Origin of the sequence: Bradyrhizobium septentrionale (assembly GCF_011516645.4) — a bacterium.
Lineage (GTDB): Bacteria > Pseudomonadota > Alphaproteobacteria > Rhizobiales > Xanthobacteraceae > Bradyrhizobium > Bradyrhizobium septentrionale.
This window is the reverse complement of record NZ_CP088285.1, coordinates 5,797,205-5,854,875: the sequence shown is the minus strand read 5'-3', so window position 1 is coordinate 5,854,875 and position 57,671 is coordinate 5,797,205. Positions and strand designations below refer to the sequence as shown.

49 protein-coding genes and 1 pseudogene (2 of these 50 running past the window's edge) are annotated in these 57,671 nt (G+C 64.7%); 29 read left to right on the top strand and 21 right to left on the bottom strand.

Annotation, left to right across the window (positions count from 1 at the left end; all coding sequences use genetic code 11):
• On the bottom strand, positions 1–856 hold the 5' end (the start) of the coding sequence (locus HAP48_RS29765; RefSeq protein ID WP_166203359.1) for an ABC transporter ATP-binding protein. It extends 908 nt beyond the left edge of the window; the window shows 856 of its 1,764 coding nt (coding positions 1–856); the start codon lies at positions 854–856; its stop codon lies beyond the left edge, outside the window.
• Between the two features lie 318 nt (positions 857–1,174).
• Here HAP48_RS29765 and HAP48_RS29760 point away from each other — a divergent pair, with 318 nt between their 5' ends.
• The 6 genes from HAP48_RS29760 to HAP48_RS29735 all read left to right on the top strand — a co-directional run bounded on the left by HAP48_RS29760 (position 1,175) and on the right by HAP48_RS29735 (position 7,121).
• The gene (locus tag HAP48_RS29760) at positions 1,175–2,242 is read left to right on the top strand and encodes a glycosyltransferase family 4 protein (protein WP_166203357.1); all 1,068 of its coding nucleotides are present in this window, start codon (positions 1,175–1,177) and stop codon (positions 2,240–2,242) included.
• A gap of 301 nt (positions 2,243–2,543) precedes the next feature.
• Positions 2,544–3,797 carry an ABC transporter substrate-binding protein gene (locus tag HAP48_RS29755; protein WP_166203355.1) on the top strand — a complete coding sequence of 418 codons (1,254 nt, stop codon included), beginning with the start codon at positions 2,544–2,546 and terminating at the stop codon, positions 3,795–3,797.
• A 16-nt stretch (positions 3,798–3,813) separates the two neighbouring features.
• Positions 3,814–4,683 carry a branched-chain amino acid ABC transporter permease gene (locus tag HAP48_RS29750; protein WP_166203353.1) on the top strand — a complete coding sequence of 290 codons (870 nt, stop codon included), beginning with the start codon at positions 3,814–3,816 and terminating at the stop codon, positions 4,681–4,683.
• Positions 4,683–5,663, top strand: a complete 981-nt coding sequence (locus HAP48_RS29745) for a branched-chain amino acid ABC transporter permease (RefSeq protein WP_166203351.1) — start codon at positions 4,683–4,685, stop codon at positions 5,661–5,663. Before HAP48_RS29750 ends, HAP48_RS29745 begins: the two co-directional genes overlap by 1 nt.
• Before the next feature lie 11 nt (positions 5,664–5,674).
• Positions 5,675–6,424, top strand: a complete 750-nt coding sequence (locus tag HAP48_RS29740; RefSeq protein WP_166203349.1) for an ABC transporter ATP-binding protein — start codon at positions 5,675–5,677, stop codon at positions 6,422–6,424.
• Positions 6,417–7,121, top strand: coding sequence for an ABC transporter ATP-binding protein (locus tag HAP48_RS29735; protein ID WP_166203347.1), 705 nt, complete (start codon positions 6,417–6,419; stop codon positions 7,119–7,121). Before HAP48_RS29740 ends, HAP48_RS29735 begins: the two co-directional genes overlap by 8 nt.
• 254 nt (positions 7,122–7,375) lie before the next feature.
• Here HAP48_RS29735 and HAP48_RS29730 read toward each other — a convergent pair whose 3' ends face one another.
• The 6 genes from HAP48_RS29730 to HAP48_RS29705 form a co-directional block, all read right to left on the bottom strand.
• Positions 7,376–9,319: an alkyl/aryl-sulfatase gene (locus HAP48_RS29730; protein ID WP_166203345.1), complete on the bottom strand. Its 1,944-nt coding sequence runs from the start codon at positions 9,317–9,319 to the stop codon at positions 7,376–7,378.
• A gap of 50 nt (positions 9,320–9,369) precedes the next feature.
• Positions 9,370–11,190 carry a flavin-containing monooxygenase gene (locus tag HAP48_RS29725; protein ID WP_166203343.1) on the bottom strand — a complete coding sequence of 607 codons (1,821 nt, stop codon included), beginning with the start codon at positions 11,188–11,190 and terminating at the stop codon, positions 9,370–9,372.
• Positions 11,191–11,283: 93 nt separating this feature from the next.
• Entirely contained in the window at positions 11,284–12,387 is a 1,104-nt protein-coding gene (locus HAP48_RS29720) for an ABC transporter ATP-binding protein (RefSeq protein ID WP_166203341.1), read from the bottom strand.
• 15 nt (positions 12,388–12,402) lie between these two features.
• The gene (locus HAP48_RS29715) at positions 12,403–13,428 is read right to left on the bottom strand and encodes an ABC transporter substrate-binding protein (RefSeq protein WP_224496674.1); all 1,026 of its coding nucleotides are present in this window, start codon (positions 13,426–13,428) and stop codon (positions 12,403–12,405) included.
• Between the two features lie 25 nt (positions 13,429–13,453).
• Complete coding sequence (locus HAP48_RS29710) at positions 13,454–15,229, bottom strand: ABC transporter permease (RefSeq protein WP_224496673.1); 1,776 nt, start codon at positions 15,227–15,229, stop codon at positions 13,454–13,456.
• 573 nt (positions 15,230–15,802) lie between these two features.
• Entirely contained in the window at positions 15,803–16,165 is a 363-nt protein-coding gene (locus HAP48_RS29705; protein WP_166203339.1) for a darcynin family protein, read from the bottom strand.
• Positions 16,166–16,242: 77 nt separating this feature from the next.
• Between HAP48_RS29705 and HAP48_RS29700 the strand changes: the two genes are divergently transcribed.
• From HAP48_RS29700 to soxA, 9 genes are all read left to right on the top strand, one after another.
• Positions 16,243–16,866: a TetR/AcrR family transcriptional regulator gene (locus HAP48_RS29700; RefSeq protein WP_166203337.1), complete on the top strand. Its 624-nt coding sequence runs from the start codon at positions 16,243–16,245 to the stop codon at positions 16,864–16,866.
• A 100-nt stretch (positions 16,867–16,966) separates the two neighbouring features.
• On the top strand, positions 16,967–18,367 hold the full coding sequence (locus tag HAP48_RS29695; protein ID WP_166203335.1) for an MFS transporter: 1,401 nt from the start codon (positions 16,967–16,969) through the stop codon (positions 18,365–18,367).
• A gap of 151 nt (positions 18,368–18,518) precedes the next feature.
• Positions 18,519–18,968 carry a (2Fe-2S)-binding protein gene (locus HAP48_RS29690; protein ID WP_166203332.1) on the top strand — a complete coding sequence of 150 codons (450 nt, stop codon included), beginning with the start codon at positions 18,519–18,521 and terminating at the stop codon, positions 18,966–18,968.
• Between the two features lie 10 nt (positions 18,969–18,978).
• Complete coding sequence (locus HAP48_RS29685) at positions 18,979–21,204, top strand: xanthine dehydrogenase family protein molybdopterin-binding subunit (protein WP_166203330.1); 2,226 nt, start codon at positions 18,979–18,981, stop codon at positions 21,202–21,204.
• Between the two features lie 56 nt (positions 21,205–21,260).
• Positions 21,261–22,535 (top strand): NAD(P)/FAD-dependent oxidoreductase, encoded by a 1,275-nt coding sequence (locus HAP48_RS29680; RefSeq protein WP_176399241.1) that lies wholly within the window; start codon positions 21,261–21,263, stop codon positions 22,533–22,535.
• Positions 22,528–22,977 (top strand): sulfur oxidation c-type cytochrome SoxX, encoded by a 450-nt coding sequence (gene soxX, locus HAP48_RS29675; RefSeq protein ID WP_224496672.1) that lies wholly within the window; start codon positions 22,528–22,530, stop codon positions 22,975–22,977. Before HAP48_RS29680 ends, soxX begins: the two co-directional genes overlap by 8 nt.
• A 9-nt stretch (positions 22,978–22,986) precedes the next feature.
• A complete protein-coding gene (locus HAP48_RS29670) occupies positions 22,987–23,451 on the top strand; it encodes a SoxY-related AACIE arm protein (RefSeq protein ID WP_166203326.1) in 465 nt (154 codons plus the stop codon).
• The gene (gene soxZ, locus HAP48_RS29665) at positions 23,451–23,771 is read left to right on the top strand and encodes a thiosulfate oxidation carrier complex protein SoxZ (protein WP_166203324.1); all 321 of its coding nucleotides are present in this window, start codon (positions 23,451–23,453) and stop codon (positions 23,769–23,771) included. Before HAP48_RS29670 ends, soxZ begins: the two co-directional genes overlap by 1 nt.
• Positions 23,768–24,541 (top strand): sulfur oxidation c-type cytochrome SoxA, encoded by a 774-nt coding sequence (gene soxA, locus HAP48_RS29660; RefSeq protein ID WP_166203322.1) that lies wholly within the window; start codon positions 23,768–23,770, stop codon positions 24,539–24,541. Before soxZ ends, soxA begins: the two co-directional genes overlap by 4 nt.
• Before the next feature lie 168 nt (positions 24,542–24,709).
• Here soxA and HAP48_RS29655 read toward each other — a convergent pair whose 3' ends face one another.
• Positions 24,710–25,483, bottom strand: a complete 774-nt coding sequence (locus HAP48_RS29655) for a ferredoxin--NADP reductase (protein WP_166203320.1) — start codon at positions 25,481–25,483, stop codon at positions 24,710–24,712.
• A gap of 173 nt (positions 25,484–25,656) precedes the next feature.
• Between HAP48_RS29655 and HAP48_RS29650 the strand changes: the two genes are divergently transcribed.
• The 3 genes from HAP48_RS29650 to HAP48_RS29640 all read left to right on the top strand — a co-directional run bounded on the left by HAP48_RS29650 (position 25,657) and on the right by HAP48_RS29640 (position 29,302).
• A complete protein-coding gene (locus HAP48_RS29650; protein ID WP_166203318.1) occupies positions 25,657–26,853 on the top strand; it encodes an amidohydrolase family protein in 1,197 nt (398 codons plus the stop codon).
• A gap of 377 nt (positions 26,854–27,230) precedes the next feature.
• Complete coding sequence (locus HAP48_RS29645; protein ID WP_166203316.1) at positions 27,231–28,631, top strand: selenium-binding protein SBP56-related protein; 1,401 nt, start codon at positions 27,231–27,233, stop codon at positions 28,629–28,631.
• A gap of 2 nt (positions 28,632–28,633) precedes the next feature.
• On the top strand, positions 28,634–29,302 hold the full coding sequence (locus tag HAP48_RS29640) for a hypothetical protein (protein WP_166203314.1): 669 nt from the start codon (positions 28,634–28,636) through the stop codon (positions 29,300–29,302).
• A 182-nt stretch (positions 29,303–29,484) separates the two neighbouring features.
• On the opposite strand, the gene HAP48_RS29635 is transcribed toward HAP48_RS29640, so the two are convergent.
• The 8 genes from HAP48_RS29635 to HAP48_RS29600 form a co-directional block, all read right to left on the bottom strand.
• Positions 29,485–29,940: a MarR family winged helix-turn-helix transcriptional regulator gene (locus tag HAP48_RS29635; RefSeq protein ID WP_029078198.1), complete on the bottom strand. Its 456-nt coding sequence runs from the start codon at positions 29,938–29,940 to the stop codon at positions 29,485–29,487.
• A gap of 15 nt (positions 29,941–29,955) precedes the next feature.
• Positions 29,956–30,660 carry an ABC transporter ATP-binding protein gene (locus HAP48_RS29630; protein WP_166203312.1) on the bottom strand — a complete coding sequence of 235 codons (705 nt, stop codon included), beginning with the start codon at positions 30,658–30,660 and terminating at the stop codon, positions 29,956–29,958.
• Positions 30,657–31,448: an ABC transporter ATP-binding protein gene (locus HAP48_RS29625; protein ID WP_166203310.1), complete on the bottom strand. Its 792-nt coding sequence runs from the start codon at positions 31,446–31,448 to the stop codon at positions 30,657–30,659. The genes HAP48_RS29630 and HAP48_RS29625 overlap by 4 nt, the downstream gene beginning before the upstream one ends.
• The gene (locus HAP48_RS29620) at positions 31,445–33,334 is read right to left on the bottom strand and encodes an ABC transporter permease (protein WP_166203308.1); all 1,890 of its coding nucleotides are present in this window, start codon (positions 33,332–33,334) and stop codon (positions 31,445–31,447) included. Before HAP48_RS29620 ends, HAP48_RS29625 begins: the two co-directional genes overlap by 4 nt.
• 207 nt (positions 33,335–33,541) lie before the next feature.
• Complete coding sequence (locus HAP48_RS29615; RefSeq protein WP_166203306.1) at positions 33,542–34,756, bottom strand: ABC transporter substrate-binding protein; 1,215 nt, start codon at positions 34,754–34,756, stop codon at positions 33,542–33,544.
• A gap of 29 nt (positions 34,757–34,785) precedes the next feature.
• Positions 34,786–35,370, bottom strand: coding sequence for an amino acid synthesis family protein (locus HAP48_RS29610; protein WP_029078203.1), 585 nt, complete (start codon positions 35,368–35,370; stop codon positions 34,786–34,788).
• Between the two features lie 20 nt (positions 35,371–35,390).
• Positions 35,391–36,299 carry a UPF0280 family protein gene (locus HAP48_RS29605; RefSeq protein ID WP_166203304.1) on the bottom strand — a complete coding sequence of 303 codons (909 nt, stop codon included), beginning with the start codon at positions 36,297–36,299 and terminating at the stop codon, positions 35,391–35,393.
• Positions 36,296–37,744, bottom strand: a complete 1,449-nt coding sequence (locus HAP48_RS29600) for a 6-hydroxynicotinate reductase (RefSeq protein WP_166203302.1) — start codon at positions 37,742–37,744, stop codon at positions 36,296–36,298. Before HAP48_RS29600 ends, HAP48_RS29605 begins: the two co-directional genes overlap by 4 nt.
• Before the next feature lie 278 nt (positions 37,745–38,022).
• On the opposite strand from HAP48_RS29600, the gene HAP48_RS29595 reads away from it, so the two are divergent.
• The 8 genes and pseudogenes from HAP48_RS29595 (at position 38,023) to HAP48_RS29560 (ending at position 48,467) form a co-directional block, all read left to right on the top strand.
• On the top strand, positions 38,023–38,490 hold the full coding sequence (locus HAP48_RS29595) for a (2Fe-2S)-binding protein (protein ID WP_166203300.1): 468 nt from the start codon (positions 38,023–38,025) through the stop codon (positions 38,488–38,490).
• Positions 38,491–38,510: 20 nt separating this feature from the next.
• Complete coding sequence (locus tag HAP48_RS29590) at positions 38,511–42,023, top strand: molybdopterin cofactor-binding domain-containing protein (protein ID WP_224496671.1); 3,513 nt, start codon at positions 38,511–38,513, stop codon at positions 42,021–42,023.
• Between the two features lie 61 nt (positions 42,024–42,084).
• Complete coding sequence (pncB, locus tag HAP48_RS29585; protein ID WP_166203296.1) at positions 42,085–43,389, top strand: nicotinate phosphoribosyltransferase; 1,305 nt, start codon at positions 42,085–42,087, stop codon at positions 43,387–43,389.
• A gap of 45 nt (positions 43,390–43,434) precedes the next feature.
• Positions 43,435–44,730, top strand: coding sequence for an O-acetylhomoserine aminocarboxypropyltransferase (locus HAP48_RS29580; RefSeq protein ID WP_166203294.1), 1,296 nt, complete (start codon positions 43,435–43,437; stop codon positions 44,728–44,730).
• A 3-nt stretch (positions 44,731–44,733) separates the two neighbouring features.
• Positions 44,734–45,511 (top strand): annotated as a pseudogene (locus HAP48_RS29575) (alpha/beta fold hydrolase).
• Between the two features lie 757 nt (positions 45,512–46,268).
• A complete protein-coding gene (locus tag HAP48_RS29570; protein ID WP_224496670.1) occupies positions 46,269–47,609 on the top strand; it encodes a metallophosphoesterase family protein in 1,341 nt (446 codons plus the stop codon).
• 61 nt (positions 47,610–47,670) lie between these two features.
• Positions 47,671–48,105, top strand: a complete 435-nt coding sequence (locus tag HAP48_RS29565; RefSeq protein WP_166203292.1) for a hypothetical protein — start codon at positions 47,671–47,673, stop codon at positions 48,103–48,105.
• Positions 48,102–48,467, top strand: a complete 366-nt coding sequence (locus HAP48_RS29560) for a DUF1446 domain-containing protein (RefSeq protein WP_166203290.1) — start codon at positions 48,102–48,104, stop codon at positions 48,465–48,467. Before HAP48_RS29565 ends, HAP48_RS29560 begins: the two co-directional genes overlap by 4 nt.
• A 199-nt stretch (positions 48,468–48,666) precedes the next feature.
• On the opposite strand, the gene HAP48_RS29555 is transcribed toward HAP48_RS29560, so the two are convergent.
• The 4 genes from HAP48_RS29555 to HAP48_RS29540 form a co-directional block, all read right to left on the bottom strand.
• On the bottom strand, positions 48,667–49,701 hold the full coding sequence (locus HAP48_RS29555; RefSeq protein WP_166203288.1) for a S1C family serine protease: 1,035 nt from the start codon (positions 49,699–49,701) through the stop codon (positions 48,667–48,669).
• 79 nt (positions 49,702–49,780) lie between these two features.
• Positions 49,781–50,230: a hypothetical protein gene (locus HAP48_RS29550; RefSeq protein WP_166203286.1), complete on the bottom strand. Its 450-nt coding sequence runs from the start codon at positions 50,228–50,230 to the stop codon at positions 49,781–49,783.
• Positions 50,231–50,248: 18 nt separating this feature from the next.
• Positions 50,249–51,850 carry a GMC family oxidoreductase gene (locus HAP48_RS29545; RefSeq protein ID WP_166203284.1) on the bottom strand — a complete coding sequence of 534 codons (1,602 nt, stop codon included), beginning with the start codon at positions 51,848–51,850 and terminating at the stop codon, positions 50,249–50,251.
• Between the two features lie 185 nt (positions 51,851–52,035).
• A complete protein-coding gene (locus tag HAP48_RS29540; RefSeq protein WP_166203282.1) occupies positions 52,036–53,253 on the bottom strand; it encodes a cytochrome P450 in 1,218 nt (405 codons plus the stop codon).
• Between the two features lie 234 nt (positions 53,254–53,487).
• Here HAP48_RS29540 and HAP48_RS29535 point away from each other — a divergent pair, with 234 nt between their 5' ends.
• The 3 genes from HAP48_RS29535 (at position 53,488) to HAP48_RS29525 (ending at position 56,849) form a co-directional block, all read left to right on the top strand.
• Positions 53,488–55,122 carry a flavin-containing monooxygenase gene (locus HAP48_RS29535; RefSeq protein ID WP_166203280.1) on the top strand — a complete coding sequence of 545 codons (1,635 nt, stop codon included), beginning with the start codon at positions 53,488–53,490 and terminating at the stop codon, positions 55,120–55,122.
• Positions 55,123–55,684: 562 nt separating this feature from the next.
• Positions 55,685–55,912, top strand: a complete 228-nt coding sequence (locus HAP48_RS29530) for a hypothetical protein (protein WP_224496669.1) — start codon at positions 55,685–55,687, stop codon at positions 55,910–55,912.
• Positions 55,913–56,111: 199 nt separating this feature from the next.
• The gene (locus HAP48_RS29525; RefSeq protein ID WP_166203276.1) at positions 56,112–56,849 is read left to right on the top strand and encodes an outer membrane protein; all 738 of its coding nucleotides are present in this window, start codon (positions 56,112–56,114) and stop codon (positions 56,847–56,849) included.
• 74 nt (positions 56,850–56,923) lie between these two features.
• On the opposite strand, the gene HAP48_RS29520 is transcribed toward HAP48_RS29525, so the two are convergent.
• On the bottom strand, positions 56,924–57,671 hold the 3' end of the coding sequence (locus HAP48_RS29520; protein ID WP_166203274.1) for a carboxyl transferase domain-containing protein. It continues 2,567 nt past the right edge of the window; only the last 748 of its 3,315 coding nucleotides appear in the window; its start codon lies off the right edge, out of view; its stop codon occupies positions 56,924–56,926.

The window sequence follows — 57,671 nt, the reverse complement described above, 5'->3', positions numbered from 1 at the left end:
GCACGACGTCGCCGGTGGTCGCCGCGCCTTGCTGCCAGAGCGAGAGGGCCCAGGCCAGCATCGCGATCGTCAGGATCACGGTCACGCCGGCGTGAAAAAGGCGAAGCTTCTCGAGATAGCGCAGGGAACGGCCGCGCGCGACGAGTTCCCGATTGACGGTCGCGTCGAAGCGGTCGTGCTCGTAGCCGAGGCCGCAGAACGCACGCACCAGCGGCAAATTGTTGATGACATCAACCATTTCGCCGTCGACGGCGGCGGCCCGGTTGGCGAAGTCGTCATGCAGCGGCCTGCCGGCGGCCGCCAGGCGGAACATGATCGCCACCATGGTTCCCGCGATCAGGATCAGCACCGCCGACATTGTCACGCTGACGGTTCCAACCAGGGTGATCGCCGCGAAGGTCGCGATGCAAGGCGGCAACACGTTCCATACGAACATGTTCTCGACCGTGAACACCGCGTTCGACGTCGCCGTGATCCGGCTGGTCAGCATGCCCGGCAGCCGGTCCGTGAAATAGCTCGGCGCGTGGCCGGTGAGATGGCGGAACATGTCGCGGCGAAGGTCGCCGGTGACGCTGACAAAGGTGTAACTCGCGGTCCAGCTCGCGATCCGCCACATGAAGTTGTCGGCGGCGATCAGCGACATGAGCAGAGCGAATGCCAGCCATACGCCATTCGCGGCCGACGGCCCCGCCGACAAGGCGTCGACCAGATTCTTCACGCCGTATTGCGTGCCTACCGAGCAGGCAACCGCCGCAACGACCGCCGACAGAATGACGACGTGCGACGGGAGCCTTCGGCGCAGATAGCGCAGCACGAAGGGAAAGGGGCGATGCGCATAGCCTGACAGATGGTCCATGACGTCCTGCAAAACCTGTTGAGGGTGAACGAGAAATTTTTAGTCGAAACTCTCGTGCACGATGACGTGAAGAGCAGCGGCGGGATTCCTTGATGCAGCCATCACTGCGCGACAATTTTGCAACGCTGGCGTCGGCAAAAACGTGTTGGAGCGTGATGGCATCAGCAAGACCACAGTGTGATGGAAGAAAGAAGCGGGAATTCACCCACCCCTAAGGAACCTCGCACGTGCGAGAACGTTCCCGTCTTCGGCATGTCAGTGCCATCACAGGGCTGAGGGGTCTGGTTCATCCCACACTACAAAACAGGAGACGGAGAAATGCGCATCGCGCAGGTTGCCCCGCTGACGGAGGCTGTTCCCCCGAAACTCTACGGCGGCACCGAACGGGTCGTGCACTGGCTGACCGAAGAACTTGTAACACTTGGACATGACGTGACGTTGTTCGCCAGTGGCGATTCACAGACCTCCGCGAAGCTCGATGCGACCTGGCCGAAGGCACTGCGCCTCGACGGCTCCGTCCGCGATCCCAATGCGCTGCACATGGTGATGCTGGAACGCGTGCGGCAGAAAGCCGACGACGACGAGTTCGATTTTCTGCACTGCCATCTCGACTATTATCCGTGGTCGCTGTTCGCGCGGCAGCCGACGCCGTTTGTGACCACGCTGCACGGCCGGCTCGACCTGCCGGAGCATCAACCCGTCTTCAACACCTTTTCCAAGATCCCGGTGATCTCGATCTCCAACGCGCAGCGGCGGCCGGTGCCGCAGGCGCATTGGGTGCGCACCATCCATCACGGCCTGCCGGAGAATTTGCTGACGCCGCAACCCGTCAAGCCATCCTATCTCGCCGTGCTCGGGCGCATCGCGCCGGAGAAAGGCGTCGATCGCGCGATCAAGATCGCAACCCGCTGCGGCATTCCGCTGAAGATCGCGGCCAAGGTCGATCGTGCCGACCAGGAATATTATGACGAGTTGATCAAGCCTTTGATCACGAGCAATCCGCTGGTCGAGTTCATCGGCGAGATCAGCGACCGCGAGAAACCGGATTTTCTCAGCGGCGCGATCGGGCTCTTGGTTCCGATCGATTGGCCCGAGCCGTTCGGCCTCGTGATGATCGAAGCCATGGCCTGCGGCACGCCGGTCATCGCCTATAACCGCGGCTCGGTGCCCGAGATCATCGAGGACGGCCTGACCGGCTTCATCGTCGAGGACGAGATCAGCGCGATCTCCTCCGTCGGCCGCCTCGCGACGCTCAATCGCGACGCGATCCGCAAGCAGTTCGAGACCCGCTTCACCGCGCGTCGGATGGCGCTCGACTATCTCGCCGCCTATCGCGGCCTGATGGAAGCCAAGCCGCGCTTCAAGCTGGTGTCGAGCGCGGAGTAGCCGTTGCAGCGGCCGATCGAATGATCCGGCGGGCCGGCCGGCACCACCGTGCCGGTCCGTCGGGTCATTCGATTGTCAATAATACCGCCGTAACCGGCGACAACTCCCGCGCAGCGAAGCCATCCGCATGCGCGCGCCGCGCGATTGCTGCGACGCACCAGTCGTGACAGCTTTCCCCATGCGCTCGGCCGATATCGCCTTTGCGATTGCCGAATTACGTGCTCTTATGCTTCCTGCTTGAGCAAAAAATAATAAGCGAGCGGACGGGACAACCGTGCCGCGGTCGCGCAGGGGGAACACCATGACAGGGGACCGCAAGCCGTCGGCCATTAATAATGCCGCGCCGACCAAAGCCTCGCAGGACAAGCTGAACCGCCGCAAATTCCTGGTCAAAACCGGCGGCGTGCTCGCTGCCGGCGCATTCGGCGCCGTTCCGCTGCGCGGCTGGGCCGCCGACCCGATCAATATCGGGGCACTCTATCCGACCACCGGCAGCATGGCGCAGATCGGCACCGGCTGCGTCGCCGCCGCCAAGCTCGCGGTCGACATGGTCAACGAGGCCGGCGGCATCAAGTCGCTCGGGGGCGCCAAGCTCAACCTGATCGTCTCCGACGTGCAGAGCGACACCACGGTGACGCGCACCGAGACCGATCGCCTGATATCAGGCAACAAGCTGTCGGCGATCCATGGCTGCTACGCCAGCGCGCTGACCTTGATCGCGAGCGAGGTCTGCGAGCGCGCCAAGGTTCCGATCATATCAGGATCGAGCTCCGACCAGCTCAACAAGGGCCGCACCTACACCTTCACGCCATTCGCGCGCGCCTCGCAATTCGCCAAGGCGCAGTTGCAGATGGCCAAGCTGGTCAGCGAGCAGGCCAAGGTCGCCGTCATCTTCGAGAACACCGCATTCGGCACCTCGACCTCGAACGGGCTGAAGGAACTGGCGCCCGGCGAAGGCGTCGAGATCGTGATGTTCGAGCCCTACTCGGCCGGCTTCACCGATGCGAGCCCGCTGATCAACAAGGTCAAGGCCTCCGGCGCCAATACGCTGTTCTCGCTGTCCTATCTCAACGACCTCATCCTGATCGTCCGCACCGTGAAGCAGGTCGGGCTCAACATCGCGATCAATGGCGGCTCGGGCGGCTTCGTGATGCCGGACTTCTACAAGAATGTCGGCAAGGCAGCCGAAGGCCTGCAGGGCGTCGCGCACTGGAACCACGACGTCAACGACGACGCGCAAAAGGTCAACGCCGAATTCAAGAAGCGCACCGGCGAGTTCGCCTTCGAATATGCCGGCGGCCTGGTCGCGCAGACCTTCATGCTGGCCGACGCGCTGGAGCGCGCCGCCTCCGCCGATCCCAAGAAGGTGCGCGAGGCGCTCTCGACGCTCGACGTCTCCTCGGGCTTTGCTGCGATGGCGCCAGGCGGCAAGGTGAAGTTCGGCCCCGACGGCAAGAACGTCTATGGCCGACCGGTCGGCGTGCAGTGGCAGAACGCCGACCTCGCCAGCATCTTCCCCAAGGAAGACGCCCGCGCCCCGCTGATCAAGACCTGAGCCGCGGTCGTATCGCATGTGGGAGACACTGGCCCAGGCCGTGATCAACGGCCTGCTCATCGGCGGCATCTACGCGCTTGTCAGCATCGGCGTTACGTTGATCTTCGGCGTGATCAAGATCGTCAATTTTGCCCAGGGCGAGTTCGTGATGATCGGGATGTACATCTCGTTCTTCCTCGCCACCCAGTTCGGCATCGATCCGCTGGTATCGCTTGTTGTCTCGATGCCGGTGCTGTTCCTAGCCGGCGTCCTGATCCAGCACTTCCTGATCCGCAGGGTGCTCGGACCGAACGACATGCCGCAGATCTTCCTGACGTTTGCGCTGTCGCTGCTGCTGCTCAATCTCTCGCTGATGTTGTTCACCGCGAACTACCGTACGGTCCATACGTCCTATTCGGATGAAGCGTTCCACATCGGCGGGCTCTATATCCCGGTGGCGAAACTGATCGCCTTTGCGGTCGCGATGGCGCTGAGCGGCCTGCTCTGGGTGTTCCTGCACACCACCGATCTCGGCAAGGCGATGCGCGCCGCCTCGCAGAACCGCGACGTCGCGATGCTGATGGGGATCAATCCCAACCGGGTGTTCGCGGTCGCGTTCGGCACTGCGCTGGCGCTCGCGGGCGCCGCCGGCTCGCTGCTGATGCCGTTCTATTCGGCCTATCCATTCGTCGGCCAGGTGTTCGTGCTGATGGCATTCGTCGCCGTCGTGATGGGCACGCTCGGCAATGTGATGGGCGCGCTGGTCGCGAGCCTGATGATGGGTGTCGCGGAATCGCTCGGCATCCAGTTCGTCGGCGCCGATTCCGGCCTGATCGTGGTGTTCGCGCTGCTGCTGCTCACGCTCGCCTTCAGGCCGAGCGGCCTTGGCGCCAGGAGGGGCCGCTGATGTCAGGCAACATGAAATGGCTGTGGCTGGCGATCGGCGCCGTCGTCATGCTCGCTTTGCCCCAGTTCGTCACCTCGTCGTTCGCAATCGACATCTTCATCCGCATCCTGCTGTTCTCCTTCATCGGCGTCGCCTGGAACCTGATGGGTGGCTATGCCAAGCAGCTGTCGCTCGGGCACGCCGCCTATTTCGGGCTCGGCGCCTACACCTCGACCATCATGCAGGTGAACTACGGCATCTCGCCCTGGATCGGGATGATCGCGGGCGGCGTGGTGGCGATGCTGGCGAGCCTGCCGATCGGCTGGCTCTGCTTCCGCCTGCGCGGCCCCTACTTCACCATCGCGACCATCGCCACCGCCCAGGTCTTGATGCTGATCTTCCTGAAATTCCGCGACTTCGCCTGGGGCGCCGAAGGCACCACGATTCCGAACCTCGGCAGCGCGCCGCTGATGATGCAGTTCGAGGAGAAGTCATCCTATTACTACGTCGTGCTCGGACTGCTCGTGGTCGGGCTGTGGATCACCCACAGAATCGAGAAATCCTGGATCGGCTACTATCTCGTCGCGATCGGCGAGGACGAAGACGCGGCCGAGGCGATCGGCGTCAACGCGCCGAAGGTAAAGCGCGACATCTACATGATCAGCGCATTCCTGACTGCGCTCGCCGGCACCTTCTACACGCAGTACATCTACTTCATCGATCCCGCGACCGCGTTCTCCTTCAGCGTCTCGATCGAGGCGGCGCTGGTGTCGATCGTCGGCGGCATCGGCACGCTGTGGGGTCCGGTGATCGGCACCGTGCTGCTGGAAACCACCTCGGCGCTGCTGCAAAGCTGGCTCGGCAGCTCGGTGGGCGGCATCCAGCTCACGGTCTACAGCCTGATCCTGATGGCCGTGATCCTGTGGCGGCCGACCGGGCTGATCGGGTTTGCGACCGACGTCTATCACCGCACCATCCGGCGCAAGCCGGCGCGCGCCTGAGGTCGCCAACGATGGCAGAAGCACTGGTCATCAAGGGTCTCAGCAAGCGCTTCGGCGGCTTGCGCGCCGTGCAGGACGTCAGCTTCACGGTGCAGGAGAACGAGACGGTCGCGCTGATCGGGCCGAACGGCGCTGGCAAGACCACGAGCTTTCATTTGATCACGGGGTTTCACCGGCCGGACTCCGGCTCGGTGCTCGCCTTCGGCCAGGAGGTCGTGGGGCTCAAGCCGCATGACGTTTGCGCGCTCGGCCTCGCCCGCACATTCCAGGTGGCAAAGCCGTTCGGCGCGATGACGGTGCTCGCCAATGTGATGACCGGCGCCTTCCTGCGCGACCGGCATGTTGCCGCCGCGCAAAAGAAGGCGCTGGAGGCAATCGAGTTCGTCGGCCTCGGCGCCAGGGAGCAGACGGCTGCCAAGGACCTCACCACCATCGACCAGCGCCGGCTGGAAATGGCGCGCGCGCTGGCGACGCAGCCGAAGATCCTGCTGCTCGACGAGGTGATGGCCGGACTCAATCCATCGGAGATCGACCAGGCTGTGGCGCTGGTGAAGAAGCTTTCCGCCAGCGGCCTGACCATCGTGATCGTCGAGCATGTGATGCGCGCGATCATGGCGGTGGCGCGCCACATCGTGGTGCTCGATCACGGCCAGAAGATCGCCGAGGGCGCGCCGAAGGAGATCGTGGAGAATCCCGAAGTGATCCGCGCCTATCTCGGCTCCTACGTGCATCCGCCGGCACAGGGGGACGCCCATGCTTGAGCTGTCCCACGTCAGCGCCAGCTACGGCTCGGTCCCCGCCATCACCGATGTCAGCATCTCGATCGGCGAAGGCGAAGCCGTCGGCCTGCTCGGCGCCAACGGCGCCGGCAAGAGCACGACGCTGCGCGCCGTCTCCGGCCTCGTCAAACTGTTCGCCGGCAAGGTCACGTTCGACGGCGTCGACCTCGCAACCCTGCCGCCGTACCGGATTCCCGAGCTCGGCATCGCGCATGTCCCGGAGGGACGCCAGGTGTTTCCGGAAATGACGGTGCAGGAAAACCTCGAGATCGGCGCCTATACCCCGAAAGCCAAGGCCGACCGCGCACGCACGATGGAGCTGGTCTACAGTATCTTCCCGCGGCTCGCCGACCGCAAGAAACAGCTTGCCGGCACCATGAGCGGTGGCGAGCAGCAGATGCTCGCGGTCGGCCGCGGCCTGATGCTCAAGCCCCGCCTGCTCATGCTGGACGAACCCTCGCTGGGCCTGGCCCCTGTCATGACCGACGTCACCTTCGAGAAGATCGGCGAGATCCACAAGATGGGCACCGCGATCCTGCTGGTCGAGCAGAATGTCAGCCGCGCCCTGTCACTGGTGCAGCGCGCCTATGTGCTGGAAAGCGGCAACGTAATCATGCAGGGCACGAGCGCCGAGCTCGCCAACAACAAGCAGGTGCAGGCGGCGTATCTGGGGATTTGAGACAGCGATCGGTCTCTCTGCCGTCATTGCGAGGAGCGAAGCGACGAAGCAATCCATGTCTCAGCAGCGACACCCTGAATTGCTTCGCTACGCTCGCAATGACGCCTCGTCCCCATCTGGCCATCCCGTCATCCTGAGGTGCGAGCGGAGCGAGCCTCGAAGGATGTACGGCCACCAACCGGGCCGTCGACCCTTCGAGACGGCCGCTCCGCGGCCTCCTCAGGGTGACGGTTATCGTTCTGGGTACGCGTCCGTCACACCACCACCGTCCGCTTCGGCTCGACTATCTCGAACATCCGCGGGAATTCGTCCATCAGCGCCATCAACTCATCGAGCCGCGACGGATCGCCCGCCACCTTGATCTTGCCGGCGCCGACCGCGTCGGGGAACGTGGTCAGCTTGGCAATCACCTCGTCCAGCACGCTGCGCGCCAGCGTGAAGCTCGCGTGCGCATCGGCGGCCTGCGCGCCTTTGACGTAGGTCAGCGCCGAATTCTCGAGATTGAGCACAAACGTCTCGCCGGTGTCGGTGAAGCTCCAGTTCAGCACGATGCGCTTACCTTCGGCCTTGGGACCGTTGAGACGGATGCCGAGCACGTCCCAGAGCTGCTCGGTGCGCAGCGCAGCCAGCGTCTCGCGCGGCATCGGCGAGCGCGGCGGGGTCTTCGGCATGCCCTGCCGCAGCTCCTGGGCGCCGAACAGATAGGCGTTGCGCCAGGTCGAGCTCTCCGCGGCGTAGCCGAGCTGCTCGAACGTGTCGGCCAGCAATGCGCGGGCCGCCTGATTATCCGGTTCGGCGAACACGAGATGGCTGACGGCCTGCGCCACGAAGCGGAATTCACCCTTGGCGAAATCGGCCGCGGCCCGTTTCAGGATTGCGTCGGCGCCGCCCATATACTCGACATACTTCTTGCCGGCCTCGACCGGTGGCAAGGGATCGAGATTGACCGGATTGGCGTCGTACCAGCCGAGATATTTTTGATAGATCGCCTTCACATTGTGCCTGATGTGGCCGTAATAGCCGCGGCCGTGCCAGGCGCCTTCGAGGCTCGAGGGCAGCCGGATCGTCTCGGCAATCTCGGCCGCGTTGAGCCCGTGATTCATCAGCCGGATGGTCTGGTCGTGCGCGTATTTGTAGAGATCGCGCTGCTGGCGGATCATGCTGTCGATCCGCTCCCGCCCCCACACCGGCCAATGATGCTGGCCGCACATCGCCTCCGCCTTGCCGCCCCACATCTGCAGCGCCTCGCCGAGATATTTCGACCAGGCCAGGGCATCGCGCACGTCGGCGCCGCGGAACGGCAACAGATTGTGGAAATTGTGCGTGCAGTTCTCGGCGAGGTTCAGGAGCTGGTAGCGCGGAATGAAGAAATGCATCTCCGCCGGCGCCTCGCTGTTCGGCGCCATCTGGAATTCGAATTCGACGCCGTCGATGATGCGCGTATCGCCGGTCGCGATGATCAGATCGGTTGGGCGCAGCAACGCCACGCCGCCCGCCGCCATGGTCTTGCCGAGGCCGCAATCGACCTGGCCGCGGACGCCCTTGGCGAGGAACGGCCCGAACTGGTACTGCGCGCGGCGCAGCATTGCCGGACCCGCGATGATGTTTTCGGAGACCGCGTGCTCCATGAAGAAGTTCGGCGCGATAATCGGCACGCCCGCCGCCAGCATGGCGTCGTCGAGCACGCCGCGCGCGCCGCCCCAATGGTCGGTGTGGGTGTGGGTGAAGATCACGGCGCCGACCGACCGCTTGCCGCGATGCTGGAAGTACAGTTCCATGGCGGCGCGTGCGCCCTCGATCGAGGTCAGCGTATCGACCACGATGACGCCCTTGTCGCCTTCGATCAGCGTCATGTTGGCGATGTCGAGCCCGCGCACCTGGTAGACGCCGGGTACCACCTCGAACAGGCCGTGATGCATGTTGAGCCGCGACTGCCGCCACAGGCTCGGATCGACGGTCGCAGGCGCTTTCTCGTCGGAGAGGAAGCCGTAAGGCTCGAGGCTCCAGACCACCCGGCCCTGGGCCGAGGTGACGTGCGCGTTCTCGATGGTGCCGAGGAAGCCGCGCGCGGCATCGTCGAAATCCCTGGTGTCGGCGAATGGCAGCGCCTTCAGCATCGCCTCGTGCTGCGCGATGACCGACGCGGAGGCCGCTTTCGGCAGTTGCTGCGACGTTTCAGCTGCGGTTGTCTGGGTCATACTCAAGCACTCCCTATACCTCGAGGAAATCAGTCCCGATCGCGCTGTACTCAGCGGAATTGCACGCCTTCGAACTGGCCGCTGTTGCGCCAGCCGTCGATATATTTGAAGTAGGCCAACGCGCCCGAGGGATGGCCGACATTGAGCTTGGCAGCGGGACCCGGCTCGCGGCCCTCATTGTTGTAGTAGCCGGGCGTGCAATCGGGTCCGCCGATCATCCGGCCGACGCTGGTCAACAGCAGCTCGACCCAGCGATCCTCGGCCTCCTTGCTGACCTCGATTTCCGTGAAGCCGTTATCACTGGCATGGCCGACCATCAAGGCGATGGTGCGCGCCGCTTCGGTCAGATTGTGCGGCACGTTGGAAATCAGATTGGCGCCCTGCGTCGGCTGCACGAAGAACACGTTCGGAAAGCCGTGCACGTGGATACCGTGCTTGGTACGCATGCCCTCGGCCCAATGCTCCGACAGCTTGATGCCGTCGCGGCCGGTCAGATCGAAGCCCGCGCGCCTGCGATATTCGGTCCCGACCTCGAATCCCGACGCGTAGATGATGCAATCGAGCGCATATTCCTTGCCCGCGACGACGATCCCGTTCTCGGTGATCTCCTCGACGCCCTTGCCCTCGGTATCGACCAGATGCGTGCCTGGCGTGTTGAAGGCCTGCAGATAGGCATCGTGGAAACATGGCCGCTTGCAGAGCTGGCCGTACCAGGCCTTGAGGTTCTTGGCCGTCTCCGAATCGCGGACGATGGTGTCGACCCGGTTGCGGATTTCCTCCATCTTCTCGAAGTCGGAATCCTCGAAGGTGGCCCGCATGTTTTCCAGGGTCCGCTGCTCGCGCGGCAGCAGCATGACCTTGGCGCGGATCCGCTTCGACAGGTCGGTCCAGCCGTCCTGCACCAGATCTTCCTCGGCCGATCCGCCAGCCTGGTTGGCGGTGAAATTCTCCAGCCAGCGCTGTTGCCAGCCCGGCGTCGCGATATCGGCAAACCAGTCGGGATCGATCGGGCCGTTGCCGCGCACGTCGACCGACGACGGCGTGCGTTGGAACACGTAGAGCTCCTTGCAGGCGCGCGCGAGGTGCGGAATGCACTGCACCGACGTTGCGCCGGTGCCGATGATGCCGACGCGCTTGTCGGCGAGCTTCGTCATCGGTGCGCCCTTGGGATCGCCGCCGGTGTAATCGTAATCCCAGCGGCTGGTGTGGAACGAGTGGCCCTTGAAGCGCTCGATGCCGGGAATGCCGGGCAGCTTCGGCACATGCAGCGGGCCGGTGCCGATGCCGACATATTGCGCGGTGAAGGCATCGCCTCTGGTGGTGCGGATGACCCAGCGCGATTGCGCCGAATCCCAATCGAGGCTCGTCACCTCGGTGTGAAACAGCGCATTGTCGTAGAGATTGAACTGCCGGCCGATGCGCTGGCAATGCGCCAGGATTTCAGGCGCGTGCGCGTATTTCTCCGACGGCATGTGGCCGGTCTCTTCGAGCAGCGGCATGTAGACCATGGACGCCGTGTCGCACTGCGCGCCGGGATAGCGGTTCCAGTACCAGGTGCCGCCGAAATCGCCGCCCTTCTCGACAATGCGGACATCCTTGATGCCGGCTTCGGTCAGCCGCGCCGCGGTGGCGAGCCCGGCAAAACCGCCGCCGATGAAGGCGAAGGTGACGTGGTCGGTCTTCGGCGCGCGTTCTGCGACCGGCGTGTAGGGATCGTCGAGATAATGCGCGAGCTGGCCCTTGATCTGGAGGTACTGGTCATTGCCGTCAGGACGCAGCCGCTTGTTGCGCTCCTCCTGATATTTCAGGCGCAACCGCTCCTTGTCGATCGCGGAGGGCTTTGCGTCGCGGGCTTGCTCGGTCATCGTCATCGGAAGGCGCCTCGTTCAGCGGTTTCTTATGCTTGTTCCGTGGCAGATTAGCCGATGTCAATACGATTGCGGAAGGAGGCGGACGCTGCACAGCTAATCGTGGGGAGCCTGCCCGTTGTCGCGATAGGCCCACAGGCATTCACGCGGCAGCGCGACCTGTGCCTCGACGCCGACCTGATGGCGCGCGGCGGTGCCGAGCTCGATTGCTTCCAGCCGTTTGCCGAACAGCTCGATGCCGTAGGCGGTCTGGGTGCCCTGATAGCGACGGTCGAGCACTTTTGCCGAGAATGTGTTGGCGCCATCGGGGCGGCCGATCGCGATATTCTCCGGCCGCAGCGCGACGCGGACCTTCTCGTCGGGCTTCAGCGTCTGGCACAGGGCGACCTCGCCTTGCCTGCCGTCGCCGAAATCGACCACGCCAAACCGGTCATTGCACGCGACCAGCGTGCCGGCGAGTTCGTTGGTCGCGCCGGTGAAATTGGCGACGAACAGATCGGCCGGGTGGTTGTAGATCATGTCGGGCGTGTCCATCTGCAGCAGCTTGCCGTCGCGCATCACGCCGATCCGGTCGCCAAGCACGACCGCCTCAGCCTGATCATGGGTGACGTAGAGCGCCGTCATCCCGGTCTGCTTGAGAATGACGCGGAGGTCGTCGCGCAGCCGCAGGCGCAATTTGGCATCGAGGTTCGACAGCGGCTCGTCGAGCAGCAACAGTTGCGGCCGATACACCATGCTGCGCGCCAGCGCGACGCGCTGCATCTGGCCTCCCGACAGCGCCACCACCGGCCTGTCCGCATAGTCGGACAGTCCGACCAGCGCCAGCGCCTCCTCGACCATGCGGTTGGCATCGGTGCGCCCGATCGTTCGATGCTTCAGCGGATAGATCACGTTCTGCCGCACCGTCATATGCGGCCACACCGCATAGGACTGGAACACCATGCCGAGGTTGCGCGCGCGCGGCGGCACCAGGATGCCGTGCGCCGGCGACGACACCACCCGCCCGGAAATGCTGATCTCGCCACCGGTCGGATGCTCGAGCCCGGCGACGCAGCGCAGCGTCGTGGTCTTGCCGCAGCCGGAGGGGCCGAGCAGCACCACGATCTCGCCGGCCGGCACGGCAAAACTGACGCCGTCGATCGCCGGGCGGCCGATCGCAAACTGCTTCCTGAGATCGCTGACCTCGAGCGTCGCCGTCATCGCTTCACCACCAGCCTATTGCCGATATCCAAACGTCTTGTCCCATTCCGCGACCCACGCCGTGTGCAGCTTCACATAGTCGTCGAACTTCGGATACCAGAGCTTGACCACCTTGGGATCGAACCCCTCCGGAAACGCCGGCGGCTCCTTCAACGAAGTGAGATTGCCGAGCTCCTTGATCATGAAGGTCTGCCCTTCGTTCGACAGGCACCAGTTCAGGAACAGCTTTGCCGCATTGGGATGGGCGGCCGTTTTCGGAATGCCGGACGCGTAGGGATTGACCGGAGCGCCCTCGGGCGGGAAGAAGATCTCGATCGGCGCGCCGTCCTTCTTCTTTTGATAGACCACGTTGTAGAGCAGCGGTGCGATCGCGATCTCGCCGCGCACCAGGGCATCAGCCGTCGGCGCGCCGGAGGGATAGAGCACGGGATGGGTCGCGGCCTGCCTGGCCCAGTAATCCTCGCCCAGCACCTGGCGCTCGAACATGATCCGGGTCCACGTCGTGCCGCCGGACTGCGCGAACACCTGCCCGATCAGCTTGTCATATTGCGGCTTGGTCAGATCCATCCAGGATTTCGGCGGATCCTTCACCAGCTCAGTGTTGTAGCCGATCGACCAGGCGATGGTGGCGCGGGGCCAGAGTTTTGGCGAGATCAGCGCGTGCGTATCGTAATCGGCCGCATTCGGCGGCGCATAATCCTGGAACAGGTCTTCCAGCGGCTGCATCAGCGCGCGGTCGGAGTGGTCGACCACGTCGGCGATCAGCTTGCCGGCGGCGGCCTCCGTCTTCACGCGGGTGATGAGCTGGCCGCCGGGCGCGCGGACCATCTCGACCTTGATCTCGGGAAAGCGCTTGTTGAACGCCTTGATCACCTGCTGCTCGATCTCGGCGAAGTTGGCAGTGTAGAACACGAGCTTGCCTTCGGCCTTCGCGGCAGCGATCAATTCCGGCGAGCCGAACTGCTGCGCCGATGCGGCCGGCGCCAGCGCGAATGCCGCGACGCCCGCCAAAGCCACTGTGGTGAAGGTTCGTCTATCCATCGCCATTCCTTCCCTCTTCTTGTTGTTATCCGGTCCGCGCCACATTGCCCTGCGCGGCGCCGCGCGACAGCCAGTTGGCGCCGCCGATCAGGACGCCGAGCAGCACCGTCTGCACCAGGCTGAAGGCCGCGGTCTTGCCGATATTGCCGCCCTCGTAATAGTCGAGCAGCAGCACCGACATCACCATGGTGTTGCTGGTGTAAAGGAACAGCGACGAGCCGAGCTCGCGGATCGCCAGCACGAACAGCAGCGTCATCGACGCCAGCACGCCTGGCCGCGCCAGCGGCAGCACGATCGTCCTGATGGTGCCGAGCATGCCCCGGCCGCAGACCCAGGCGGCCTCCTCGAGCTCGCGATGGATCTGCAGGAACGAGGTCGACAGCGCCTTCACGGTGTCGGGCATGAAGCGCGCGATGAAGGCGAGCGCGAGAATCCAGATCGTGCCGTAAAGCCCGCCGGGCACGCCGATCCAGGCCCACAGATAGGCGACGCCGACCACGAGCCCGGGGATCGCGACCGGCACTGTCGAGATCAGGTCGATGGTGCGGCGCCCGCTGACCCGGGTGCGATGGATGGTGTAGCCGATCGCAAAGGCGAGTGCGCCGCCGACCACCGCCGTGATGACGCCGACCTCGACCGCGTTGTAGATCGACCGCATCGTCAGCGGATTGTCGAAGATGCTCTCGAAATGCACCAGCGAGTATTGCCGCATGTCGAACAGGCTCGCGGCGTCGCGGATGAACATGAACTTGCGGAACGCCGCGACGATCAGCGCCAGCGACGGCAGCACCACGACGATGAGGAGGTAGCCGATCCCGAGCGCGAAGGTCAGCCAGCGCCACGGCCCGAGATCGAGGCTGCGCGGCCGGAACGCCTTGCCCGCCACAGTCGTGTAGCTGCGCCCGCTCAGCAGCTTCTGCTGCAGATAGACCAGGAGGCCCGTGACCACCATCAGGATGATCGCCACCGCCGCCGCGGTGTTGTAGAGCGGCGGCGACCAATTGGTGAGCTTGAAGATGTAGGTCGTCAGCACGTTCAGATTGGTCGGCGCGCCCAGCACGGCCGGGATGCCGTAGATGCCGAGCATCACGATGAACGACAGCAGCATGCCCGAGACGATCGCCGGCATGATCAGCGGGAACGTCACCGTGAACAGGGTGACGAACGCGCTGGCGCCGGAAATCTCCGCGGCCTCCTCCAGGCTCGGGTCCATGTTGCGCAGCGCCGAGGACGTGAACATGTAGACATAGGGCGCGTAGTAGATGCCGAACACGAACACCAGGCCCCACATCGAATAGAGATCGATGCGCAGGTCGGAGCCCATCCACTTGAACATCGTGTTGATCAGTCCGGTCTTCGGCGAGCCGAGGATGGCCCAGGCCACGCCGGCCACCAGCGGCGGCGCGAACAGCGGCAGAATGCTGGCCGCCGCGATGAAGCCCTTGAAGGGTGTATTGGTGCGAACGACGATCCAGGAGAACAACAGCCCGATCGCGACCGCGATCACGGTGCCGCCGCCGCAGGCGATCAGCGTGTTGAGCAGCGCTTCGGCGACGTTCGGATTGGCGAGCACGGCGAGGAAATTGGCGATCGACAGATGGCTCAGGCTGAGACGGATGCCGTCGACCACCGGATTGGTGTCGGTGAGCGCGCCGAGCAGCAGCATGAAAACGGGATAGATCACCAGGAAGGTGAGGATCGCCAGCAGTGCTGCGACCCAAAGGCCGGTGAATGCGCGGCGCCGAGTTCCCTCGCCGGCGCTTCGCATGGCATCGCTGCGCCCGTCGGCCTGTCCGTGCAATGCGCGCGTCCCCTCTTGCGGCGCGATCTGACGTCGCGCCTGCTTGCATACCAAGCGTAGTCGATCGCGACTGTGACGCAAGCTATCCGAAAGTCGTCTCGGCGCGATTCTGTGACGCACCGCGGCGCGGCCTTGCTTTCGCGGGGACGACACTGGCATGGTTCTCGCCCAGCACACGCGACCATCGGACCCGTCATCCTGAGGTGGCCGCTTCTTCAGCGGCCCTCGACGGATCGACGGCCACCGGCTGGGCCGTCCATCCTTTTCTGATTCACCTGTCAAACAGCTAGTTCGGTGTCATCACCCGCGAAAGCGGGTGATCCAGTATTCCAGAGACGTCGGTGCTTGAGCCGATGGGCCGCGGCGTACTGGATCGCCCGGTCGAGCCGGGCGATGACAGTGTGGGTGGGGACATAGCTTCGCATTCTCGCGACATGATTTGTCCGAGGTTTGCTTCTCGTTTCACCCTCTCTCGATCAGAGGGGAGAAAGCAAAGAAACTTCACCGCAAGACTGCCCTCGGCCGCCCCCTGCCGACGCTCCGGCTCGGAACAATCCGGACCGGCGTTCGGCTCTAGGCGAGATAATTGCCTTCGAGCGCCGGCATGATGTCGAGCACATCGAAGTAATGGTCCCAAAACCTCGTCTCGCGCAAATGGTCGCAGAACCAGGCCCAGGCCGAGAGGTCGCTTGTTTCGCAGATCATGACGTCGGTCGCCCTGGTCGAGAAGGCCTCCGGCTCGAACCAGCGCACCCTCAGCTCGGGACGGCGCCGGAGCAGCGGAATGACCTCCTCCTGCAGGAAGGCGAGGCGCTGCTCGGTCTTCAGATCGAGCCAGTGCCGCGTGGTCTTGACCATGACAAAGATGTGAAACGTATGCGGATCGTCCTCGTGCTCCGGAAGCACGGGGGACGACGTCGTTTGCAGTGTGACCATTGATCGGTTCTCCTTTCACGTCCATAATGTGAGCAATTACTCATATTATTCAACTCGCGTTCCAGGAGCGGCTCTCCATGCCGGCGAAGCGGCGCATAAAGGCCCGGAAACAGCCGCTGCAGCAGCGTTCACGGGAAACCGTGGCGGTCATTCTGGAAGCGGCGGCTCGCGTTTTGGAGCAACGCGGGCTCGAGGGTTACAACACCAATGCGGTGGCCGAGCGCGGCGGGATCAGCGTCGGCTCGGTCTACCAGTACTTTCCCAACAAGGACGCGCTGACGCTGGCTTTGATTGCCAGGTTCGAGGACGCGCTGCTGGCCAAGGTGCGGGACGCGGTCACAGCCTCCGAGGGCAAGAGCCTGACCGCGTCGCTCAACCTCATCATTCGCGCCCAGCTCGAGGCGCATGCCGAACGGGCCGGGCTCAACCGCATCCTGGAGACCGAGGAGGATCGCCTGCGTCCGGCGTCATCAGACTCCTCGGCGGCCAGCGAACTGAAGCAACTGGTCGCCGCCTTGCTCGCCCGGCACCGTCGCGAGATCGTAATGACGGTCGACGACGATGCCATCGAGGACCTGATCGTGATCAGCCGCGCCATGGTCGACCATGCGCTTCAAAAGGATCTCTCGCAGGCCGCCGCCAGCCGCCGGGCGCTGCGCGCCGTCGAGGGATATCTGCTCGGGCCGCAGGCGGACCTTTGAGCGCTCCCGGCAAGGCCGCTTCGCATACGCATCATGCAGCGGCGCGGCTGGGGAACGGGGTGCCGGCGTAGTACATGGCGCTCTGGAGACATTGTCAGGCATGCTCGAAAAGACCCCCACCACCGGCGCGGCTGCGGCGCCGATCACCGATGGATTGCCGTGGGAAACCCGGCGCTGGGCGGTGGCGGCGATCTTCACCGCGCTGGCGATGGCCTCACTCGACACCGCGATCGCCAACATCGCGCTGCCCGCGATCGCCAACGATCTGCATGTCAGCCCCGCCGAAGCGGTATGGGTCGTCAACGTCTATCAGATCGCCCTGGTCGCGACGCTGCTGCCGCTCGGCGCGCTCGGCGAAATTGTCGGCCACCAGCGCATCTATCTCGGCGGCCTCCTGCTGTTCACATTGGCGTCGCTCGGCTGCGCGCTGGCGTGGTCGCTGCCGAGCCTCTTGGTCGCGCGCACCCTGCAGGGGCTTGGCGCCAGCGGCCTGATGAGCGTGAACACCGCGCTGGTGCGCTTCGTCTATCCAAGCCGGATGCTCGGCCGCGGCTTCGGCCACAATGCGCTCGTCGTCGCGACCGCGTTTACGTTGGGACCAACGATCGCGTCGGGAATCCTCGCGCTTGGTCCATGGCCCTGGCTGTTCGCCGTCAACATTCCCTTCGGCATCACAGCCTTGCTGATCGGCATGAAGACGCTGCCGAAGACGCCGCGCGCCACCCACAGCTTCGACTTCGCCGGCGCCGCGCTGGCCTGCGCCTGCCTCGGCCTCTTCATCATCGGCATCGGCAGCGCCGCCCACAAGACGGCGCCTGCGCTTGTCATCGCCGAGCTTGTCGGCGCGATCCTGTTCGGCTGGATCCTGACCCGGCGGCATGCCGATCATCCGGCGCCGATGCTGCCGATCGACCTGTTTCGCCGGCCGATCTTCGCGCTGTCGGCCGCAACCGCCGTCTGCTCATTCGCTGTGCAGGGCCTCGCCTTCGTCTCGCTGCCGTTCTACTTCGAGGACATACTGCACCGCTCGCAGGTCGAGACCGGCTTCTTCATGACGCCGTGGCCGCTGGTGGTCGCCTTCATGGCGCCGATCGGCGGCCGGCTGTCCGACCGCTATCCGGCCGGCATCCTCGGCGGCATCGGCATGCTACTGCTCGGGCTCGGCATGGTGCTGCTCGCGACCCTGCCGGCCGAGCCCAGCGTCGCCAACATCGTCTGGCGCACGATGATCTGCGGCATCGGCTTCGGTTTCTTCCAGACTCCCAACATGAAGGCGATCATGTCGAGCGCGCCGTCGCATCGTAGCGGCAGCGCCAGCGGCATTGTCGCGACCGCGCGGCTGACCGGGCAGACCACGGGTGCCGCACTCGCCGCGCTCTGCTTTGCGTTGGCCGACCGCGAGGGCGCCACCGTCGCGCTGGCACTGGGTGCCGGATTTGCCGCGCTCGGCAGTGTCATGAGTTTCCTGCGCCTGGCGGTCGCCTCGTCGCAAAAGACATAACAGGCATGCAAAGCGCGATCCGCGACCAAACACCGCGCCATCAACTTTCTTCCGCGCTGCGAGCGCATTTTCTTGATTTGAACCGTTCCAGTTTCAAGGCCACCATCGCGCCGCAGTCCAATCGGTGGATTGGACTATTCAGGGAAAAGCGATGGCAAATCTCAAAATAAACGGCAAAACAATCAATGTAAACATCGAGGACGACACGCCACTGCTGTGGGCGATTCGCGAGAATGTCGGACTGACCGGGACCAAATACGGCTGTGGCATTGCACAGTGCGGCGCCTGCACCGTTCATATCGACGGCGTCGCGATGCGCTCCTGCGGCGTCACGGTGAGCGAAGCCGCCGGCAAGGACATCACCACCATCGAGGGCCTCGCGGCCAACGGCGTGATGCACAAGGTTCAGCTCGCCTGGATCGCCGACGACGTGCCGCAATGCGGCTATTGCCAGAGCGGCATGATCATGGCCGTGGCGGCGCTGCTGAAGGAGAACCCGAAGCCGACCGACGACGACATCAACGACGCCATCACCAATATCTGCCGCTGCGGCACCTTCCAGCAGGTGCGCGAGGCGATTCATGCTGCCGCAAACGCATGAGGAAGCAGCCATGAATCTGCAAGTCAACCAGCACGTCATGCCAAATCATTCTTCTCGTCTCAACCGCCGCGCTTTCGTGATCGGCACGGCAACCGCCGGCGCCGGTCTCGCGCTCGGCCTCGATCTTCCGTTCGGCGGCCCCTCCGTGGTGCGCGCGGCCGACGGCGCGCCTGAAGTCAACACACCCGAAATCAACGCTTGGGTCGTGATCCGGCCCGATGACACCGTGGTGATCCGCATCGCCCGCTCCGAGATGGGCCAGGGCACGCTCACCGGTCTTGCCCAACTCGTCGCCGAGGAATTGGAGTGCGACTGGTCGAAGGTCACCACCGAATACCCGACGCCCGGCCAGAGCGTCGCCCGCAAGCGCGCCTGGGGCGATTTCTCGACCGGCGGCAGCCGCGGCATCCGCACCTCGCAGGACTATGTCCGCAAGGGCGGCGCCACCGCGCGCGTGATGCTGATCCAGGCGGCGGCCAATGAGTGGAAGGTGCCGGCCACCGAATGCAAGGCGGCCAACAGCGTCATCACCCATACGCCGTCGGGCAAGACCACGACCTATGGCAAGGTTGCAGAAGCCGCGGCCAAGCTCGAGCCGCCGGCCGACGTCAAGCTGAAGGACCCGAAGGACTGGACCATCGCCGGCAAGGGGCTGAAGCGGCTCGACACCGTCGACAAGACCACCGGCAAGATGACCTATGGCATCGACGTCAAGCTGCCGGGCATGCTGAACGCCGCGATCAAGGACTGCCCGGTGTTCGGCGGCAAGGTGAAAAGCTTCGACGAAGCCAAGATCGCCGGCATGAAGGGCGTCAAGAAGGTGGTGCCGGTCGGCGAAAGTGCCGTAGCCGTCGTCGCCGACACCTGGTGGCACGCCAAGACCGCGCTGGATGCGCTGCCGATCGTCTGGGACGAAGGCCCCAACGCAAAGGTCTCCAGCGAGACGATTGCGAGCTGGCTCGCCGAGGGTCTCGACAATGCGCAGCCGGCCTATGTCGGCAACCAGAACGGCGACGCAAAGGCGGCCATCGCCAGTGCGGCCAAGAAGGTCGAGGCGGTCTACAGCTATCCCTACCAGAACCACGCCACGATGGAGCCGATGAACGCCACCGTGCTCTACACGCCTGACAAATGCGAGGTGTGGTGCGGCACGCAGAATGGCGAAGCGGCGTTCGCGGCGGCGCTCGAGGCCTCCGGCCTGCCGGCCGACAAGGTCGACGTGCACAAGGTGATGCTCGGCGGCGGCTTCGGCCGGCGCGGCATGACCGACTATGTGCGGCAGGCGGTGGCGATCGCCAAGCAGATGCCGGGCACGCCGATCAAGCTGCTGTGGTCGCGCGAAGAGGATATGCAGCACGGCAAGTATCACCCGATCACGCAGTGCAAGCTGACCGGCGCGTTCGATGCCGACAACAATCTGGTCGCGCTGCATTACCGGCTGTCGGGCCAATCGATCCTGTTCTCGGTGCGCCCGGAAGCGCTGCAGAACGGCATGGACCCCGCCGCGTTCCAGGGCGTCGCGCAAGCCGGCGAGGCCGCGATCGGCTATTCGGTGCCGAATTTGCTGGTCGAGCATTCGATGCGTAACCCGCACGTCCCGCCGGGCTTCTGGCGCGGCGTCAACGTCAATCACAACGCGATCTACATGGAATGCTTCATGGACGAGCTGGCGCTGGCTGCCGGCCAAGACCCGCTCGAATTCCGCCGCAAGCTGATGGGCAAGACCCCCAAGCATCTCGCGGTGCTGAACGCCGTCGCCGAGAAGATCGGCTGGAGCACGCCGGCGCCGCAGGGCGTCTATCGCGGCATCGCGCAGGTGATGGGCTATGGCAGCTATGTTGCCGGCGCCGCCGAGATCTCGGTGACCGACGGCAGCAAGATCAAGGTGCATCGCATCGTCGCCTCCACCGATCCCGGCTATGTCGTCAATCCGGCGCAGGTGGAACGGCAGATCGCGGGCTCGTTCGTCTACGGCCTCAGCGCGCTGTTCTATGGCGGCTGCACCGTAAAGGACGGCCGCATCGAGCAGACCAACTTCGACACCTACAACTCGATGCGCATCAACGAAATGCCGAAGGTGGAAGCGGTGATGGTGCCGAGCGGCGGGTTCTGGGGCGGCGTCGGGGAACCGACCATCGGCGTTGCGGCGCCGGCGGTGCTCAACGCCTATTTCGCGGCGACCGGAAAGCGCATCCGCACTTTCCCGCTGCGCAACCAGAACATCAGCTTCGCCTGATCAAACCATAAGCGGCGGCCCGAGCGGCCGCCGCCCCCTCCTCAGGATTATCGTGCATGGCCGTCACGCGTCATCCGACGCGCAGGGATGTCGTCCGTGGCGCCGCTGCCATCGCAGCGGCGGCCGCATTGGCGCGTCCGTCATTGGCGCAAGGCGCGCCGCGCATCGCGGTGATCGGCGGCGGCTTCGGCGGTGCGGCCTGCGCGCGGGCGCTGCGGCGGCTCGATGCAAAACTCCAGGTCACGCTGATCGAGCCGAACAAGATTTTCACCGCCTGCCCGTTCAGCAACGAGGTGATCGCAGGCCTGCGCGAGCTTTCGGCGCAGCAATTCACCTACGACAAGGTTGCGGCCGACGGCATCGTAGTTGCCGCGCAGGCGGCCACAAAGGTCGACGCGCAGGCGCGCAGCATCATTCTCAATGATGGCACGTCCCTCTCCTATGACCGGCTTGTCCTCGCCCCTGGCATCGATATGCGCTTCGACGCCCTGCCCGGTTATGACGAAGCGGCGGCGGAGAAGATGCCGCACGCCTGGAAGGCCGGCGCGCAGACGATGCTGCTGCGCAAGCAGATCGAAGCCATGGACGATGGCGGCCTCGTCGTGATCGCCGTCCCCGCCGCACCGCTGCGCTGTCCGCCGGCGCCCTACGAGCGCGCCAGCCTTATCGCGCATTACCTGAAGGCCAGCAAGCCGCGCTCAAAAATCCTGGTGCTCGACGCCAAGGATAATTATTCGCAGCAAAAGCTGTTCGAGAAAGCCTGGACGGAACTCTATCCCGGCATGATCGAACGGATCGCACTGTCGCAAGGCGGCCGGGTGACGGCGGTCAATCCGGCGACCAACGAGATCGTCACCGACTTCGGCAACTACACCGCCGCGGTCGCCAATGTGATCCCGCCGCAGCGCGCCGGCCGCATCGCCGAGATCGCCGGTGCCGCCGACCACACCGGCTGGTGCCCGATCGATCCGGTCAGCTTTGCCTCGAAGCTCGTGCCCAATATTCATGTGATCGGCGACGCCGCGATCGCCGGCGGCATTCCAAAGTCCGCCTCCGCAGCGGCCGCGCAAGGCCGGGCCTGTGCGGCGGCGATCGTCAACTCGCTTGCAGGCAGGGCGCCGGAGACGCCGCGGCTCGATGGTGCCTGCTACAACACGGTGGCCCCGGGCTATGCCTTCTCCCTGAAGGGCATCTATCAGCCGAAGGAAGATCAATATGCCGAGGCCGAGGTGACCACGAGCCCGGTCGATGCACCGCGCGAGGTGCGCCAACGCGAGGCCGATCAGGCGCTGGACTGGTTCAGGCGGATCACGGGAGACGCCTTTGGCTAGGCTCCCCCTCGTGGCATTGCTCGCAGCGGTCGCGTTCGCAGCTTGCGCGCCTGCCGGCGCCGAAGCACTGCGGCCCTATACCGTCGTGGGCGATGCGATTCCGCAGCCGCTGACAGGAACCAAGGGCGACGCAACCCGCGGCCGTGCGCTGATCGTCGAGCGTTCCTCGACTTGCATCCTCTGCCACAGCGGCCCGTTTCCGGAGCAGGCGTTCCAGGCCGACCTCGCGCCGAGCCTCACCGGCAGCGGCGCCCGCTGGTCGGAAGGACAGTTGCGGCTCCGGCTGGTCGATGCGGCGCATCTCAACGCGGCGACGATCATGCCGTCCTATTACCGCGTCGATGGGCTCACGCGCGTCGGCACCTTATGGCGCGACAAACCGATCCTGTCGGCGGAGCAGATCGAGGACATCGTGGCCTATCTGGTAACGCTACGGAACTAGGACCTAGGAATGACGAATTCGGACCACGCCACACGTCGCACGTTCCTGAGCCTCACCGGCGGTGCCGCGGTGCTGGTGATCGTGCGGCCGGCCGACGCCACGCCAGCGATGCTGCAGGCCGCGATCCGCAATGTCGTCGGCGAAGCCAATGTGCTGATAGGCAAGGTGAAGCTCGACATCCCGCCGCTGGTCGAGAACGGCAACACCGTGCCGATGACGGTCAGCGTGACCAGCCCGATGACGGCGGACGAGTATGTGAAGAGCATCCATATCTTCAACGAGAAGAACCCGCAGCCGAACATCGGCAATTTCTATCTCACACCGCGCGCCGGGCGGGCGCAGGTGTCGGCCCGCATCCGCCTCGCCGACAGCCAGAAGGTCACGGCCATTGCACGGCTCTCCGATGGCACGTTCTGGTCGGCGACCGCAGACGTCGTGGTGACGCTCGCCGCCTGCACCGAGGAGGCGATCTGATGCCGTCGGCTTTGATCAACGTGCCGGCCAAGGCCAGGCGCGGCAGCGTCATCGAGATCAAGACGCTGATGTCGCACATCATGGAGACCGGCTATCGCCACACCGCGTCGGGCGACGTGGTGCCGCGGGACATCATCACGAGCTTCACTTGCCGCTTCAACGGCACCGAAATCTTCCGCGCCGATCTCTATCCTGCAATCGCCGCCAATCCGTTCATCACTTTCTTCACCACCGTGACCGAGAGCGGCAAGTTCGAATTCGAATGGATCGGCGACAAGGGATTTTCGGAGACCGCGCAGGCTTCGATCACGGTCGAATGAAGATTGCCGTCTGCATCGCGCTGCTGACGGCGATGGCGGGCGCAGCGCTCGCCACCGAAATTCCGCAGGCCGAGCGCCGCTCCGGCTACAGCTTCATGAGCGCAGATACCAAGGCGATGCAGGACGAGGACACCGCCAATCCCGGCATGCTATTTGTGCTCGACGGCGAGGCGCTGTGGAAGCGCAAGGCCGGCAGCGCGGACAAGGCCTGCGCCGATTGCCACAATGATGCGCACGTCAGCATGAAAGGCGTCGCGGCGCACTATCCGGCGCTCGAGAAGGCACTGGGAAAGCCTGTTGACCTCGAAGGGCGGATCAACCTCTGCCGCGCCAACCACCAGCAGGCGTCGCCATTTGTCTATGAAAGCCGCGAGCTGCTGGCGCTATCAGCCTATGTCGCACAGCAGTCGCGCGGCATGCCGATCGCTGCCGGCGACGATCCGGAGCTCGCGCCGTTTATCGAGAAGGGCCACGCACTGTTCATGCAGCGGCAGGGCCAACTCAATCTCGGCTGCGCCAACTGCCACGACGACAATTGGGACAAGAAGCTCGCGGGAAGCGCGATCACGCAGGCGCAGCCGACCGGCTATCCGCTCTACCGGCTGGAGTGGCAATCGCTCGGATCGTTGCAGCGGCGGCTGCGCGCCTGCATCACCGGCATCCGCGCGCAGGCCTACGAGTACGGTTCGCCGGAGCTGGTCGAGCTCGAGCTCTACCTGATGTCGCGGGCGCGCGGCATGCCGATCGAGACGCCAGCGGTCAGGCCGTAAGCAGCATCGGCTTCACCCGTGCAATTGCAAGCGGAGCGAAGCAATCCATTGCTCCCGGCTGTACCGGAAGATGGATTGCCTCGTCGCTTCAGCGCAAAATTGCTTTGCAATTTTGTCGCGAACTCCTCGCAATGACGGGGCTGGAGATCAGTGCGAAGAATACGAAGATCAACGCTCGGCGAACGCCTTCTCGACCACGAACTGCGCGGGCTCGCCGTGATTGCCCTCGACGAAGCCGCGACCATTCAGCAGCGTGCGGGTGTCGGCGACCAGCGCCGGCGAGCCGCAGATCATGACGCGGTCATGCGCGGGATCGAGCGCCGGCAGGCCGATGTCGGCGAACAGCTTGCCCGAGGTGATGAGATCGGTGATGCGGCCGCGATTGCGGAACGGATCGCGCGTCACGGTCGGGTAGTAGATCAGCTGGTCGCGCACGAGATCGCCGATCATCTCGTCCTGCGGCAGCCGCTCGGTGATCATCTCGCCATAGGCGAGCTCCTTGACGCGGCGGCAGCCGTGCAGCAGCACGACCTTCTCGAAGCGGTCATAGGTCTCGGGGTCCTTGATCACGCTCAGGAACGGGGCGAGGCCGGTCCCGGTGCCGACCAGATAGAGGTTGCGGCCGTCCTCGAGGTTGTCGATGACCAGCGTGCCGGTGGCCTTGCGGCTGACGATGATCTCGTCGCCTTCCTTGAGATGCTGGAGGCGCGAGGTCAGCGGGCCGTCCGGAACCTTGATCGAGAAGAACTCGAGCGTGTCCTCGTAATTCGCGCTGGCGACGCTGTAGGCCCGCAACAGCGGCTTCTCGCCGACCTTGAGCCCGATCATGGTGAACTCGCCGTTGCGGAAGCGGAACGACGGGTTGCGGGTGGTGGTGAAGGAGAACAGCGTGTCGGTCCAGTGATGAACGCTGAGGACGCTTTCCTGGTTGAAATTGCTCATCGCACCAATCCCTGATCTGTGCTGCGGCTGGGCGAGGACTTGAACCCCGTTGACCGGCCGGATCGTTTGTATACGATCATTCGTATACAAACGAATAATCCGGCTTGATCCGAAAGTCAAGCCGGGCTCAAATTCCCGGGCAATTTCGGAAAGACAACAGAAGGAAAACACCCATGGCTCACGACGCGCCCCAGGCCACCGGCCCGAGCAAGCTGGTGATCCGCAATATCGGGCTACTGCTGTCGGGAGCCATGGAAAGGCCTATCCTGGACGCCGATACCATCGTCGCCGAGAACGGCAAGATCACTGCGATCGGCCGCCTCAAGGACGTCGACACCGAAGGCGCCACCACCATCGTCGACGCCAATGGCACGACGGTCGCGCCCGGCCTGATCGACAGCCACGTCCATCCCGTCGCCGGCGACTGGACGCCGCGGCAGAACCAGACCAACTGGATCGACAGCTATCTGCACGGCGGCGTCACCACCATGATCTCCGCCGGCGAGGTGCACATGCCCGGGCGTCCGCGCGACGTGGTCGGGCTGAAGGCGATGGCGATCTTCGCGCAGCGCGCGTTCTGGACGCTGCGGCCGGGCGGCGTGAAGGTGCATGCCGGTGCGCCGGTGATCGAATGCGAGATGGTCGAGGACGATTTCAAGGAATTGGCCGCCGCCGGCGTCAAGCTGCTCGGCGAGGTCGGGCTCGGCGGCGTCAAGGACGGTCCGACCGCGCGCAAGATGGTCGGCTGGGCGCGCAAATACGGCATCCAGAGCACGATCCACACCGGCGGCCCCTCGATCCCGGGCTCCGGCCTGATCGACAAGGATGTGGTGCTGGAGGCCGACACCGACGTGGTCGGCCACATCAATGGCGGCCACACCGCACTGCCGGACGACCAGATCCGCTGCATCTGCGAGGGCTGCAAGCGCGGGCTCGAGCTGGTGCACAACGGCAATGAGCGCTCGGCGCTGTTCACGCTGCGCACCGCGCGCGAGATGGGCGACCTGCACCGCGTCATCCTCGGCACCGACGCGCCCGCCGGCTCCGGCGTGCAGCCGCTCGGCATCTTGCGGATGGTGTCGCTGCTGTCCTCGCTCGGGGAGCTCCCCGCCGAACTGGCGTTCTGCCTCGCCACCGGCAACACCGCGCGGATGCGCGAGCTCGATTGCGGCCTGATCGAGGTTGGCCGCTCCGCCGATTTCGTGCTGATGGACAAGGCGCAGCACTCGCCGGGCAAGAACATCCTGGAGAGCGTTCAGCTCGGCGACCTCCCGGGCATCGGCATGACCATTATCGACGGCATCGTCCGTACCCAGCGCAGCCGCAACACGCCGCCCGCCGGCAAGGTGCCGGAGATCGTGGCGAAGTAGGCAATAACTGCAATCGCTCCGTCATCCTGAGGTGCGAGCGGAGCGAGCCTCGAAGGGTGAACGGCCCGTGGCAGACAACCGGGCCGTTCGCCCTTCGAGACGGTCGCTTCGCGACCTCCTCAGGGTGACGGTGATCGCTTCAGCGCAGCTCGCCGAGCAGGGTCATCAAGCGCCAACCCGGAATGACGTAACCCGTGCATTATGTGCCATCTTACCGCACCGGAACGTTGCTTTCACCTGTCACCATTGGGGTGTATCGTGCCGCCACGCGAACCTAGCCGGCGGCACTCACAAGAGACACGCGACGATCCGGATTAGTTCCTGCCGCATGCCGCCGCGCCGTGTTGGTCCACACCAGACAAACAGGAGGCAGCACGATGACGATGAGGCCAGATCCCACGTTTCACGCGTCGCCGAAGCTTGCGATGGAAGCTCCGGCAGAGAACTTCGCCTACACGGTGCTGCTCAGCCCGGACTTTTCAAAGCCCGACGCGCTCGCCGTGATCGACGTCAAGCCGGGCTCGCCGACCTACAGCAAGATCGTCCACACCGTGACGATGCCCAACAAGGGCGACGAGTTTCACCATTTCGGCTGGAACGCGTGTTCATCGGCGTTGTCCCCGCTTGCGGGACATGCCTTCATCGAGCGCCGCTATCTCATCGTCCCCGGCATGCGGTCGTCGCGGATCTACATCATCGACACCAAGCCGGATCCGACGCAGGCCAAGATCCACAAGATCATCGAGCCCGAGGAGGTGTTCAGGAAGACCGGCTATTCGCGGCCGCATACGATCCACTGCGGACCGGACGGCATCTACGTCTCTACGCTCGGCGGCGGCGGCAAGGACGGCACGGATGGGCCGCCCGGCGTCTTCATCATGGACTGCGAGACCTTCGAGGTGCTCGGACGCTGGGAGATCGATCGCGGTCCCCAGACCAAGCACTATGACTTCTGGTGGAACCTGCCGCGCGACTACATGGTGAGCAGCGAATGGGCGCTGCCGCCGCAATTCGAGAACGGGATCGTGCCGGAGGATTTGCTCTCCAACAAATACGGCCATCGCCTCCACTTCTGGGATCTGCGCGCGCGGCGCAATGTCCAGACCATCGATCTCGGCGCCAATCATCAAATGGCGCTGGAGGTGCGTCCCGCGCACGATCCGGTTCGCGAATACGGCTTCGTCGGCGTCGTGGTCGACACCACCAACCTCGAAGGTTCGATCTGGACCTGGTGGCGCGAGGGCGGCAAGTTTCACATCGAGAAGACGGTGACGATCCCGCCCGAGCCCGCGCCGAAAGAGCAGCTGCCGCCGCTGCTGCAGGGTTTCGGCGCCGTGCCGCCGCTGGTGACCGACATCGATCTGTCGATGGACGACAAATTCCTTTACGTCGCCTGCTGGGCCACCGGCGAGATGCGCCAATACGATGTCAGCGAGCCGCGCAAGCCGAAGCTCGCCGGATCGGTCCGCATCGGCGGTATCGTCAACCGCACCCCGCATCCCAACGGACAGCCATTTGCCGGCGGTCCGCAAATGGTCGAGATCAGCCGCGACGGCAAGCGGGTCTACTGGACCAATTCGCTCTACTCGACCTGGGACGACCAGTTCTATCCGCAGGGCATTCCCGGCGCCGAGGTGATGGCGAATGCGAGCCCAGGCGGCGGGCTTGAACTGGCAAAGGACTATTGGGTCACCTTCCCCGACGGCTACCGCGCCCACCAGATCCGGCTCGACGGCGGTGACTGCTCGACGGATTCGTTCTGCTATCCATCGGCCTGAATGTGGGTGCAGCCGACTGGACACCGGCCTGGCTGTGGCTGGCGGTCATCGCGAGCGGACTCTACCACGGGATCAACCCGGGCATGGGCTGGCCGCTCGCGGTTTCAGCGGGTTTGATGCAAAGGAGTTCGCGCGCGCTGCTGGCCGCGCTCGGCCCGCTCGCAATCGGCCACCTGCTGGCGATGCTGCTCGTGATCCTGCCCTTTGCATTGCTCGTCACTCTTGTCGAATGGCAGCGCACGATCCGGATCGGCGCCAGCCTGCTTGTGATCTTGTTCGGCCTCTATCGGCTGATCGACCGGCGCCATCCACGAGCCTTGGCGCGGATACCACCGACGCAACTCGCCTTGTGGTCCTTCGCGGTGGCGATCGCCCACGGCGCGGCGCTGATGCTGGTGCCGATCTATCTGGGGCTCTGCCGCGAGGCTGCGCCGGACCAGGGCCACGCGGCCGCCAACAGCCTGATCGACACCAGCCTCACGATGGCCGTGCTGGTCTCCCTCGTCCATGCCGGCGCGATGATCGCCGCCGGTGGATGTCTGGCGTGGCTGGTCTACCGCTATCTGGGTCTCAAATTCGTGGCGCGGAGCTGGTTCAATCTGGACGCGGTTTGGGCGCTCAGCCTGGTGCTGGTCGGCGCCGTCGCGCTGGCCCTTGGTGTTTCGAGATAGTGCGGACTCGGCCGCCCGCCGGTAACGTGCAGGAGATAGTGGCGAAGTAAGGCGATAGATAACCCGTCATCCTGAGGTGCGAGCGGAGCGAGCCTCGAAGGATGTACGGCCCGCTCAGTGGCCGTCGACCCTTCGAGACGGTCGCTTCGCGACCTCCTCAGGATGACGGTCATGGTTCTGCATCACCGCAGCTTGCCGAGCAGCGCCATCAGCGTCTCGCGCTCCTTGGCGTCGAGCGGCGCCAATGTCTCCTTGGAGATCGTAAACGCGTTCGGCGCGGCCTTGTCGGCCATCTGCTGGCCCGCGCGCGTCAAACTGACCATCAGCCGGCGGCCGTCGTCGGGATCGGGCGAGGTTTCGGTCAGGCCGCGCGCGGTCAGGCGATCGATCACGCCCTTGATGGTCGCAACGTCCATCGAGGTCAGCCGCCCAAGCTGGTTCTGCGAGCAGGCTCCGACCTCCGACAGCTTCGACAGCGCGGCCCACTGCGTCGGCGTCAGGTTGATGCCGATCTCGCGGGCAAAGATCATGGCGTGGCGCTGCGACACCTGGCGCAGGATGAAGCCGATCTGCTCGTCCAGCACGTAACCCGGCTTCGCCGCCTTCCCGTTTCGCTTCTGTGCAGCACTCCTCGCCATCGTTCCACCCCACCCTTACAGCGACAGATGCGCGTCGCGGACATCCGGACGCGCATCGAGTTCCGCCATGGTGCCGCCGAAACAGATCCGGCCGCGCTCGATGATATAGGCGCGATCCGAGATCAGCCGGGCGAAATGCAAATTCTGCTCGGAGACGACGATGCTGACGCCTTCTTTCTTCATCGCCAGGATCGCATCGACCATCTGCTCGACGATCTTCGGCGACAGGCCCTCCGACGGCTCATCGAGCAGCACCAGCGACGGATTGCCCATCAGCGTGCGCGCGATCGTCAGCATCTGCTGCTCGCCGCCGCTCATGCGCCCGCCGGGCCGTCCCCGCATCTCGCCGAGGTTCGGAAACAGCTTGAACAGCTTGTCGCGGTCCCATTGCGGCGCGCCAGCCCGTTTCGGCTGGCGGCCGACCTCGAGATTTTCCTCGACCGTCAGATCGGTGAAGATGCGCCGCTCTTCCGGCACATAGCCGAGGCCGCCGCGCACGATCGCGTGCGTCGGCAGCTCCGACACGTCCCTGCCCTCGAACATGATGCGGCCGGAGCGGTTCTCGACCAGCCCGACGATGGAGCGGAACGTGGTCGACTTGCCGGCGCCGTTGCGCCCGAGCAATGCCACCACCTCGCCCTCGCCGACCTCGAGCGCGATGTCGAACAGGATGTGCGCCGGACCGTAGAAGCTGTTGAGGTCCTTCACCGTGAGCTTCATGCGGATGCTCCCTCGCGATGCCGCGCATCGTAAAGCAAGCCTTCGCCGAGATAGATCGCCCGCACCTGGGCGTTGCCGCGGACTTCCTCCGGCGAGCCTTCGGCGATCAGGCTGCCGCGGTTGAGCACCAGGATGCGGTCGGCATGTTCGAACACCACATCCATGTCGTGCTCGGTGAAGAGAACGCCGATCGACTGCTCGCGCGCGATCCGCGCGGTCAGCCGCATCAGCTCGACGCGCTCGCGCGGCGCCATGCCGGCGGTCGGCTCGTCCATCAGCAGCAGTTTTGGCTGGTTGGCGAGCGCGATCGCAAGCTCCAGCCGCTTGACGTCGCCATAGGCAAGCTCGCCGCAGGGCCGCTCCGCATAGGCGCCCATGCCGACCAGATCGAGCAGCCGTCCGGCCTCGCCGCGCGCCTGGCCCGCGGTCGAGGCCCACAGATTGAACAATTGCCCGCCATACGACACCAGCGCGACCTGCACGTTCTCGCGCACCGTCATGGTTGGGAACGTCGCCGCGATCTGGAAGGTGCGGCCGACGCCCATGCGCCAGATCACGCGCGGCTTCTTGCCGGTGGTCTCCGCCCCGAGCACGCGGATGCGGCCGCTATCGGGAATATTCTGGCCGTTGAGCATGTCGAAGCAGGTGCTCTTGCCGGCGCCGTTCGGCCCGATCAGCGCCAGGATCTCGCCGGCGCGCAGTTCGAAGGAGACGCCGCGCACGGCATGCACGCCGCCATAGGACTTCGTCAGCCCTTCGACCGATAGCAATGTGGGGGCCATGCTCATTCGGCGGTCTCGATGCGGGAGGTGAGCAGCGGTGACGATGACGATCCGGATTTGCGCCGGCGATGCAGCAATGCTTCCAGCGTGCCGACGATACCCTTAGGGAAGGCGACCACGATCAGCACGACAAAGCCGCCGAGCACGAGCTTGGAGAGATCGGTCTGGCTGACCAGCCAGATGTTGAGCGCCTTGTAGACGATCGCCCCGACCACCGCGCCCGATACGGTCTCGACTCCGCCGAGCAGCACCATGACCAGCGCATCGACCGACAGCGAGATGCCCATGTTGTCGGGGAATACGCTGCCCTTGAGGTAGGCGAACAGCGCGCCGGCGAGACCGGCGACCGTGCCCGCGATCACGAAGGCAGTCCACTGGATGCGCTTGCCGTTGATGCCGATCGCTTCGCTGCGCAGCGGAGAGTCGCGCGTGGCGCGTAGCGCAAAGCCGAACGGCGAGAACACGATGACGCGGAGGATCACGACCGCGAGCGCGGCAATCCCGAGCGACAGCCAGTAGAAATGCGCCGGGCTCGCCGCCCAGCTCGACGGCCAGACCCCGAGAATGCCGTTGTCGCCGCCGGTCACCGACACCCACTGGAACGCGATCGACCAGACGATCTGGGCAAAGGCCAGCGTCAGCATCGCGAAATAGACCCCGGAGAGCTGCACCGCGAAGAAGCCGAACACGGCCGCACCGAGCAGCCCGAGCAAGGGGCCCAGCAGCAGGCAGGCGATCATCGGCAGGCCCGCCATCTTGGCGAGCAGCGCCACGCCATAGGAGCCGAGGCCGAAATAGGCCGCATGGCCGAACGAGGCGAGCCCGCCGACCGACATCAGGAAGTGCAGGCTGACCGCGAAGATCACGAAGATCGCGATCTCCGAGCCGACCGTGAGCACGTAATTGCCGGCGACGAACGGCAGCGCGGCGGCGACGACGAGCACGGCGATCGCGGCGATCCGCTCGTTCGCCGTCAGCGGCCGCCACGGATTGACCGTGAGGCCCGGCGTGCGCCGCGCCGGCGCCTCCGGCTTGCCGAACAGTCCCCAGGGACGGACGATCAGCACCACCGCCATCACCAGGAAAACCAGGATGATGGAGATCTTCGGGAAGATCAGGATGCCGAAGGCGTTGAGCTCCGACACCAGCACCGCGGCGACAAAGGCGCCGATGATGCTGCCGAGGCCGCCGATCACCACCACGACGAAGACCTCGACGATAATGCGCAGATCCATCGCGTGATGCACGGCATCCCGCGGAATCTGCAGTGCGCCGCCGAGCGCGGCGAGGAAGACGCCGACCGCGAACACGCTGGTGAACAGCCATTTCTGATTGACGCCGAGCGCTGCGACCATGTCGCGGTCCTGCGTCGCCGCGCGCACCAGGATGCCCCAGCGGGTGCGTTGGAACAGCAGCCAGAGGACGCCGAGCACGACGGGGCCGAGCACGATCAGGAACAGATCGTAGCTTGGAATGTTCTGGCCGAAGAAATCGACCGCGCCCTTGAAGCCCGGCGCGCGGCGCCCGACCAGATCGTCCGGGCCCCAGATCAACACCACGAGGTCTTCGACCATCAGCGTCAAGCCGAAGGTGGCGAGCAACTGGAACAGCTCGGGAGCATGATAGATCCGGCGCAGCAGCACCATCTCGACCAGCACGCCGATCGCAGCAACCGCCAGCGCCGCGATCACGACGCCGCCCCAGAAGCCGAGCGCGCCGGCGAAGCGCTCGGTCAGCGTGAACGCGACATAGGCGCCGAGCATATAGAACGCGCCATGCGCGAAATTCACGATCCGCGTCACCCCGAAGATGATCGACAGACCCGAAGCGACCAGGAACAGCGACGCCGCGCTGGCAAGACCGGTCAGGAACTGGACGATATAGAAGGCCATGGGCGGTCCGCGTTGGAGTGTCTGTTCACCTCGCCCCGCCTGCGGGGAGAGGTCGAATTCAAGCGCCAGCTTGAATTCGGGTGAGGGGGACTCTCCACGCGCTCGCTCGCGGAGATAGCCCCTCACCCCAACCCTCTCCCCGTAAGAACGGGGAGAGGGAGAAGTTCAAACGTCTCCCCGCACAAATCCGGGGAGTAGCAACCAACCTCAATCCTTCGGCCGCAGCTTCTCGATCTCGGCGTCGCTGGGCAAATAGTCCGAGCCCTTGCGATAGGCGCTGTCGACCATGATGCCCTTGCCGTCCTTCAGCGCGGTCTTGCCGGTGAAGGCGCCGAGCGTCGACTGGTGATCGATCTTGCGGAAGGTGATCTCGCCGAACGGCGACGGCATCGAGATGCCCTCAGCCGCCGCGATCAGCTTCTCCGGATCGGTCGAGCCGGCTTTCGCAAGGATCGCCGCTGCCGCCTTGATGGTCTGGTAGCCGACGATCGAGCCAAGCCGCGGATAGTCGTTGTACTTGGCCTGGTAGGCCTTCAGGAACGCATCGTGCTCGGGCGTCTTGATCGAATACCAGGGATATCCGGTGACGATCCATCCCTCCGGCGTCTCGTCCTTCAGCGGATCGAGATATTCCGGCTCGCCGGTCAGGAAGCTGACGACCTTGCGGTCCTTGAACAGGCCGCGGGTGTTGCCCTCGCGCACGAGCTTCACGAGGTCGGCGCCGAAGGTGACGTTGAGGATCGCCTCCGGGTTCGCCGCGGCCACCGCCTGCACCACCGGGCCGGCGTCGATCTTGCCCTGCGGCGGCCACTGCTCGTCGACCCACTGGATGTCGGGCCGCTTCTCCGACATCAGCTTCTTGAACACCGCGACCGCCGACTGACCGTATTCATAGTTCGGCGCGATCGTCGCCCAGCGTTTTGCGGGAAGCTTCGCCGCTTCTTCAACCAGCATCGCGGCCTGCATATAGTTGGAGGGACGCAGGCGGAACGTGTAGCGGTTGCCCTTCGACCAGGTGATGGCGTCGGTCAAAGGCTCGGCGGCGAGGAAAAACACTTTCTTCTGATTTGCAAAATCGCTGACGGCGAGGCCGATATTGGAGAGGAAGGTGCCGGTGAGCATCGCGACGTTCTCGCTCGACACCAGCTCGTTCGCCGCGGTCTGCGCATCCGCCGGCTTGCCGCCGTCATCCTTGGAGATGACCACGAGCTTCTTGCCGTTGATGCCGCCGGCCGCGTTGATCTCTTCCACTGCCAGCTGCCAGCCCTTGCGATAGGGCTCGGTGAACGCCGGCAGCAGGGAATAAGAGTTGATCTCGCCGACCTTGATCTCGCTCTGCGCCATGGCCTGCGATGTCATGGCGCTCGTTGCCATGGTCGCGACCGCGATCGCCAATCCCGCCCCTACGAAATATCCACGCATCCCGTCCTCCAGTTGTTCTGCAAAAGAGATTATCGCAATCCGTCTTCGCCCTTGACCTCATCGACCGTCAGCCCGCCGACGCGTGGCAGCGGCCGCCCGCTGTCGGTCACCGCGACCGCGACCATGATCTCGTTGGCCCGCGGCGCGTCGTTGATCTGCACCTCCATGCCGTCGAAATGGCTGCGCACGAAGGCCGCGTCCTTGTGCCCGAGCGGAATATCGAGCGTGGTGCCGGGGCCCGAGCGCTTCTTCGACGACGGGATCAGCGCCGCGCCCTTCGACAGCACCTTGCGCACCGGCGCGCCCATCTTGGGATGAAGGATCGCGGCCGCGTGCTCGAGCTCGCCATTCTCGCCGACGGCGGCGGCCTTGCCGTAGCTGTGCGCCTTGGCGCCATCGATGCCGAGCGCGGCCACCGCCCGCTTCGAGAGCAGTTCGCCAAGCTCCTCGCCGATCGCGATCAGCGGCGACAGATCCTCGACATAGCGGCCGGCAAAGGGGTTTTCGATCACCGCGATCGCGGCGGCGCGCCGGGTCGGCGGCGCAATGGTCTTGCCCATCTCCAGATGGGTCTCCTCGACCACGGTGACGATCTTGCGAATGACGGCGCTCATCGTATCAGCCTCGCTCCCGGTCATGCCCGCAGCATGTTGTCTGTCGTTCGTCCCTGAAACGCGTGCGACGCCGGCGTCCCGCTGCCAGTTGCACCGACAATTCGCGTTTCGCCCAGTAGACGCAATGCCGCGCCCTCGATCAATCCCGACGTCAGGAGGTCGCGCGCCCGCGCCGCCCCCGCCTCGAGCGCCTGCTCGATCTCGTGTTCCGCCAGGGGCCCGACATCGCGCGTCACCAGCCGTGCGCCGAGGTCGCTGTCCGGCTGCAACTCGCACGCCGGAACGCGCAGGATCGCCGGATGACCCGGCAAATCGACATCATTGGCGATCACGGTCGCCGCAGCATCGGCCTGCGACGCGGTGCGCGCCAGCACGGTGACGGCATCGGCGATGCCGAGCGAGAAGCTGCGGCCGTGGCGGCCGCTGGTGGCGATGCCGCGGACCGGCATGTCGCTATCGACGGTCATGGTGCGCATCACGCCATGGCGGTCCGGCCGATCCATCAGGCCGACGGTGAATTGTTCGCCATGGCCGAGATGCAGGGCGATATCGCCGCCATTGTTGACATAGGCACGATCGAGCGTTGCCGTCTGCAGCATCGCGCCGAGGATTTCCTCGGCAACCGAGCCCGCGACGGCCGCCATCGGCGTGATGAAACAACCGGGGGCAAACGGCGCGACCGCCGCGTGCATGCGCTGCGCGATCACGCCCTTCAGCGCGCATCGCCGCGGATCAGCCGCGCTGCGCAACTCTGGGAGTTCAGTGCACAATTCATCGAGCAAACCGGTGAAGCGCTCCGCGGCGGCCCGATAGGCGGCAGTCACGTCCACATCCCTGCCCTTGGCCTCGACGACCAGATCAATCGGGCCGTCCTGCAAATGCAGCCGCTTTCCGTCAGGAAGAAGCGCGATTTGCGGAAGCCTGGTCATGCGCGCCGCCCGGAAAGATACGGCATCGGCCTGACCTCGGCGCTGTCCCGCAACGAGGACAGCGGCCGGACATAATCCATATGGCCGCCGAGCGCCGCATAGTCGGACAGTTTCATCGTGAATTCGATCGGCGCCACCAGCGCCGGCGTCGGCACGTAGCCGAAGGCGCCGGCCGGCATTTGCGTCACATCGACCATGAAAGTGATGCCGCCGCCGGGCCAGACATAGACCGGTGCGCCGCCGCTGGTCACCCGCGTCAGCGCGTCCTTGACCGAGCGGGTCAGCCGCACCGGGTTGTCGGTGACGCCGGCGCGCAGCGATCCGCCGGCGCCGCCCATGAACAGCACGGTGCACAGCGCCGGTTCGCAATTTTCCTGGATGCGCTCGACCGAAAATTTGAGGTCCGCCGGCATCTCGGTCTCGACCGGCTTCAGCGCCCCGTCGAGCACGTAGTAGGAGGCATGCTCGCCGGTGGTCGAGACCATCAGCATGGTGAGCCCGGGCCGCGCCTCCTTGGCATTGAAGGGACCGAGGATCGACAGCGGATCGGAGATGTTGGTGCCGCCCCATCCGGTGCCGGGATCGGCGACCTGGAAATAGCGGCCGGGCGTCGAACGCCGGCCCTTCATCTTGATACCGGTGTCGGCGATGTCGAGCAGCTTGCCGGCCTGGTGCTCGCTGAGCACGCCGGTGATATGGTCGTCGACCACCACGACTTCATCGACCTTGCCGTGCCATTGCTTGGCGAACATGCCGATGGTCGCCGAGCCGCAGCCGACCCGCATGCGCTCTTCCGCCACACCATTGACGATCGGCGGCTGGCCCGCCTGAACCACGACCGTGGCGCCGCCATCGATCACAAGCTCCACCGCCTTGCAGTTGGACAGATCCATCAGCGTGTCGCAGGTGACGCGGCCCTCCTTCTTGGAGCCGCCGGTCAGATGATGCACGCCGCCAAGCGAAAGCATCTGCGAGCCATATTCGCTGGTCGTGACATGGCCGACCGCCTCGCCCTCCGCGCGGACAATAGCGGTTTCCGGGCCGAGATAGCGGTCGGTGTCGATCTTCACCTTGACGCCGCAATAGGAGAAAATGCCTTCGGTCACGACTGTGACCATGTCGACGCCGTCAACCTCCGACCACACGATGAAAGGCGCCGGCTTGTAGTCCGGATAGGTGGTTCCGGCGCCGATCGCGGTGACGAAGAGATCGGGCTGGCGGACGATCTTGCCGTCCCAGTCGCCGCTCACCTGGAACGGCACCAGCTTGCCGCCATGCGAGACGGTGCGCTCCAGCACTACATGCGGATCGACACGCACCAGCGTGCCATCGTGGTTGGCGTAGCGATCGCAGGCGCCGGCCGCGCCCGGCTTGATGTAGCACATCACCGGACAGGCATCGCAGCGAATCTTGTCGCCGGCGGCGACGGTCATTGTGTCAGCCATCGTGACCAAGCCTCGACTTGCGGGGACGGTCGATCATACTGCGCTTCCGCTTCCCGCCCATATCATTCGTATACGAATGATCCTGCGCGCGAGCTTGAGACCTGTCAAGCGGCCTTTGCAATCAAACCCTGCCATTCGCTTGCGCACCCTGTTCATAAAGCGTGCACTCGCTGCAGCGCGGCATGCCGCCGCTTGCACGTTTGTATACAAACGTTATCCTCATCCGCGATTTGGACGCTGGCGCCTTGCAGCGCAAACATCAGGGGAGAACCGGGGCAATGCGCCTGACCGTGAACGGCAGGAATCTCGATGTCGACGCCGCTCCCGACACCGCATTGCTTTACGTGCTGCGCAACGACCTCGCATTGAACGGACCGAAATATGGCTGCGGGCTCGGCGAGTGCGGCGCCTGCGCGGTGCTGATCGACGGCGTCGCCGCACGTTCCTGCGTGATTCCGATCGAAGGCTGCGCGGGACGCAGCATCGTCACGCTCGAAGGTCTCGGCAGCCGCGAGCATCCCGACCCGGTGCAGGATGCCTTCATCCGCGAACAGGCCGCACAGTGCGGCTATTGCCTGAACGGCATGATCATCACCACCAAGGCGCTGCTGACGCGCAACCCGAACCCTTCCGAGCATGAGGTGCTGGAAGCACTGCGCTACAATCTCTGCCGCTGCGGCGCGCATATCGAGATCGTCCGCGCGGCCATGCGCGCGGCCGGCCACGCGCTCGAGGCGCGCGATTGATGGCGGGATCGGAGCAACGCATGCGCGGCTCGCTGTCCGTCGTTCGCCCCGCGGTGCTCGGCGCGGAAGGCGCGTTCGAGACCTTCATCGCCATCACCGCCGACGGTTCGGTCAATGCCTATAACGGCCATGTCGATCTCGGCACCGGCATCCGCACCGCGCTCGGGCAGATCGTTGCCGAAGAACTCGACGTGTCGTTTGCCCGCGTCGTCGTGATCCTCGGTGACACCGCCGTGGTGCCGAACCAGGGCGCGACGATCGCGAGCGAAACCATCCAGATCACCGCCGCTCCCTTGCGCAAGGCCGCGGCGCAGGCGCGGCATTTCCTGCTCGCGCGCGCGGCCGAGCGGCTCGAGCTGCCGGTCGACGAACTCACGATCGAGGACGGCCTGGTCCGCGGTCACGATAATCGCAGCGTCAGCTATGGCGAGTTGATCGCGGACGAGACCATCCGGCTCGAGCTCGCCGACGACGTTCCGGTCAAGGCCGTCAGTGCCTATTCCGTCGTCGGCAAGTCGGTGCCGCGGGTCGACCTGCCGGCGAAGGCCACCGGCGAGCTCGTCTATGTCCACGATGTGCGTGTATCCGGCATGCTGCACGGCCGTGTCGTCCGCCCGCCTTACGCCGGCGTCGATGCCGGCCCGTTCGTCGGCACCAGCCTGATCGCGGTCGACGAGGATTCGGTGCGCGACATCCCCGGCCTCGTCGCGGTGGTGCGGATCGGCGATTTCGTCGGCGTCGTCGCCGAGCGCGAGGAGAACGCGATCAAGGCCGCCGCGCTGCTCAAGGTGAGCTGGAAGCCGGGACCGGCGCTGACCGATCTTGCCGACATCGAGAAGGCGCTGCGCGCCAATCCCTCGACGCCGCGCCAGCTGATCGACAAGGGCGACGTCGATGCCGCGATCAAGGCTGCCGCCAAGCCGATGCAACGGACCTACCTCTGGCCCTACCAGATGCACGGCTCGATCGGGCCGTCCTGCGCGGTCGCCGACTACGGCGAGGGCGCGATCCGCGTCTGGTCCGGCACGCAGAACCCGCACATCCTGCGCAGCGATCTGGCGCTGCTGATCCAGCGACCGGAATCCGAGATCGAAGTCGTCAGGATGGAGGCCGCCGGCTGTTACGGCCGCAACTGCGCCGACGACGTCTCCGCCGATGCGCTGTTGCTGTCGCGCGCGGTCGGCCGCCCGGTGCGCGTGCAGCTGACCCGCGAGCAGGAGCATGCCTGGGAGCCGAAGGGCACCGCGCAGCTGATGGACGTCAATGGCGGGCTCAACGCCGACGGCAGCGTCGCCGGTTACAATTTTTCCACGCGCTATCCGTCGAACGGCGCGCCGACGCTGGCGCTGCTGCTCACCGGGCGGATCGCGCCTGAAGCCGCCGTGTTCGAGATGGGCGACCGCACCGCGATCCCGCCCTACGACTACGAGAATATGCGCGTCGTCGCCAACGACATGCCGCCGATCGTGCGCGCCTCCTGGTTTCGCGGCGTGTCGGCGCTGCCGAACACCTTTGCGCATGAATCCTATATCGACGAGCTTGCCGCCGAGGCCAAAGTCGATCCGATCGAGTACCGGCTGCGCTATCTGAAGGACAAGCGCGCGATCGACCTCGTCAACGCGGTTGCCGAACGCGCCGGCTGGACGCCGCGCCCGGTGCGCGAGGCGCCCGAGGCGGAAGGCGACATCGTCCGCGGCCGCGGCTTTGCCTATGCGCTCTACGTGCACAGCAAGTTTCCCGGCTATGGTGCGGCATGGTCGGCCTGGATTGCCGACGTCGCGGTCAACAAGGCGACCGGCGATGTCAGCGTGACGCGCGTCGTCGCCGGCCAGGATTCCGGATTGATGATCAATCCGGAAGGGGTACGGCATCAGATCGAAGGCAATGTCATCCAGTCGACCAGCCGCGCGCTGATGGAAGAAGTCTCCTTCGAGCGAGGCGCGGTGGCGGCGCGGGAATGGGGCGCCTACCCCATCATCCAATTCCCCGATCTGCCCAAGGTCGATGTGTTGATGCTGCCGCGGCAGGACCAGCCACCGCTCGGCGTCGGCGAGTCCGCCTCGGTGCCGAGCGCCGCCGCGATCGCCAACGCGATCTATGACGCGACCGGCGTGCGCTTCCGCGAATTGCCGTTCACGCCGGAACGCATTTTGAAGGGGCTGTACGGCGAACAGCCCGCTGCGCCGGCGCCGCTTCCGCCACCTGCGCAGACGGCTGACCTCAACAGATGGCAGAATCCGTTTGCAAAGCGCGGCGGCCTCCTCGCTGGCATTGCCGCGCTCTGCGCCGCCGCCATCGGGATCGGCGCGGCCGTATTGCCCTGGCGCGCGATCGCGCCGATCGCCCGGCCCGATGCCTCGGTCTATTCCACCGCGACAATCGCGCGCGGCAAGCAGCTCGCAGGGCTTGGCGCCTGCGCCGTCTGTCACACCTCGGAGCATGGCATCGTGAACGCCGGCGGCCGGCCGCTCGAGACGCCGTTCGGCGTCATCACCACGACCAACATCACGCCCGACATCGACACCGGGATCGGCGCCTGGTCCTATCCCGCCTTCGAGCGTGCGATGCGCGAGGGCATTCATCGCGACGGACGCCATCTCTATCCGGCATTTCCGTACACGCATTTCGCCAGGACCAGTGATGCCGATCTGCAGGCGCTCTACGCCTATCTGATGGCGCAGGCGCCGGTGCGCGCCGAAACTCCTCGCAATGCGTTGCCCTTTCCGTTCAGCCTGCGCCCGCTGCTCGCTGGATGGAATGCGCTGTTCCATCAGCCTGATACGTTCCAGCCTGATCGATCGAAATCGGAAATCTGGAATCGCGGTGCCTATCTGATCGAAGGTCTCGGCCATTGCAGCGCCTGCCACTCGCCGCGCAATGCGCTCGGCGCCGAACGGCAGGCCGCCTATCTCGCCGGCGGCTTCGCCGAGGGCTGGGAGGCGCCGGCACTGACGTCGCTGTCGAAGGCGCCGATCCCCTGGAGCGAGGACGAGCTTTACGCCTATTTGCGCACCGGCGAGTCCCGCTTCCACGGCGTTGCCGCGGGACCGATGGCGCCGGTCGTGCAGGAGCTCGCCGCGCTGCCCGATCAGGACATCCGCGCGATGGCGGTCTACCTCGCCTCGTTCAACGAGCCGGCCGATCGGCCGGCTCACGATGCCCTGGTTGCCAAGCTCGAAACCGCCACCGCCGTCACCACCGCGGCGTCGGCCGGCGCGCGGATCTATCAAGGCGCCTGCGCCGTCTGCCATGAGGTCGGCGGACCGCCGCTGTTCGGCAGCCGGCCATCGCTGGCGCTCAACAGCAATCTGCACAGCGATGTCCCCGACAATCTGATCCAGGTGATCATGCACGGCATCGCCAAGCCTGCCGTGACCGATCTCGGCTACATGCCGGCCTTCAGGGACAGCATGAGCGACGGCCAGGTCGCCGAGCTCGTCACGTTCCTGCGGCGGCAATTTGCCCCGGGCAAGCCGGAATGGACCGATGTCGCCGCATCGGTCGGCCGTATACGGCAGACCATAGCGCGCTGACCTGCCATGTTCCGCCCGATACCCACTGGGCGGGCGGCGCCCGGCAGGCTAAGGTTCCCGCATGACCGTGACAGATATCGCGACCCGGACCTACAACCATGGCTGGCGGCTCGACCCGATCGTGCGCAGCCTGCTGGACACCGATTTCTACAAGCTGTTGATGCAGCAGATGATCCGGGAATGCTATCCGGACACGCGCACGACCTTTTCGGTGATCAACCGCTCGACCCATATCCGGCTTGCCGAGGTCATCGACGAGGGCGAGCTGCGCGCCCAGCTCGACCACGCCCGCACCATCCGCTTCACCAAGAAGGAATTGATCTGGCTCGCCGGCAACACGTTCTACGGCAAGACCCAGATGTTCTCGCCCGATTTCATCAACTGGCTCTCGGCCTTCCGCCTGCCCGAATACGAGCTGCACAAGGTCGACGGCCAGTATGAACTGCATTTCCACGGGCCGTGGACCCACACCACGATGTGGGAGATCCCTGCGCTCGCGATCCTCAATGAGTTGCGCTCGCGCGCCGCGACCAAGACCTACGGCCGCTTCGCGCTCGACGTGCTCTATGCCCGCGCCAAGGCCAAGCTGTGGGCGAAGGTCGAGCGGCTGCGCAAGCTGGACGGCCTGCGGCTGTCCGATTTCGGCACGCGCCGTCGCCACGGTTTCCTCTGGCAGCGCTGGTGCGTCGAGGCGGTGAAGGAAGGCCTCGGTCCGTCCTTCACCGGAACGTCGAACGTGCTGCTCGCGATGGACAATGACCTCGAGGCGATCGGCACCAACGCCCATGAGCTGCCGATGGTGGCCGCCGCGCTCGCCAACGACGACGAGGCGCTGCGCTGGGCGCCCTATCGCATCCTCGACCAGTGGCGCCACACCTATGGCGGCAACCTGCTGATCGCCCTGCCCGATGCCTTCGGCACCAAGCCGTTCCTGCGCGACGCGCCCGACTGGGTCGCCGACTGGACCGGCTTTCGTCCCGACAGCGCGCCGCCGATCACGGCCGGCGAAGACATCATCAAGTGGTGGAAGCAGAAGGGCCGCGATCCCAAGGAGAAGCTATTGGTGTTCTCCGACGCGATGGACGTCGGCTCGATCGAGGAGACGTTCCAGCACTTCAAGGGACGCGTGCGCGTCAGCTTCGGCTGGGGCACCAACCTCACCAACGATTTCGTCGGCTGCGCGCCCGACGGCACCGCGGCCCTCGATCCGATCTCGATCGTCTGCAAGGTGACGTCGGTCGATGGGCGGCCGGCTGTGAAGCTCTCCGACAATCCGGAGAAGGCGACCGGCATCCCGTCCGAGGTCGAGCGCTATTTGCGCGTGTTCGGCAATGTCGGCCGTGTTCGCACCGCAGTTCACGTCTAAATCAACACACCGATCACTCCGATCGACTGACCTGACGAGTTTCGCATGCCCGCACCCAAGCCGCCTGCCTTCGAAACCTTGAGCCTGCACGCCGGCCAGCGCCCCGATCCCGCGACCGGCGCGCGCGCGGTTCCGATCTATCAGACCACGTCCTATGTCTTCCAGGACGCCGACCACGCCGCGGCGCTGTTCAACTTGGAACGCGCCGGCCACATCTATACGCGCATCTCCAATCCGACGACCGCTGTGCTGGAAGAGCGCATCGCCGCGCTCGAATGCGGCGTCGGCGCGATCTGCACCGCCAGCGGCATGGCCGCGATGCATCTGGCGATCGCAACCCTGCTCAATGCCGGCGATCACATCGTCGCCTCCGCCTCGCTCTATGGCGGCACCATCAACATTTTGGCGCACACGCTGCCGCGCTTCGGCATCACCACCACGTTCGTGAAGCCGCGCGCACTCGACGAGTTTCGTGCCGCGATCAAGCCGAATACGCGGCTCGTGATCGGCGAGACCATCGGCAATCCCGGCCTCGAAGTGCTCGATATCCCTGCGGTCGCGCAGATCGCGCATGATGCGAAGATTCCGCTGTTGATCGACAACACCTTCGCGACGCCCTATCTCAGCCAGCCGATCGAGCTCGGCGCCGACATCACGATGAACTCGGCGACCAAATGGATGGGCGGCCACGGCATTGCGATCGGCGGCGTCATCGTCGATGGCGGCCGGTTCGACTGGCGCGCCTCGGGCAAATTCCCGCAGCTCACCGAGCCCTATGCCGGCTATCACGGCATCGTCTTCGACGAGCAGTTCGGCAAGGCCGCCTTCATCATGCGCGCCCGCACCGAGGGCCTGCGCGATTTCGGCGCCTGCCTGTCGCCGACCAACGCCTTCCAGCTGTTGCAGGGCATCGAGACGCTCGGCGTCCGCATGGACCGCCACGTCAGCAACACCCATGCAGTGCTCGACGCCCTCGCCGCCAACAAGGCGGTCGACTGGGTGCTGCATCCGTCGCTGGAGACGCATCCGGACTACGCGCTCGCCAAGAAGCTGTTGCCGCGCGGCGCCGGCTCGATCATCAGTTTCGGCATCAAGGGCGGCCGCGCCGCCGGCAAGAAGTTCATCGAGTCCCTGAAGCTGATCAGCCATCTCGCCAATGTCGGCGACGCCAAGACGCTAGTGATCCACCCCGCCAGCACCACGCATCAACAGATGGACGCCGATCAGCTCAAGGCCGCCGGCATCGGCGAGGAGCTGGTGCGGCTCTCGGTCGGCATCGAGACCGCGCAGGACATCATCGACGATCTCGGCCAGGCGCTACGCGCCTCGCAAAGGACCTGAGCCATGCAGCTTTCCGTCAACGGGTCAGACACGTTCATCGCCACCGGCGGCAAGCCGTTCGATGCGCAGCTCGCCACGGTGGTGATGATCCACGGCGCCGGGTTCGATTCCTCGACCTGGGCATTGCACAGCCGCTGGTTCGCCCATCACGGTTTTTCCGTGCTGGCGCCTGATCTCCCCGGCCACGGGCGCTCGGCCGGCAAGCCGCTGAAGACCATCGCCGAGATGGCCGACTGGACCGCGGCGCTGATTGAAGCGGCCGGCGCAGCCAAGGCCCGGCTGATCGGCCATTCGATGGGCTCGCTGATCGCGATCGAGACCTCGGCGCGGCATCCCGACAAGGTCTCCGGCCTCGCGCTGATCGGCACCGCCGCGACCATGACGGTCGGCCCCGACCTGCTGAAGGCCGCCGAGGCCAATGATGCTGACGCGATCGACATGGTCTCGATCTGGGGCCTCGGCTTCAAGGCCGAGCTCGGCGGCAGCCTCGCGCCGGGGATGTGGATGCACCAGGGCGCGCAGCGGGTGCTGCAGGAGGCGAAGCCGGGCGTGCTGTACAACGACCTCAACGCCTGCAACGCCTACCAGAATGCGCTCACGGCGGCGGCCGCGGTCAAGGTGCCCGCGACCTTCATCCTCGGCGAGCGCGACATGATGCCCCGCCAAGGCCGGCAAGACGCTCGCCGCCGCGACGCCGAATGCGCGGACCGTGGTGCTGCCGGGCGCCGGTCACATGATGATGGTTGAGCAGCCCGACGAATTGCTGGCGGCGCTGCGATAGCGGCGGCGGTCCCCCTCCCTTCCCTTGTGGGAGAAGGTGGCGCGAAGCGCCGGATGAGGGGTTCTCTCCGCAGATGAGATCGGGGAGACAGACCCCTCTCCCGGCTTCGCTGCTTTCGCATTCGACGTGCCCTTTGCCGCCACCACCCAAAATATCGAAAACAACCCCATGCAAAGTAGCAGGGCGGCCGCCGGCACTCGGAAAAGCAACTTGACGTGTCGGGCAACTCAACAGTATATTCTATTATTCCGAACTTTGCGAACGCGCCTGCGCAACGTCAACTTGACCGCACTAGACACATGCGGCGTGCCCGCGCGTGTCGTACGGCCGCCTCAGCGAGGGCAGTAGAGATTTCCCGCAGGAATCGCTTGCCACGCTTCGGCCTCGCACGCGCAAGCCTGCGGGCCATTTCCGCGGTCCTTCTCAAACTCAGAAGATGGCATCGAGAACCTGCTTGATGAGCCGAGCGGTTGGCGCGTCGCACCTTTTGCACCCAAGGAAATCAACCCACACATAGTAAGTGGTCGACTTCTCAGAAATACAAAAGCCTGCTACAAAAGCCAATCTCGGGCGCACAAAAAACGTAGGTTTTTCAATAAGAAAACTGGAAGTCGGCAGTACCCACCCAACCAAGTGTGGGCGGCGGGCGCAGCAGCGTTGATTTGCATCAAGGGCGTGACAGCAACAACGTCGATAACGGCAATGAGCCGCGAACGGTGCGGTGGCGCATTCCCTCCCTCAATCAGCGGAGATCATCATGCCATACTCCCGGCCCAACGATCCAAGTCGTCGCCTTGTTCTCAGCGCACTTGCGGCGCTACCAGCATTCTCCATGCCGCTCGTTGCCAATGCGCAGGCGCAAACAACAACCGCGCAGGCACCCATTCCGACTGGGGGCGGCTTTTCATTCGCGGCGGTCGGCGATACCCGACCGATGATGTACCTACCGTTGAAACAGGGACAACCGGACCTCAGCAAGTTCTTCGTCGAGATGTTCGGGTTGGTCATGCCGGAAAAGGTCGCCGAGGCCGTCGTAGCGAAGGATGTGAAGATGATCTTCGATCCGGTCACAAAGGACCTGATCAAGGTGGTCATGCCGTTCGCGTCCAAGACGGAAGTAATGACACTGACGCTCGATAAAGGGTGGGTGACAGAGGCATCCGTTGAGGACGTAAAGCTCCTTCCTGGCGTGCACCGGACGATGTTCCGGCTCCAGGGCGGCGAATGGGTGACGCGTGAAATCGTGAAGGACGTTCAATCCGGTCGCGCCAAATTCGTGGTCAATAGCGGTGATGCCGTCTGGTGGGGCAATCAGGGCTTGACTGTCAGTGACAGCCCATACTGGAAGCGCGTGAATGATACGATGTTGAAGAAGCTACCCGCGCCGGATGACGAGATGCGCGCAGCCGGTCTGGATGGGCGCTTTTTCATGAGTGTGGGCAATCATGAGGTGTGGGCCGACCCAAAGATTGAGGGCGTTCTTTCGGCTGTGCCGTATCTGAAAAAATTCGGCGTCACGCCGGAAAACCTCATCTACAAATTCGACTTCAAGGGCACCCGCCTCATCTATCTCTGGAGTGGCAAGTACGATTACCGTTCGCCGTCGCTGTGGGACGCTGATCGGCCAAAATATGCCGAGCAGATGACCCAACTTCAAAAGTGGATGGACGAGGCGAAGGCCAATGGCATTCTGAAGGCGTTCATCGTCTTCCATTATCCCGTGTTTGCGCGGTCAGGCTTAGGCCCGATCCCGGCTCCCGATAACCCGCACAAGGTGATTGCGTCGTATGCCAAGGACATGGAGGTGGTCGTATTGAACGGGCACGTCCACACCACGGAAATCTACGACGTAGATGGGGTAAAGTATCTGATGTTGGGCGGTGGGGGCGCAGAACAAGACCCAATCCTGCCGGGGCGAACCAGCATCAAGGTGCCCGCTGACTATCCGCAGGACCTTTACTGGAAGGGCCAGCCTCCGCAAGAGGAGTACAACTACGTGCTGGTGGACGTTGAACCCGGCCAGAAGACGAAATTCACCCTCAATCGCTTCCGGCCGTGGTCGGCCGAGCCATTCGGGACTGAGGAACTCTTCAAGTGAGCAGGATGCCGGTGTTTACGGGAGTGAGGTTCTGGCGACAGCTATTCTGATCATTCACGGCTTGGTCGCGGTCGCACTACTTGGCGCGATAACACACCAGACTTTAGCCGCATGGGGATCGGCGGACGCGCGACCCGGCTCGTTCTTTGGCCGCTTTCGTTCCATACCGTCGGCCTCGTTCGCCAACGCCGTGGTCGTCCTGTATGCCGTTTCCACGCTGCTGGGTGGGGTCGTTTACCTTTATTTCCGTGTGGATGTCAGGCCCGAATTAGAGCGTGCGGGTCACTGGCATGTCCTCGGCTTCTTCGACCTCAAGGAACATTTCGCAGCAATCGGGTTGGCGTTGCTGCCCGCCTACTGGGTTTGCTGGCGGCGGCCGCTTGCCAACGAACCTGCTCAGACGCGCACGGCGCTCACCTCGATACTTGCCTTCATCATTTGGTGGGGCTTTCTGTCCGGTCACGTCGCTAACAACATCATGGGTTTCGGCTCATGACATCATCAGCCCCGTTCCGCCGCTTTGCATTCGCATTCGGGACCACGTTCGCGGTCCTCTACGTGGTCGCGCTCGCAAAGGACCTTGCTCTTTTCACCGTTTTCCCGTCGCTCGGCATCGTGCTCGCGGGCACGCATCATTCGCGAGACGTTGCTGACCCTGCGATGGGATTTCTAGCTCCGGCGATATACTGGTACGGGTGGACCGCGACGGCCGCGCTCGGGGCACTGATCGTCGCCCTCGTTGCTGCGTCGTTCGCCGAACGTTTGGCGCGATACGTTTGGCCGGGATGGATTTGGGTAATTCCCGTCCTCTCGATGATCGCTTGCGTCTATCTCACTCTGCCTTGGTTTCGACTTTAGCTTGGTTCTCAAAATCGCATAGTCGAGTTGTCGCGGCTTCACTCGAATACAAAAGCCTGCTACAAAAGCCAATCTCGGGCGCACAAAAAACGTAGGCCTTTCAATAAGAAAGCATGAAGTCGGCAGTACCTACCGCCTTCGCCAAGGCTACGGCGGACACGAGGGGAGAGGGTGCACCGCGCGTGCGGAGATATCGCCCTCACTGCTTCGCCGGCTTGCGCTCGATCGGATGGATGTCGATCGCGCGGAGGCGGCCGAGGCGCAGCACGTCCATCGAAAGCGTCCGGTCGATCCGGCTGTGATCGAGTGCGCGGATCAGATCGTCGACACCGTTGATCTCGATGCCGTCGAGCCTGATCGCGACGTCGCCGGGCAACAGCGCCGCGCGCGCGGCCGGACTGTCCGGCTCGATCTGCATCAAGAGCGCACCCATCTTGTTCTCGACGCCGGCGAGCACCGCATGCCGCCGCGGCACCGGCGCAGTCTGGCCTGCGACGCCGATATAGGCGCGGCGGACATAGCCGTGGCGGATGATCTCCGACAGCACGAACTGCGCGGTGTTGCTGGCGACCGCAAAGCAGATGCCCTGCGCGCCGTTGATGATCGCGGTGTTGATCCCGATCACCTCGCCCTTCGACGACACCAGCGGCCCGCCGGAATTGCCCGGATTGAGCGCGGCGTCGGTCTGGATCACGTCCTCGATGGTCCGTCCGCTGACCGAGCGGATCGAGCGTCCGAGCGCCGAGACCACGCCGGCGGTCACCGTCGATTCAAACCCGAGCGGATTGCCGATCGCGACCACGAGCTGGCCGCGCCGCAGCGTCTTGGAGTTGCCGAGCGAGGCATAGGCCAGATCGCGCGCGCCGTCGGCCCGCAGCAGCGCGAGGTCGGTGTCGGGATCGACGCCGAGCACATGCGCGTCGGTGTCGAAGCCCTCGGTGTCGCGCAGGCGGATCTCCTTCGACGATCCGACCACATGGCTGTTGGTCAGCACGAGCCCGTCGGGCGAGATCACGATCCCCGAGCCGAGCCCGCCGCGCTCGCGCGCATTGCGCACCTTCGGCCCGGTTTCGACGCGGACCACGGCCGGGCCGACGCGTTCGGTGACGTCGATCACGGCATTGGAATAGGCATCCAGCAAAGCCCGGTCAGAAGCCAGGTTATCTTGCCGGGCAGCGTCAGCCGCCCGCGATGACGGCGTGTCACCGGCGGTATCTGAGGTAAAATCCAGCATGGCGAGAGTCCTTTGGTCTCCTCAGATGGTGACCGGCTCCCGCTGCTGCAAGTGGTTACGCCTGCGCAAGCCCGCCCTGCTAGTCGGCCCGCCGCAGCACCCCGCCGCGCGCCCTGACCGGATCGAGCAGCGACCAGTCGCCGTCCGGCAGCACATGGCCCTTCGGGAACGGCGCACGCGGATCGAGCCCGAGCGAGCGCACCACGCGGTCGTCGCGGTAGTAGCACTGCAGCACGACTCGAATGAGCGTCGCCGCGGCAGCGCCGCCGTGGGCGCGAAACTCCTGCGCCACCGCATCGCGCCTGGCATCGTCGAGTTCGGCGAGCGGCTGGCCTGCGAGATCAGCCAGATGATCCAGCGCCTGCGCGACCAGCACGGTGTCGCGGCCGAGCGTTGCGAGCATGTCAGCCTGGATCGCGGCATCGTCCGCACCGGGCACCTTGTACTCGGAACTTTCGGGAACGATCATCGCAGCGACGGTGCGGAGATCGGCGCGCTGGGCTGCGGTCAGTTCTTTTGCATCGGACATGTCGGTTCTCTGGCAGCCTCAGTCGAACAGATTGGCGAGGCGCTGCTTCATCTGGTCGGCGATGTAGAGCGCGAGGGCCTGGATGGTGGAGGTCGGGTTCACGCCACCCGAGGTGACGAAGATACTGCCGTCGACGATGAACAGGTTCTTGACGTCGTGCGAGCGGCCCCATTCGTTGACCACGGAGCGCGCGGGATCGGTGCCCATCCGCGCGGTGCCGAGGAGGTGCCAGCCGCCCCACGAGATCGGCGCGTTGATGCAGAAATCGGTCGCGCCGGCGGCTTCGAGCACTTCGCGGCCGCGCGCCAGCGCATGGTCCATCATCTTCCGGCTGTTCTCGCTGATCGTGTAGTCGATCCTGGGCGCGGGAATGCCGTGGCTGTCCTTCAGCACGGGATCGAGCGTGACGCGGTTGTGCTCCTCCGGAAGATCCTCGCAGATCGCCGAGAATCCGAGCCGATGACCGTTGAGCTTGCGGAACGCGCGGTGATGATCCTTGCCCCAGGGCAGAATGCCCTTCTGCTCGCTCGTCACGGCCTCGAACACCGGCCCCGCGCCGCGGACGAACTGGACGCCGTAGCCGCGGACGAAGCCGCGCGACAGGTCCGTGTCATACCACTCCTTGCTCCACAGGCAGGTCGGCGGCGCCCGGTTGGAATCGGTCGGCTCGGTGACATAACCGTAGATCTGCGCGTAGGGGTGAAACATCAGGTTCTTGCCGACCAGGCCGGACGAATTCGCCAGCCCGTTCGGAAATTTCCCTGACACCGAGTTCAGCAGCAGCCGCGGCGTGCCGACGCCGTTGCAGGCGATGATGACGACCTCGGCCGGCTGAAACTGCTCGACGCCGTCCTTGTCGTAGTACACGACGCCGGACGCCATGCCGTGCTCGTTGGTCATGATCTCGCGTACCCGGCAATGAGTCTTGACCTCGACCCCGGCGCGGATCGCGTGCGGCCAGTAGGTAATGTCGGTCGAGGACTTGGCGCCCTGCGCGCAGGCCGGCGTGCAGTGGCCGAGATTGATGCAGCGCGCCCTGCCCTCATAGTCCATCGTCGCGACGGTCGTGTCCGATGGCCACCAGTGCCAGCCGAGCTTGTTCATCGCCTTGCCGATCAGCGGGCCCGATAGACCGAGCGGCTGCGGCGGCATCGGCGGATGGCTCAGCGGCGACAGCGGATCGCCGGACAGGCCCGACGTGCCCATGATGCGATCGTTCTCCTCGAAGAACGGCGTCAGCGCGTCGTAATCGATCGGCCAGTCGTCGGCGACGCCGTCGAGCGTCTTCACCTTGAAGTCGGACGGATGCAGCCGCGGCCAGTGCGCGGTGTACATCACGGTCGAGCCGCCGACGGCGTTGAAGTTGACGACCTTGATCGGCGAATTGTCGTCGTTAACAGGGTAATCCTCGGGCCGCTTGCGGATGTTCGGGCTCGACGACCAGTCGCCGTAGAATTTCGCCTCCCAGTCGCGCCCGGTGCTCGGATATTCGGCAGGGTTCATCCAGCCGCCCTGATCGAGGCAGAGGATGTGCATCCTGGTATCGGCGAGGCTCCAGGCCACCGCGGCGCCGGAGGCACCGGCGCCGATGACCAGGACGTCAACGGGTTCGTTCTTCATTCTTGTTCCTTGGAGTCTCTTCTTCTGTCATTGCGAGCCACCCGGTCGGCGCGGAGCGCCGCCGGATGACAGGCTCCGCGAAGCAATCCATTCTTCCCAAGCGGCGATATGGATTGCTTCCGCCTTCGCCGAGGCTTCGGCGGACAAGTCGTCGCTTCGCTCCTCGCAATGACGGGTAATGCGGCTCAATTCACGATTCTCACCGGCAAGCTTCGTATACCGCGGATGAAATTGGAATAGAGCCTTTGTGGTGGGCCCATGATCTCAAAGCGGAGGTCGCGCGCCAAAACCTCCTCCCAGAGGATGCGGAGCTGCTGCTCGGCGAGGCGGTCGCCGACGCAGCGGTGGATACCAGCGCCGAAGGCGAGATGCTGGCGCGGCTTGGCGCGGTCGATGATGAATTCATCGGCACGCTCGATTCTCGCCTCGTCGCGGTTGCCGGAGATGTACCACATCACCACCTTGTCGCCCTTCTTGATCCGGCGGCCGGCAAGCTCGACATCGTTGCGCGCGGTGCGCCGCATATGCAGCACCGGCGTGTGGTAGCGGATCGTCTCGGAGACGAGGTTCGGGATCAGCTCGCGGCGGGCGCGGACCAGCTCGAACTGCGCGGGGCTCTCGCACAGCGCCATCAGCCCGGCGGACATCGAATTGCGCGTGGTGTCGTTACCGCCGACGATCAGAAGCGCCAGCGTGCCGAGGAATTCGCGCGGTTGCAGGTTTCGCGTCGCCTCCGAATGCACCAGCATCGAGATCAGGTCGAAGGTCGGCGGCGCGCCGACGCGCGCATCCCATAATTTGCGGAAATACTCGCCCATCTTGACCATCTCCTCGAAACGCTCGTGCTCCGAATGCACGACAGCATCGGGCGAATCGACGTTGGCGATCGCGACATCGGACCACCAGGTCAGCTTCATGCGATCTTCCCAGGGAAAATCGAACAAGGTCGCCAGCATCATGTTGGTGAGATTGGTCGAGACCCGCTCGACCCAGTCGAAGGTCTCGTTGCGCGGCAGCGCGTCGAGCACAGCAGAGGTGCGTTTGCGGATCAGCGGCTCGAAATTGGCGAGGTTGGACGGCGCCACGATGGGGGCCACCGTGCGGCGCTGCGCCGTATGGCCCGGCGGATCCATCCTGATGAAATTTGCGATTTCCTGGCCCTTGGGCTGATCGACCACCTGAATCCCGCCGATTTCCGACGAATAGTTGTCGTGATCCAGCTCGACCGCGAAGATGTCGTCGTAGCGCGTCACCGACCAGTACGGGCCGTAGGCCGACGCTTCGCAATAATGCACGGGATCGTCGTGGCGGAGCTGCGCGAACAGCGGCCGCCAAATGTCATCTTGATAAAGCCGGGGATTGCTGACGTCGATTGATGTCGGCCTGCGCAGCGCCTCTGCCATCGCTTCACTCCCACTGGTTCCGTCGCCGCTTGGCGGGCGATCATTGTGCCGGGCCGACGATAGGGGCAATCCCGCGGTCGAGTAAAGCCACCGGGCGGACAGTCCGCCGCGCGGAATGCGCGCAGGCCCGCGCACCCGGCAAATCCCGATAGCTGCCCCGCTGTTCGATGTTTGTCGGCAGCGGCGAGACCGGCTAGCCTTGCCGGCAATCAACCGATCAGGGAGCGACGACAGGTGGCCGCATTGCGCCAGGACGACACCGCCCAGACGGCTGCGCCGGACTACGACGTCATCATCATCGGCGCCGGCCTGTCCGGCATGTACCAGCTGTACCGGCTGCGCGAGCTCGGCCTCAAGACGCGGGTGTTCGAGGCCGGCACCGGCGTCGGCGGCACCTGGTACTGGAACCGCTATCCCGGCGCGCGCTTCGATTCCGAGAGCTATTCCTACGGCTATTCGTTCTCGAAGGAGCTGTTGCAGGAATGGGAATGGTCCGAGCATTTCGCCGGACAGCCCGAGACCCTGCGCTACTGCAACTACGTCGCCGACAAGTTCGATCTGCGCCGCGACATCCAGTTCGAGAGCCGGATTACCGCCGCGATCTACCAGGACGACACGCGAAGCTGGCAGATCACGCTCGAGAACGGTGCGCGCCACTCCTGCCGCTTCCTGATCACCGCGATCGGCCCGTTGTCGACACCGACCCTGCCGCGCATCGAGGGCCGCGACGATTTCAAGGGGCAGTCGTTTCACACCGCGCGCTGGCCGAAAGGGAAGGTGGATTTCGCCGGCAAGCGCGTCGCGGTGATCGGCACCGGCGCGACCGGCATCCAGACCATCCAGACCATCGCCGGCGAAGTCGGCCACCTCACCGTGTTCCAGCGCACCGCCAACTGGGCGGCGCCGCTGCACAACGGCAAGATCGATACGGAGACGCAAGCCAGGATCAAGGCCGGCTATCCCGAGATCTTTGCGCGCTGCAAGGAGACCTTCGCCTGCTTCGTGCACACGCCCGATCCGCGCGGCGCGTTCGAGGTCAGCGACACCGAGCGCGAGGCGTTTTACGAAAAACTCTATGGCGAGCGCGGCTTCGGCATCTGGCAGGGCAATTTCAGGGATATCCTGATCGACCGCGCAGCGAATGCCACGATCAGCGATTTCGTCGCGCGCAAGATCCGTGAGCGCGTGAAGAATCAGGCGGTGGCCGAGAAGCTGATCCCGAAGAACCACGGCTTCGGCACAAGGCGGCTGCCGCTCGAGACCTTCTATTACGAGGTTTACAACCGCGACAATGTCGAACTTGTCGACCTCTTGGAGACGCCGATCGAAAAGATCACGCCCGAGGGTATCAGGACCAGCCAGAAGGACTACGCCTTCGACATCATCATCTACGCCACCGGCTTCGACGCCATCACGGGCAGCTTCGACAAGATCGATTTTCGCGGTGCGCATGGTGCGCGGTTGAAAGAGAAATGGACGCACGGCCCGGAAACCTATCTCGGGCTGATGGTCGACGGCTTCCCCAACATGATGATGCTGATGGGCCCGCACACCGCGCTCGGCAACATCCCGCGCAGCATCGAATACAGCGTCGACTGGGTCACCGGCCTGCTCCGCTTCGCGCTAGCGAAAGGCCTGACCTTCCTCGACGCCACGCCCGAGGGCGCCGCCGGCTGGACCGATCATGTCAAGGCGCTCGGCACAGGCCTGCTCTCCAACGAGGTCGATTCCTGGATGACCGGCATCAACCGCAACGTCGAGGGCAAGCAGACTCGCATCGTCGCCCGCTACAGCGGCAGCGCGCCGGCCTATCGCGAACGCTGCGACGCGGTCGCGGCGCAGGGGTATGCGGAGTTGCGGTTGGGGTAGCTCTCTCGGTCGCGCGAGTTGCCCGCCCCGTCCACCGCCGTCGTCCCGGCCTAGTGCGCCATTGCGCACGGGGGCCGGGACCCATAACCACAGGATTGAGTTGTCGAAGCATGCTGTGGCCACAGCGTCATAAGCCAATTGGCATTTGTGGTTATTGGTCCCGGGTCGCGCTTCGCTTGCCCGGGACGACGCCGGATGTGTGGCGCGGTTTGTGAGTCATACTTCCGCATTTTCGCGACATAAGTTGTCCGAGCTTTGCTCCTCATTTCGCCCTCCTCAAACAGAGGGCGCAGGGAAAGCCGGGTGCCGATCGCCCCCATGGGCCCGAGCAAAAGGTAGAAAGCTCGGGGGTAGGACCACGGGTGTAACCGGAGCTGATCGCGCGCAAAGAAAGCGGCGGAGAGCTTCCACACCCCTTGCGAGGGAGGGGCCGCAGCACACGCCTTGATGCAGATCAAAGGTTTTCCCCCCGACTGAGGATTCATTGGCGCGAGTTTGTCTTTGATCCGCGAGCGCGATGATAGCCAGCTGGTACGTGACTTATGAAGTCCGCAAGCGTGGCTTGCTGCTGCTGCCGAAGGAGCGCAGCCCGCGCGTAACCAAGGCGTTTGCCACGGAAGAGGAAGCCAAGTCGTTCGCGCGCGCAAAACTGGAGGAGGGCCTGGTCGTGTTTGCCGGAACGATCAATCCTCACTCCCCGAGGCAATTGATCCATTCGGAAAGCATCGCCGGCTGGCTCGGTGACGAGGAAAGCGTACCGAAGGGTCGCATTCATCCCGAGGGTCAATAGATGGTCGGCCCCGCGCACCCCGCGCAGCGAAAAGAAAACTGGCTCGGATTTCTGATTGTCCTAGCGTGTTGCCATTTTGGCACACGCGTCCGGGGACCCTGCTTGTAGCCTTCAACGCGATCCGACGTGGATGGCTGCACCTCGCAGCCATCCGGGAGGCAACTTTCAGTGAATCATATTCGACCTGGGGGATGAATCGATGAAGAAATTTTTCCTTGCAGCGGCCGTGGCATTGAGCATGGCGACACCTGCTTCCGCCGCCGACATGGCCGTGAAGGCGCAGCCCGTACCGCTTCCACCGCCTGTCTACAATTGGACCGGCTTCTATATCGGTGCGAACGGCGGCTGGGGTGAGAGCCGCAATTGCTGGGGCTTCGTGCCCGTCGCCGGCGGCGTCATCCCCGACGGTTGCAGCTCACGTTCCGGGGGCGTTTTCGGTGGTCAGCTCGGCTATCGCTGGCAGGCCGGCCAATTCGTGTTCGGGCTTGAGGGACAAGGCGATTGGGCCGACCTGAAGGGCTCGCGCGTCAGCCTCATCAATCCGCTGTTCTCGACGACAACCAAAACCGACGGCCTCGGCCTTATCACCGGCCAGCTCGGTTGGGCCTGGGATGCAGCGCTGTTCTACGTGAAGGGCGGCGCCGCAGTGACGAGCAACCGATATGACATCTGGACCACGCTCGGCGGGGTTAACGTGGCCTCCGCGTCGTCGACCCGTTGGGGCGGCACGGTCGGCGTCGGTTTCGAGTACGGATTTGCTCCCAACTGGTCGGTCGGCCTGGAGTACGATCGCCTCTTCATGGGAGACGCCAACAACTCGTTCTCCGTCGTCAATCCCATCGTGGCCGGCGCTGCCAACCGGATCAGCCAGGACGTGGATCTGCTGACGATACGGCTGAACTATCGCTTCGGCGGGCCCGCCGTAGCCAGATACTGATTTAGCCACCTACGGACGTGAGCCCCGGCGTTCCTCGCCGGGGCTTCCTTCTGCGACTGAAGCGGAGAAGGCCTCTACCACGCATCAATACACGGACGCTTGCGGTGGGTCCGCGGCTCTGGCTTCGGCACCGAGCGGAGACCGGCCATGATCCAGTGCCTGGTGTCGGCGGGATCAATCACCTCGTCGATCTCGAGCACCGAGGCGATCGAAACCGCCTTGCCGTTGGCGTAGAGCTCGGCGACCTTGGTCTGGAAATACTTCTCGCGCTCGAGGGGGTCCGCGATCGCCTCCATCTCCTTGCGGAAGCCGAGGCGGACATAGCCTTCGAGGCCCATGCCGCCGAACTCGCCGGTCGGCCACGCCACCGTGAAGAACGAGGCATGGAAGCCGCCGCCGATCATCGATTGCGCGCCGAGACCGTAGCCCTTGCGCAGCACGATTCCGAACAGCGGCACCGTGATGCTGGCGCCGGTGACGAACATCCGCGCCACATGGCGCACGATCGCGGTCTTCTCGGCCTCGGGCCCGACCATGAAGCCCGGCGTGTCGCACAGCGAGACGATCGGGATGTCGAAGGCATCGCAGAGCTGCATGAAGCGCGCGGCCTTGTCGCCGGCCGCAGCGTCGATCGCGCCGCCGAGATGCTTTGGATTGTTGGCGATCAGGCCGAACGGCTTGCCTTCGATGCGGATGAACGCCGTGATCATGCCGACGCCGAAATCGCGCCGGATCTCCAGCACCGAGCCCTCGTCGGCGATCAGATCGATCACGTTGCGGATATCATAGACCCGCAGACGATTTTCCGGGATCGCGCGGCGC

Coding starts and splice junctions, on each gene's coding strand:
- HAP48_RS29760 (WP_166203357.1), top strand. CDS start 1,175: ATGCGCATCGCGCAGGTTGCCCCGCTGACGGAGGCTGTTCCCCCGAAA.
- HAP48_RS29755 (WP_166203355.1), top strand. CDS start 2,544: ATGACAGGGGACCGCAAGCCGTCGGCCATTAATAATGCCGCGCCGACC.
- HAP48_RS29750 (WP_166203353.1), top strand. CDS start 3,814: ATGTGGGAGACACTGGCCCAGGCCGTGATCAACGGCCTGCTCATCGGC.
- HAP48_RS29745 (WP_166203351.1), top strand. CDS start 4,683: ATGTCAGGCAACATGAAATGGCTGTGGCTGGCGATCGGCGCCGTCGTC.
- HAP48_RS29740 (WP_166203349.1), top strand. CDS start 5,675: ATGGCAGAAGCACTGGTCATCAAGGGTCTCAGCAAGCGCTTCGGCGGC.
- HAP48_RS29735 (WP_166203347.1), top strand. CDS start 6,417: ATGCTTGAGCTGTCCCACGTCAGCGCCAGCTACGGCTCGGTCCCCGCC.
- HAP48_RS29730 (WP_166203345.1), bottom strand. CDS start 9,319: ATGACCCAGACAACCGCAGCTGAAACGTCGCAGCAACTGCCGAAAGCG.
- HAP48_RS29725 (WP_166203343.1), bottom strand. CDS start 11,190: ATGACGATGACCGAGCAAGCCCGCGACGCAAAGCCCTCCGCGATCGAC.
- HAP48_RS29720 (WP_166203341.1), bottom strand. CDS start 12,387: ATGACGGCGACGCTCGAGGTCAGCGATCTCAGGAAGCAGTTTGCGATC.
- HAP48_RS29715 (WP_224496674.1), bottom strand. CDS start 13,428: ATGGATAGACGAACCTTCACCACAGTGGCTTTGGCGGGCGTCGCGGCA.
- HAP48_RS29705 (WP_166203339.1), bottom strand. CDS start 16,165: ATGGTCACACTGCAAACGACGTCGTCCCCCGTGCTTCCGGAGCACGAG.
- HAP48_RS29700 (WP_166203337.1), top strand. CDS start 16,243: ATGCCGGCGAAGCGGCGCATAAAGGCCCGGAAACAGCCGCTGCAGCAG.
- HAP48_RS29695 (WP_166203335.1), top strand. CDS start 16,967: ATGCTCGAAAAGACCCCCACCACCGGCGCGGCTGCGGCGCCGATCACC.
- HAP48_RS29690 (WP_166203332.1), top strand. CDS start 18,519: ATGGCAAATCTCAAAATAAACGGCAAAACAATCAATGTAAACATCGAG.
- HAP48_RS29685 (WP_166203330.1), top strand. CDS start 18,979: ATGAATCTGCAAGTCAACCAGCACGTCATGCCAAATCATTCTTCTCGT.
- HAP48_RS29680 (WP_176399241.1), top strand. CDS start 21,261: ATGGCCGTCACGCGTCATCCGACGCGCAGGGATGTCGTCCGTGGCGCC.
- HAP48_RS29670 (WP_166203326.1), top strand. CDS start 22,987: ATGACGAATTCGGACCACGCCACACGTCGCACGTTCCTGAGCCTCACC.
- soxZ (WP_166203324.1), top strand. CDS start 23,451: ATGCCGTCGGCTTTGATCAACGTGCCGGCCAAGGCCAGGCGCGGCAGC.
- soxA (WP_166203322.1), top strand. CDS start 23,768: ATGAAGATTGCCGTCTGCATCGCGCTGCTGACGGCGATGGCGGGCGCA.
- HAP48_RS29655 (WP_166203320.1), bottom strand. CDS start 25,483: ATGAGCAATTTCAACCAGGAAAGCGTCCTCAGCGTTCATCACTGGACC.
- HAP48_RS29650 (WP_166203318.1), top strand. CDS start 25,657: ATGGCTCACGACGCGCCCCAGGCCACCGGCCCGAGCAAGCTGGTGATC.
- HAP48_RS29645 (WP_166203316.1), top strand. CDS start 27,231: ATGACGATGAGGCCAGATCCCACGTTTCACGCGTCGCCGAAGCTTGCG.
- HAP48_RS29635 (WP_029078198.1), bottom strand. CDS start 29,940: ATGGCGAGGAGTGCTGCACAGAAGCGAAACGGGAAGGCGGCGAAGCCG.
- HAP48_RS29630 (WP_166203312.1), bottom strand. CDS start 30,660: ATGAAGCTCACGGTGAAGGACCTCAACAGCTTCTACGGTCCGGCGCAC.
- HAP48_RS29625 (WP_166203310.1), bottom strand. CDS start 31,448: ATGAGCATGGCCCCCACATTGCTATCGGTCGAAGGGCTGACGAAGTCC.
- HAP48_RS29620 (WP_166203308.1), bottom strand. CDS start 33,334: ATGGCCTTCTATATCGTCCAGTTCCTGACCGGTCTTGCCAGCGCGGCG.
- HAP48_RS29615 (WP_166203306.1), bottom strand. CDS start 34,756: ATGCGTGGATATTTCGTAGGGGCGGGATTGGCGATCGCGGTCGCGACC.
- HAP48_RS29610 (WP_029078203.1), bottom strand. CDS start 35,370: ATGAGCGCCGTCATTCGCAAGATCGTCACCGTGGTCGAGGAGACCCAT.
- HAP48_RS29605 (WP_166203304.1), bottom strand. CDS start 36,299: ATGACCAGGCTTCCGCAAATCGCGCTTCTTCCTGACGGAAAGCGGCTG.
- HAP48_RS29600 (WP_166203302.1), bottom strand. CDS start 37,744: ATGGCTGACACAATGACCGTCGCCGCCGGCGACAAGATTCGCTGCGAT.
- HAP48_RS29595 (WP_166203300.1), top strand. CDS start 38,023: ATGCGCCTGACCGTGAACGGCAGGAATCTCGATGTCGACGCCGCTCCC.
- HAP48_RS29590 (WP_224496671.1), top strand. CDS start 38,511: ATGCGCGGCTCGCTGTCCGTCGTTCGCCCCGCGGTGCTCGGCGCGGAA.
- pncB (WP_166203296.1), top strand. CDS start 42,085: ATGACCGTGACAGATATCGCGACCCGGACCTACAACCATGGCTGGCGG.
- HAP48_RS29580 (WP_166203294.1), top strand. CDS start 43,435: ATGCCCGCACCCAAGCCGCCTGCCTTCGAAACCTTGAGCCTGCACGCC.
- HAP48_RS29570 (WP_224496670.1), top strand. CDS start 46,269: ATGCCATACTCCCGGCCCAACGATCCAAGTCGTCGCCTTGTTCTCAGC.
- HAP48_RS29560 (WP_166203290.1), top strand. CDS start 48,102: ATGACATCATCAGCCCCGTTCCGCCGCTTTGCATTCGCATTCGGGACC.
- HAP48_RS29555 (WP_166203288.1), bottom strand. CDS start 49,701: ATGCTGGATTTTACCTCAGATACCGCCGGTGACACGCCGTCATCGCGG.
- HAP48_RS29550 (WP_166203286.1), bottom strand. CDS start 50,230: ATGTCCGATGCAAAAGAACTGACCGCAGCCCAGCGCGCCGATCTCCGC.
- HAP48_RS29545 (WP_166203284.1), bottom strand. CDS start 51,850: ATGAAGAACGAACCCGTTGACGTCCTGGTCATCGGCGCCGGTGCCTCC.
- HAP48_RS29540 (WP_166203282.1), bottom strand. CDS start 53,253: ATGGCAGAGGCGCTGCGCAGGCCGACATCAATCGACGTCAGCAATCCC.
- HAP48_RS29525 (WP_166203276.1), top strand. CDS start 56,112: ATGAAGAAATTTTTCCTTGCAGCGGCCGTGGCATTGAGCATGGCGACA.